This window comes from Alistipes sp. An66 (assembly GCF_002161445.1).
Taxonomy (GTDB): domain Bacteria; phylum Bacteroidota; class Bacteroidia; order Bacteroidales; family Rikenellaceae; genus Alistipes; species Alistipes cottocaccae.
Genome location: NZ_NFHT01000005.1, coordinates 115,343 through 173,013, shown reverse-complemented (window position 1 = coordinate 173,013; position 57,671 = coordinate 115,343). Strand labels below are relative to the sequence as shown.

Sequence of the window (57,671 nt, the reverse complement as noted above, 5' to 3'; positions counted from 1 at the left end):
TCGATGACACCCGTTCCCGAAAGGTTGAAGAGGATGGTCTTCGGCGTCCCCTCCTCCCTGGCCTTCTGCGCCTCGCGGATCGCCGCGGCGATGGCGTGCGTCGATTCCGGGGCGGGGATGATCCCTTCGGTCTGGGCGAAGAGCACCCCGGCGGCGAGGGTCTCGACCTGCGGCACCGACTGCGCCTCGATCAGGCCGTCTTTGAGCAGCTGGCTGACGATCGACCCGGCGCCGTGGTAGCGGAGGCCTCCGGCGTGGATGTCCGAGGGCTGGAAGTCGTGCCCGAGGGTGTACATCGGGATCAGGGGCGTGTATCCGGCGACATCCCCGAAATCGTACTGGAACTGCCCGCGGGTGAGCTTCGGGCAGCTCGACGGCTCGACGGCCACGACGCGGATCCGCTTGCCCTCGACGAAGTTCCTGCGCAGGAACGGGAATCCGATACCGGCGAAGTTGCTGCCGCCGCCGAAGCAGCCGATCACGATGTCGGGTTCGGCGTCGGCCATCTCCATCTGCGTGACGGCCTCCTGCCCGATGACGGTCTGGTGCAGCAGCACGTGGTTCAGGACGCTGCCCAGGCAGTAGCGCGTGTCTTCGGGGCGGCGGAGCGCCATCTCGACGGCCTCCGAAATCGCCAGCCCGAGGCTTCCCGAGCACGCCGGGTCGCGTTCGAGGACGGCGCGGCCCGATTCGGTGAGCATCGAGGGCGAAGCCACGCACTCGGCGCCCCAGGTGTTCATCATCAGCCGCCGGTAGGGCTTCTGGTCGTAGCTGACGCGGACCATGAAGACCCGCAGGTCGATGCCGAAGTGCTTCGCGGCGAAGGCGATCGAGGCCCCCCACTGCCCGGCGCCGGTCTCGGTGGTCAGGTGCTTGATACCCTGCTTGTAGTTGTAGTAGGCCTGCGGCACGGCGGTATTGGGCTTGTGGGATCCGGCCGGGGAGACGCTTTCGTTCTTGAAATAGATCTTCGCCGGGGTGTCGAGGGCCTTTTCGAGACCCGTAGCGCGCACCAGCGGCGTCGGACGCCAGATCTTGTAGATCTCCTGCACCTCCTCGGGGATGTCGATGAAACGCTGGGTGGACATCTCCTGGTCGATGAGTTCCTCGGCGAAGATGGCCGACATCTGCTCCTTGGTGACGGGGCGTTTGGTTGCGGGATCGAGCGGCGGGAGGGGTTTCGTGGGCATGTCGGCCACGATGTTGTACCATTGGGTGGGCATCTGGTTCTCGGCGAGGCAGAATTTTTTCGTGTTCATGGCGTTTGGAAATTTGAGTTATTTGATGTCTTGCGTATCCGGACAAGAAAAAGCCCGCTGCTTACTGTTTCGTAAACAACGGGCTTGCGGGGTGTATTCGATTCGGCCTTACCATACACGCGACGGGGCGCACTCATTGTTCACGAGCGTCAACGGGTGCCACCACCAAGTCTGTATGTTGAAATTCCGAAGCATGTTTCCGATTAGCTTTTTGCAAATATAAAACGCCGGGCCGGAAAATGCAAATTTTTTACGAATTATTTTCGGTACCTGTATATAAAGGGCGGCGGAACGAGAAATCACGGGGCGAAACGGACGTACTTTCGGGAAAAATTACTACTTTTGCATGATTGTCTGCAAATTCAAAATTCGACGATATGAATATTTCGTACAACTGGCTCAAACGCTACCTCGCGACGGACCTTCCGGCCGAGCGGATCGCCGAGGTGCTTACGGATATCGGCCTGGAGGTCGAGGGCTTCGAGAAGATCGAGACCGTGAAGGGCGGTCTTGCGGGGGTCGTGGTCGGCGAGGTGCTGACGTGTGAGGACCACCCGGATTCGGACCACCTGCACGTCACGACGGTGGACGTCGGCGAGGGCGAACCGCTGCGGATCGTCTGCGGGGCCGCGAACTGCCGGGCCGGGCTGAAAGTGCTCTGCGCGAAGATCGGCGCGGTGCTCTACCCCAACGGCGGCGACGAGGAGTTCAAGATCAAGCGCTCGAAGATCCGCGGCGTGGAGTCGCTGGGCATGCTCTGCGCCGAGGATGAACTCGGCATCGGGACGTCGCACGCGGGGATCATGGAGCTTCCGGCGGATGCCCCCGTGGGCATGAGCGCCCGCGAGTACCTGCACGTCGAGGACGACTACCTGATCGAGATCGGCCTGACGCCCAACCGCGTGGATGCGGCGTCGCATATCGGCGTGGCGCGCGACCTGGCGGCATGGCTGCGGAGCCGGGGCGAGGCTGCCGAGGTACGGTGGCCGGATGTATCGGCCTTCGCCGCGGACAACCACGACCTGGAGGTGAAGATCCGGGTCGAGAACACGGAGGCCTGCCCTCGCTATGCGGGCGTGACGGTCACGGGCTGCAAGATCGGCCCTTCGCCGGAATGGATGCAGAACTGTCTGCGCGCCGCGGGCATCAACCCGAAGAACAATCTGGTGGACATCACGAACTTCGTCCTGTTCGAGCTGGGCCAGCCGCTGCACGCCTTCGACGCCGACAAGATCGAGGGACGCGAGGTGGTGGTCCGCACCTGCGCCGAGGGAACTCCGTTCGTGACGCTGGACGGCGTGGAGCGCAAACTCACGGAGCGCGACCTGATGATCTGCTCGGCCGAGCGCCCGATGTGCATTGCTGGGGTTTTCGGCGGTTTGGATTCGGGCATCAGCGACACGACGACCAACGTCTTCATCGAGAGTGCCTGCTTCAACCCGGTTTGGGTGCGCAAGACGGCCAAACGCTTCGGGCTGAATACCGACTCGTCGTTCCGCTTCGAGCGGGGCGTGGATCCGAACTTGCAGGTCTACGCCGCGATGCGGGCCGCGCTGCTGATGAAGGAGCTGGCCGGAGGTACGATTTCGAGCGACATCACGGACCTGTGTCCGCAGCCGGCCGCGGATTTCGTCTTCGGCTTCTCGCTTTCGCGGGCCCGGATGCTGATCGGCAAGGAGATTCCCGAGGAGACGATCCGCACGATCCTCGCTGCACTGGATGTGAAGGTTCTTTCGGAGCAGGGCGACGTGCTGACGGTGGCCGTGCCGCCCTACCGGGTGGACGTGCAGCGTGAGGCGGACCTCGTGGAGGAGATCCTGCGCATCTACGGCTACAACAACGTGGAGATCCCCGCGCGGGTTCGCTCGACGCTCTCCTACGCGCCGAAACCCGACCGTCCGAAGCTGATGAACCTGGCGGCGGACTTCCTGACGGCCAACGGCTTCACGGAGATCATGTCGAACTCGCTGACGAAGGGCTCCTACTACGACGGCCTGACGTCGTACCCGGCTGATCGGTGCGTGCGGATCCTGAATCCGTTGAGCGCGGACCTGAACGTCATGCGCCAGACGCTGCTGTTCAACATGATGGAGGCCGTTGCGCTGAACATCAACCACAAGAACGGCGATCTGATGCTCTACGAGTTCGGCAACTGCTACTTCTACGACGCCGCGAAGCGCACGGAGGAGAACCGCCTGGCGGCCTACTCCGAGGAGTACCGGCTGGCGGTGGCCGTGACGGGCACGACCGAGCCCCAGTCGTGGAACACGAAACCCGAAAAGGCGTCGTTCTTCACGCTGCGCGCCGTTGCCGAAAAGCTGCTGCGCCGCTTCGGGCTGGACATCTACGCCTTGAAGAGCGAACCGTTGCAGAGCGATCTCTTCGGCGAGGGCCTCTCGGTGGAACTGAACGGCAAGCCGCTGATGCAGATCGGTACGGTTGCCCCGAAGATCCGCCGCCGCATGGATGTCAAGCAGGAGGTCTACTACCTGGAACTGAACTTCGATGCGCTGGTGAAGTCGACGAAGAAACAGAAGATCGCAGCCGGGGAGCTGTCGAAATATCCGGAGGTAAAACGCGACCTGGCGCTGCTGGTGGATCGGCAGACGACCTTTGCGCAGCTGCGTGAGACGGCCTTCGCAACGGAGCGGAAGCTCCTGAAGAGCGTTTCGCTGTTCGACGTCTACGAGGGCGACAAGCTCCCCGAGGGGAAGAAGTCCTATGCGTTGAGCTTCGTGCTGGAAGACAAGAGCCGCACGCTCGACGACAAGACGATCGAGCGCGTGATGACGAACCTCGCGCGGCAGTTCGAGCAGCGCTGCGGGGCCACGGTCCGTGCCTGACCGGAGTCCGGAGAGCGATTACGGAGGAAGGGCCGCCCCGGGGCGGCCCTTTTTTTGCGGTTTTTTGAAGGGTGCCGGACCCGTCCTCCCCGCTTCGGGACAAAAAAAGCGGGCCAACGCTTTTCCGAATCAGTTTTTATGCGTAATTTTAGGCGACACAAAAAAAGAGACCTTATGAATGCACGGAAAATGGCCTGGCTGTGCGCCGGGTTGCTGGCCATGACGGGCTGCGCGCCGCAGGGCGGTTCGCAGCCGGAGACATCCCCCGCGGGGGAGAATGCGGTGATCGAGACGATTCTGGCACGTCGGAGCATCCGCAAGTACACGGCGCAACCCGTCGAGCGGGAGAAACTCGAACTGATCGTGAAATGCGGCATCAATGCCCCGAGCGGACTGAACAAACAGCCGTGGGCGGTCCGCGTGGTGGACGACGCGGCCTACATCGACGGTCTGACGGCGCTCTACACGAGGGCCAACCCGAAGGCTGCCGAGGACCCGAATTTCAGGAACATGTTCCGCAACGCCCCGGCGGTGATCTTCATCGCCTCGCCGGCGGACGGCAGCGGACAGCTGGATTGCGGATTGTTGGGTGAGAACATGCTTCTCGCGGCGCAGTCGCTGGGGCTGGGCACCTGCTGCCTGGGCGGCCCGACGCGCTTCATGACGGATGCGCCCGAAGCCGCACCCTACCTGGAAAAACTGGGCCTGCCGGAGGATTACAAACTGCTCTATGCCATCGGTGTAGGCTATCCGGACGAGTCGCCGGAGGCCAAACCGCGCGACGAGTCGAAGGTGCGGTTCATCGACTGACGGAGTCCCCGCCGCACGAAACTGGGACCATGAAACGGAGGGTTGCACCTGATCCCGAACTCTTTGCCGACTGCCCCGCCGCTCCGTCTCCGGAGGCGGGGCGGTCTTCGGTATTGGCAGAAGAGTCTGTGCCGGCACTTCCGGCCGAAGCATTGGGCGCTCTTTTCGAACGTCTCTCCCGGTCGGCGTTCCGGAGCCGCTTCCGACTGCGGACGACGGAGCTGGACTATATCGCGGCGAAGGGCCTTGCAACGATCCGGCAGCATGCCGGGGATTTTGTCCGACAGCGGCTCGCCCCGGCCTTCCCGCCCAACGACGGGCGTCAGACCCCGATGCGGGGGCATCCGGTCTTCGTGGCGCAGCACGCCACGGGGTGCTGCTGCCGGGGATGTCTCGCCAAGTGGCACGGCATCCCGGCGGGCCGTCCGCTGACGGAGGCCGAACAGGCGTATGTCGTGGAGGTGCTGATGGCGTGGATCGGGCGGCAGATGGCCCGGTAGTTGCGGCTGCGGTCCCCGATTACCCGCTTTTCGGCCTGCCCGGCTGCAATAACTTGTAAAAGAATAAACCGAAACCGACGATGCCGCAGCGCAAGATCATACATATCGACATGGACGCCTTCTTTGCCGCGGTGGAGCAGCGCGACAACCCGGCGCTGCGGGGACGTCCGATCGCCGTGGGACACGACGGACCGCGGGGCGTGGTGGCTACGGCCAGCTACGAAGCCCGCCCCTACGGCGTGCATTCGGCGCTTTCGTCGACCGTCGCCAGACGGCTGTGCCCCGATCTGATCTTCATTCCGGCGCGTTTCGAGGTCTACAAGGCGGTTTCGCAGCAGATCCGCGCCATCTTCCGCGAATATACGGATCTGGTCGAGCCGCTGTCGCTGGACGAGGCCTTTCTGGATGTCTCGCACGTGCGTTCGGCGACGCTCGTAGCCCGGGAGATCAAGGCGCGGATCCTCGCCGAGACGCACCTCACGGCTTCGGCGGGCGTCTCGGTGAACAAGATGCTGGCGAAGATCGCCTCGGACTACCGCAAGCCCGACGGGCTCTTCACCATCGCCCCTGCCGAGATCGAGTCGTTCGTGGCGACGCTTCCCGTCGAACGCTTTTTCGGGATCGGGGCGGTGACGGCCGAGCGGATGCACCGCCTGGGGATCCGTACGGGAGCAGACCTGCGGCAATGGGAGGAGTCGGCGCTCGTGCACCAGTTCGGGAAGGCGGGCCATGCCTACTACGGCTATGCACGGGGAATCGACAACCGGGCCGTCACGCCGAACCGGGTCCGCAAGTCGCTGGGCGCCGAGACGACCTTCGCCGAGGACATCGACGACCGGCTGCGCCTGCAACAGGAGTTGGACGGCGTCCGGGAGGAGGTCTGGGCGCGGTTGCAGCGGCATGAATTCCGGGGCAAGACGGTGGTTCTGAAACTCAAATACGACAATTTCCGGCAGATCACGCGTTCGAAGACGCTGCTCTCGGCGATCGAGGACGAAATGCAGCTGGCCCGGATCGCCGAGGAGCTGCTTGCCGGGGTGAATCTCCGCGGCCGGAAGGTGCGCCTGATCGGACTCACGGTGGGCAACACGCCCGAAGCCTGCACCGATTGCATCCAGCTTCGTTTCGACTTCTGACGGCTTGCGCGACACGCCTACCCTCCCCGTTCCTTCCCTTCCCACTTTGGCTCGTCCGTTTTCCGCGCCGTTCCCACTCCGGCCCCGGCAACGATTCTTTTCGCGACATCCCGGCTACCCTGCCGACACTCCGCATCCCGGTCTCACACGCATTCTGCCCGCCCGATGCCGATGCCGCCTTTCACCACTCCGCTCCGCCTTTTCCGTACCCCACCGACCCTGCCGCCGGCCTATAACCGCGGCAGCACCTGCGGGGGCTGAATGGTGACGTAGGGCGTGCCGTTGTCGTCGCAGGTCGAGACGATCCGCACGGCCTTCACGGGACGCTCGGGACGGAGCGTCGCACTCCCCTTTTCCAGTTCGGCCGCACGCTCGAACCGCGCGCCGTCATAGGAGACTTCGGCATACCCCGTCGTGATGATCGTCTTGGGCAGCTGCCGGTTTCCGGTTTGCAGGAACATTTCGCGGCATGTAACCGGCTTTTCAAAGGTGTAGAGGATCCAGTCCTGCTGGCGACAGGCGCGGCGGGTTCGTGCGAGCCCGCGATATGTGGAGGCATTGGTGTAGGGAAACCGTTCACTTTCGCCCATCGAGGTCTCGATCACCAGCGCCGGGCGGATCGTCCGCCAGCGCGAATCATCGGCCGCATAGGGGCTCCGTGCCGTGCCGTAGCGGGTGTAAAAGCGGTATTTCCAGGGTTGGTCCGTGCGGACGGGGCCCGTGTAGCGGTGCTCCCTGTCGGACCCGTCCACAAGGTAGAAGACCTCTGTTCCCTCCTCGGACGTGACGGTGAGCACGCCGCTGCCGCCCGCCGCCTTCGGGGCCGCATAGGCTACCTTCGGCGGGAACAACCGGAAACGGATCCCCATGGCGGCCATGCGCGGGTAATGTTGCTCCTTCAACTCCCGGTAATAGGCGTCCCAGCCTTCGTCGTTGCCGCTCCACGCGATGCGGGCAAGGGCGCAGATGCGCGGGAAGGTCATATAGTCGAGGTAGTCGGGCTTTTCGGGCTCGTGCGAGACGTAGGCTTCGCTCCAAAAGGCCCCGGACAACCCGACGACATGCCGCAGCTGCTCCGCGGAGAACCCGGCGCGTGCGAAGTCGAATCCGTAGACCTTGCGGGCGTCGAAGACGGCGGCCCAGTCGTGTCCGTCCTCACGGGGCGTCTGGCGCATGTCGAAATAGAAGTATTCGCCGGGCATGACGATCGTCTGATACCCCTTTGCCGTGGCGTCGAGACACGCCTTGACGCTCTCCCAGCCGTGTACGCGGCTCTCGCGGGTGAAGCCGCCCGTGCGCACGGCCTCGTTCCAGACGGCGGGACGCTTGCCGTGGCGGGCGAGGATGGCGGCCATGCGCTCCATGAAGAGGTCTTCCAGCTGGTGGGGATCATTCATGCCGCGCTGCCGCATCAGGGCCTGACAGTCGGGGCAGCGTTTCCACTGCGACATGTCAACCTCGTCGCCGCCCACGTGGATGTACTCCGAGGGGAAGAGTTCGCAGATTTCGCCCAGAATATCCTCCAACAGCCGGTAGTTCTCCTCACGGGCCACGCACCACGCCGAGCGGTAGTCGTAGCCGTTGGTCGAGACGGTGTCGGGCGGATAGTTGCAGCGGATCTCGGGATGCAGCGAGGCGATGTTGCGGCTGTGTCCCGGGAGGTCGATTTCGGGGATGATCTCGATGTTGCGCTCGGCGGCGTAGCGGATCAGCCCGCGCATCTCCTCCTGTGTGAAGTAACCGCCGTATTTCTCTGACCACTTGCCGTATACGGCCTTCACGGGCGAGTCTCCGCCGCGGAATCCGCCCACCTCGGCCAGTTCGGGATGCGAACGGATCTCGATGCGCCACCCTTCGTCGTCCGAGAGGTGCAGGTGCAACTTATTGATATTGTGGCAGGCAAGCAGGTCTATATAACGCATCACTCCCGCCGGTCCGACCCACGTTCTCGCCACGTCGAGCATCATGCCCCGGTAGGCGAAGCGCGGCGCATCCTCGATCACGCCACAGGCCACTTCGGTCCCCGACGCCAGCCCCTGCCGGGCATAGACCGCGGGCGGCAGGAGGCGCAGCAGCGCCTGAACGCCGTTGAACGCACCTCCGTAAGTGCAGCCTCCGATGCGGATGTGTTCCGGCGTGATTTCCAGCCGGTAAGCCTCCGGACTCGCGTCGTCCGAAGCAGCGTCGAGCGTCAGCGCCACGACCCCGTCGCCGGTCACGTCGTTGCGGATCGCGCAGCCGAGGTATCCGGCCAGGTAGCGGGCCAGCGGTTCCAGTGCCGCATCGGCGGCGATCGTCGTGGCGGGTCCGAAGGTGAAGCTCCCCGGACGGGAGATGCGGTGTCCGTCGGCCGGCTGTGCCGAAGCCAGAAGGAGTCCGCCGCAGAGCGCGGCGCAAAGGAGCGTAAGGAGTCTTTTCATGCGGGAACTGCAAATTTGTCAAACACAAAGTTACGATTTTTTCGCCGAAAACACTACCTTTGCAGGAACGGTAAATACGATTTACGACATGGAAGACAAACGTCTGAAAGCTACGGCCCGGCTGCTGGAAGTGATGAACACCCTGCGCCGCGAGTGTCCGTGGGACCGGGAGCAGACCTTCGAGTCGCTCCGCAGCAACACCATCGAGGAGACCTACGAACTGGCCGACGCCATCACGGACCGCAATCTGGATGGAATCAAGGAGGAGCTGGGCGACCTGCTGCTGCACGTGGTCTTCTACTCGAAACTCGGCGAAGAGGAGGGAGCCTTCGATTTCGGCGACGTAGCCAACGCCCTGTGCGACAAGCTGATCTACCGCCATCCGCATGTCTACGGCGACATCCACGCCAATACGCCCGAAGAGGTCAAGGAGAACTGGGAGGCGTTGAAACTCCGCAAGAAGAACCGCAAGAGCGGTACGCTGGGCGGGGTTCCGCGCTCGCTGCCGGCACTGGTCAAGGCCTACCGCATGGGCGAGAAGGCCGCCGGGGCGGGCTTCGACTGGAAGCGGAAGGAGGATGTCTGGGAGAAGGTCAAGGAGGAGGTCGGCGAGGTCGAAGCCGAGATGAAATCGGGCCGCAAGGCCGATCTCGAAGCCGAATTCGGCGACCTGTTCTTCGCGCTGGTCAACGCGGCGCGGCTCTACGGCGTGGATCCCGAATCGGCGTTGGCCCGCACGAACAACAAGTTCATGCAACGCTTCAATTACATGGAGGAACACGCTGCCGCAGAAGGCCGTATGCTTCATGATATGACGCTCGACGAGATGGAGTCCCTCTGGCAGGAAGCCAAGGGAATCGAGCATTGAGAGGAGCATAACCGAATGACGATTCCAAACAGAAAAAAGATATGGCATTGATCCGCAAAGTCCGCGGTCACGAACCCGTGATCGGCGAAAACACCTTTCTGGCCGAGACGGCCGTCATTCTGGGCAACGTAACCATCGGCCGCGACTGCTCGATCTGGTACAACGCCGTGCTGCGCGGCGACGTGAACCGGATCGTCATCGGCGACCGCACGAACATCCAGGACGGCGCCGTGCTGCACACCATCTACGACCAGGCGAAGCACCCCTCGCAGACGATCATCGGCAACGACGTCTCGGTGGGCCACAACGCTACGATCCACGGCGCCGTGATCGAGGACAACTGCCTGATCGGCATGGGCGCCACGGTGCTCGACAACGCCCACGTCCCTTCGGGGTGCATCATCGCCGCCAATGCGCTGGTGCTCTCCAACGCACAGCTGGAACCCAACTCGGTCTATGCCGGCGTCCCGGCCCGCAAGGTCAAGGAGATCACCCCCGAGCAGCGCGACGAGATCGTCCGCCGCACGGCCCACGACTACATGCTCTATGCCTCGTGGTACGGGGAGGAGGAGTAGCCTCCGCTCTGCTCCGGGATGCTGACACCCGTGACTCCCCCGCTCTCCGACGAAGTCTGCGGAGACCCGCGACAACCCCTCTCCGGAGGGATCCGCGGACGACGCCGGGCGGAAACACCGAAAGATACCGACCATGAAACTGCAATCGAAATACGCCGACGTGGTGCTGAACCTGCTGGTCGCCGTGGCGATCAGTCTGGTGGTGAACTTCTCCTACGTGCTGCTGATGCTCGTGGACCTGAACAACGAAAGCACCCAACAGCAGCCCGCCCCGAAACGGGCCCTGATCCGCGAGGACGAGGGGCGGCTCGTCGTGCACCCCGACGGCTACGGATACCTCGTCTACGAAAACGGCGACAGCGCCTATGTCCCCACGCAGCGGATGAACCGCCTGCGACTCGCGGCGGGCGACCGGATCGTCGCCGAGATGACTCCGCCGCGGCGTCCCGGCGCCCATCCGATGATGCAGAAGGTCCTCATGCGAAACGGCCGCGAATTCGATTACAGCATGCTGTACAGTCGTCCGTCCCGCGGCACGGAGCTGCTGCTGCAACTCATCTATTATCTGGTGGTGTCGTTCGTGATGCTCTCGATCCTCACCACCGTACGGCGCAATTACTCCATGTCGCGCTACGTGCGTCGCTGCCTGTGGTGCTGCGCGGCCGCCGCGGGTCTCTACTGCGTGGCGCCCGTCACCGAGTGGCACACGGGCCGTATCCTGCTCAACTGCATGAGCGGCCGCATGTTCGACTACATGCTGCTGCTGAAATGCTCGTTCGCCGTCGTGGTGTCGATGCTCTACGGGTGGATCTACGTGCTGATCTCCCAGCGGCAGGCCGTCGTCGTGGAGAACGAGCGGCTCAAAAACGAGAACCTCGCCACCCGGTACAACATGCTCGTCGGGCAGATCAACCCCCACTTCTTCTTCAATTCGCTCAACTCGCTGGCGATGCTCGTGCGGGAGCGCCACGACGAGAAGGCCCTCACCTACATCGACCAGCTGTCGTACACGTTCCGCTACATCATCCAGAACGGACAATCGACGCTGATGACCCTCGACGAGGAGTTGAAGTTCGTCGAGGCGTACAGCTACCTGTTCAAGATCCGCTACGCCGACAAACTCTTCTTCGACATCGACGTCGACCCGAAATACCGGCCGTGGCGGCTTCCGGCGCTGTCGTTGCAGCCGCTGATCGGCAATGCCGTGAAGCACAACACGATCACGCGCAGCAAGCCGTTCCACATTTTGATCCGCACCGAGGGCGCCTGGCTCGAAGTCGCGAACCCGAAGATCCCGAAACTGGAACCCGAGCCCTCGACCGGGATCGGGCTGGAAAACCTGAACAACCGCTGGCAGCTGATCACGGGACGCCGGATCGAGATCCTCGACGACGGCGAGACGTTCCGCGTTCGGATGCCGCTGTTGAACCCCGAATCCTGACCATGAAGATGAAAGCACTGATTATCGAAGACGAAACCGCCGCGGCGCGGAACCTGGCGGCGATCCTGCGGCAGGCGGCCCCGGAGGTGGAGGTCGTGGCGACGCTGGAAAGCGTCGCGGAGAGCATCGAGTGGCTGCGGGCGAACCCCGAACCGGAGCTGCTCTTCATGGACATCCACCTGGCCGACGGCGACTCGTTCCGCATCTTCGACGCCGTGGAGATCACCGCTCCGGTGATCTTCACGACGGCCTACGACCGCTATGCGCTGGAAGCCTTCAAGGTCAACAGCATCGACTACCTGCTCAAACCGCTCAACGAGTCCGATGTACGGCGGGCCCTGGCCAAGTTGCGGCGCCTGACCTCGGCCGAACGCAGCAGTTACGGATCGCGGGTGCGGTCGCTGGCCGCGGAGCGCCGCGACCGCGGGGAGGTCTTTCTGGTCCACGTGCGCGACCGGATCATCCCGCTGCAACGCGACCGGATCGCCTATTGCTACACGGCGAACGAGCGCGTCACGGCCTGCGACTACGACGGTGCGGTCTACCCGCTGGACCGGACGCTCGAAACGCTGCAATCCATGCTGCCCGAGGAGGAGTTCTTCCGGGCCAACCGCCAGTTCATCGTGGCGCGTCGGGCCGTGAAGGAGATCGTCGTGTGGTTCGGGAGCCGGCTGTCGCTGCACCTGACGGTCGAGACTCCCGAGCGGATCATCATCTCGAAGGCCCGGGTACCGGAATTCAAGGCCTGGCTGCGGTCGGTTCGCCCCGCGGAATAGCCGGTTGACCGGCCGGCTCGGGCGTTTCACCCGGAGGGCGGCTCCGAATCCGGAGTTTGGTCCTAACTTTGCAGCAGAGACCCGGAGAGGCCGGACACGGGCCGGCAACCGGAATGTCCAACATTAAATCAAAAATTGCAGGGTTATGAAAAAGCAGATTTTTGCGGCCGCAATGGCCCTTTGCCTGATGGCTACGACGACCCTTTTCGCCCAGGAGAACAAACCGCAGGCGGAACCCAGGACCCCTCCCACGGCCGAGCAGCTGGCACAGCGCCAGACCGAGCGCATGACCAAACAGCTGAACCTTTCGGACGCCCAGGCCAAGCAGGTCTATGAGGTGAACCTGGATCAGATCAAACAGATGCAGGCCATGCGCGAGAAGATGCGCGAAGCCCGCGCCGCCGAGGCCGACAAGATGAAGTCGATCCTCTCGACCGAGCAGTTCATGCAGTGGTCGCAGATGCAGGGCCCGCGTCCGGGACAGCCGGGGAACGGCCCTCACATGAAGCACAAGAAGGGCCCGAAGCAGGGTGATTGCCCGAAAGATTGTCCGCGCAAGAAATAACGGGGGCTTCGGATGACGGCATGAAACTGCCGGAGCGGGTGTCAGTCCGGTCGACTGACACCCTTTTTTTGCCGATTCACCGGGTCGGCAGGAGATAATATGGTGAAAAAAACGTAAATTCGCGGGCCTTTCAGGCCCGGCGGAGAGGCCCGGAAATGAAGGAATGGAAAACGAGATAAAATCAGCCCAGAGAAAACAGAGAAGCATGAAACGTGTATTATTGACAACCCTGCTGACGCTCTTCGCGGCCGCGGCACTTGCCCAGAAGGGCAGCGTGACAGCGACGATCGTCGATGCGGAAACCGGGAACAGCGTCGTCGGCGCCGTGCTGACCGTCGCTCCGACCAAAACGCCGGACAAGAAACAAGGTTTTGCGTCGGGATACAGGGGCGCAGCGTCGATCTCCTCGCTCGCCTACGGGGAATATGCCCTGACGGTATCGTTCATCGGGTACAATAACCTCGACACGACGTTCCGGCTGTCGACCCCGCGTCTGAATCTCGGCACGCTGCGCCTCAAACCGGGCGTGCAGATCGAGACGGTGGTCAAGGAGGTGAAGGCCATGCGGACGTCGCAGAAGGGCGATACGGTGAGCTACAACGCCGGGGCGTTCAAGGTGACGAACGACGCCGACGTGGAGGGACTGCTGAAAAAGATGCCCGGCATCACCGTGACGGACGGCGTGGTCGAGACGCAGGGCGAGGAGATCAAGAAGGTCTTCGTCGACGGCAAGGAGTTCTTCGGCGAGGATGTCACCACGGCGATCAAGTCGCTGCCGGCCGAGGCCGTCGACCGGGTGGAGGTCTACAACAAACTCTCCGATGCGGCCGAATTCTCGGGCATGGACGACGGCGAGGGATACAAGGCGCTCAACATCGTCACGAAACCCGGCATGCGGCAGGGGCAGTTCGGAAAGCTCTATGCCGGATTCGGCTACGACGCCGAGACGACCACCGAGGATCGGTTCAAGTACCTGGCCGGCGGTAACGCCAACATCTTCACGGGCGACACCCGCATCTCGCTGATCGGCCTGTTCAACAACGTCAACCAGCAGAACTTCTCGTTCGAGGACATTCTGGGCGTCTCGGGCGGCGGAGGCGGTCGCCGCGGCGGCGTGGGCCAGTACATGATGCGTCCGCAGAGCGGCGTGGCCACGGTCAACGCCCTCGGCGTGAACTACTCCGACACGTGGGGCAAACGCGACCAGGTGTCGGTCCAGGGTAGCTACTTCTTCAACAATACCGACACGCGGAACCTCTCGACGGTCGACAAGTGGTACGAGGCGCCGATGGCGCTCGATACGCTGATGACGCGCGGCAACTCCGACACGAAGGGCTACAACCACCGTTTCAACGCCCGTTTGGAGTGGAAGATCTCGGAGAACCAGAACCTGATGATCCGGCCGCGGTTCAGCTACCAGTCGAACGATCGCGTGAGCACGACTTACGGCTGGCAGTTCGGTGCTCCGGAGGCGGGCGGCAGCGGTTACAGCAACACGTACAATTACAGCGACGGCCTGCAACATGGTTACAACATCGGGACGAGTGCCGTCTACCGCGCCAAGCTGGGCAAGGACGGCCGCACGATCACCGTCGACGGGTCGTTCAGCTATCAGGACAACAAGAACAATTCGAGATCGTGGTCGAACGAGCTGGGCAGCCAGACCGACCGTCCCGAGACGATAGCGGGTTTCGAAGATGATATTCCCTTCGTCTGGGATCCGTCCGCCTACCTCTCGCTTCGCTATCTGCGCAATATGGCGCCATCCTCCTCCACGAGAGTGCGCGGGAATTTCACCTATACGGAACCGGTGGCCAAATACGCACAGGTGAGCCTGCAATACCGCATGTCGTACAACACGCAGGAACGCGATACGCGGACCTATGTTACGGGCAGCGACTTCTCGATCGAGGGACTGTTGCCCGACCTGTCGCTGTCGAACTCCTACCGGAGCGGCTACCTGACGCAGAGCGTCGGTCCGGGCTTCCGCTATGCGAAGGACCGCAGCCGCTTCATCGCCAACGTCTACTACCAGCGCTCGACGCTCGACGGCGAGGTGGTCCGGGGCGAGGCCGAGGAGATCTCGCATTCGTACAACAACGTGACCTACTTCATGATGGGCGAACTGAACATCAACCGTGAGAATACGCTTCGTCTCTTCGTCTCGTCCTATACGGACAGCCCGACGGTCACCGACCTGCAAAGCGTCTACGACGTCTCGGATGCGCAGAACATCTCCCACGGTAACAAGTATCTCCGCCCCTCCTATGCCCATCGGGTGAACTTCCACTACGTGAATTCGAACGTCGAGAAGGGCCGGACCTTCATGTGGATGTTCTCGATGAATACGACGCTGGACTACACGGCAACGCATCTGGTGCAGAACCCCGGAAAGCTCGACATCGAAGGCAAGGAATACACTCCGCTCTACTACTCGACGACGACGAACCTCGACGGTTATTGGAAGTTGCGTACGCATTTGAGCTACGGACTTCCGGTCGGGTTCCTGAAATCGAACTTCAACATCATGGCGGGTGTCACCTACACCAAGACGCCGAGCATGCTGGGCGGTACGGTGGACCCGGCGACGGGGCTGATTTCGGGCGGCGAGCGGAACGATGCGGAGAATCTGGGCTACGACTTCCGGGCCGTGCTGGGCAGCAACATTTCGGAGAACGTCGACTTCACGCTCTCGTGGAACGGAACCTACAACGAGGCGACCAACTCGATGGATACGTCGAAGGCGAAGAACCGCTATTTCAACCACACGGCACAGGGCAACCTGAAACTGGTCTTCCCGCTGGGCTTCACGCTGACGGCAAGCGCCGCCTACACGCAGTACCTGGGCTTCACGAACGACTACGAGGAGAGCTACCTGCTGTGCAACGCCTGGCTGGGCAAGAAGATCTTCCGCAACCAGCGGGGCGAGATCATGATCGGAGTGAACGACCTGCTGAACCAGAACAAGGCCTTCGTCCGCACGACGGGCTCGGGCTGGACGCAGAATGCCACGAACAGCGTCATCGGACGTTACTACATGGTGCAGTTTACCTACAACCTGCGGCGTTTCGGCAAGAAGGGCTCGCACAATATCAAGGATTACGAGGGCATGGACCGCTCCTCCCGACGTCCGGGTCCGGGTGCTCCTCCCCCGCCGATGCACTTCCATTGATGCGGGGTCGCCGCATCGCCAGATACGAAACAGCCGGGTTTTCGACCCGGCTGTTTTTTATGAGTTGTTGCCTGCTTCCCGAAGGAATGGCCTCCGCGCAGAAAGACTTTACTCTTTTTGGCGGAGTTCTCCGGCATCGCGGAGTTCCCGCTGGATGACCTGATGGATGCCGATGCAGGCCAGCCCGCCGTAGACGACCGTGAGGATGACGAGCCATTTGATTTCGGAGAAGACCTCGGCGGTCGAGGCGCCCATGGTCTGGACGCGGATGAATCCGTCGACGCCGTGGCTACTGGGGAGGAGCTGCCCGAGGTTGAAGAGCCAGTCGGGAATCCCTTCGCGGGGATACGACACGCCGCTCAACATCAACACCGGAATCGAGGTCCAGAGCAACAGCAGCAGGGAGTTCTCGCGGTAGCGGAAAAGCGTCGACACGGCGATGCCCAAGGCGATGCAGGCCGACATGTAAACCGTCATGAGGAGCCCCACGGTCCACGGATCGCCGTTCATCGGGAAGTGGAAGATCCGGTAATGGAGCCCGAGAACGTAGGTGCACGTCACGGCGTAGATCAGCGCATAGACCAGCGAGCGTCCGATGACGATCGGGATGGTCGACATGCGGCGGCGTCCCGGTGGGCAGAGTTTGTGGTAGAGCCCGAATTCGCGCCACGTGCCGCCGATCATGCCGATGCCGATGAGCATCGTCTGCTGGATGATGACCATGATGATGGCGGGCATGACGAAGGTTCCGTAGCCGAGATAGGGGTTGAAGAGGTTGTGCGACTGGTAGATGACAGGCTGTGTGGTGGCCTGTGCCTGGGGGATGTTCGCGCCCTTTGCGATCAGCCGCTGGAATTCGACCATGGCGCCGGTCTGTCCGATCGAGGTGACGACCTCCTGGAAGACCTGCCGGTACATGAGGAAGTAGCTGGCGTCGCAGTAGATCGCCACGTTGGCCTGCTCCCCGCCGTAGAGACACCGTTCGTAGTCCGACGGGATGTAGACCACGCCGTAGATCTTGCGGGCATGGAAGAGTTCGCGGGCCTCCTCCATCGAGGTCGGCGTATAGGCGACATAGGTGTTGGGCCCGGCATTGAAGGCGTTGATCAGCGCCCGGCTCGTGGGCGTGCGGCACTCGTCCACGACGCCGATCGGGACGTTGCGCAGCACCTGCGAACCGTAGGCCAGCGAGTAGACCGTGGCGTAGATCAGCAGTGCGAAGACCAGAATCAGAATGACGCCCTTGTCGGTGAAGATCGTGCGGAATTCGTTCCGGATGACGGCGCCGGTCTGGTGCCAGTACGAAGTGATCTGTCTTGAAAATCGGCTCATATCACAACCTCCCCCAGAATTTTTCCTCCGTCGCGACGCGTTTCAGGCGCGGCAGGCAGAGCAGCGGTAAGACAATGAACAGCGCCATGTAGCAGAGGTCGGGCAGCGAATAGACCCACGGGGTTCCGCGCAGCATCTGGTCGACGAAGATGTCGGTGTAGAAGGTGAAGGGGAAGATGCGGCTCACCCACTGCATGGGTTCCCACATGGCCATGACAGGGAATGTAAGGCCCGAGAAGGTGAAGGCCAGCACGGAGTATCCGCCGCCGATCGAGAGCGAGAGACGCAGGTTGGCCAGCAGCGAGACGATGAGCACCGAGATCGACTGGTAGCCGAGGATGAAGAGCAGCGTCCCGACGAGGAGCACCGCGAGGCTTCCGTTCAGGGGCGTTCCGACGATCTTGAAGTTGATGATCATCATCACGAGCGAGACGAGGAACATCACGACGGTGATGGGCAGGACCTTTCCGAGGAGTGCGGCCCGGATCGAACCTCCGGCGGTTTCCACCCAGTCGCGGGCCGTCGCGTTTTTGAGTTCGGTGCCGATGGCGAAGATGGTGGTCATGACGACGAAGATCATCAGCATCATGGGCATGAAGCTCGGGGCGAGGTAATAGCCGTAGTTGATGTGGGGGTTGAAGAGTACGTGCTTGTCGAAGCGCACGGGCATCAGCTGGGCCATGGCCTGATGTTCGGTGAGCCCCTTCTTCATGAGCAGTTGGAGCTGGATGCCGGCCGAGAAGGTCGTCACGGCGGTCTGAATATCCTTCGAGAGGAGGCCGTTGACGGTGATGTTGGTTCCCGAGACGTAGTTTTCCAGATGGGTCTGGGTGTTGGAGAGGATCGACTTCTCGAAGAACGGCGGCACGAGCACCACGGCCACGACCTTTCCCTCGCGCATGAGCCGTTCGCCCTCGGCCATGTCCTGAATGCCGCAGGCAACGAGAGCCGTAGGTGTTTCGTCGATCATCCGGATGACCTTGCGCGAGAGCGTGGTGTTGTCCTGATCGAGTACGGCGATCGGGATGTTGCGGATGGCACCCTGCCCGAAGAGCAGCGCGAAGAACGAGAACGACACCACCGGCAGGACGATCATCAGCACGACATACATCGGCTGACGGGCCAGGCGGGCCGTCTCACGCCGCATGACGGCAAGGGTATGGAGCAGGAAACCGCGCATTTTCTATTGCCGGATTCGTTCCCAGTCGACGAGGACGCTCATGCCGGGGCGCAGGTTTCCGACCGGGGAGACGGGTTTAGCCTTGATGGCGAACGTTCGGATATCGAATCCGCCCTGTGTACGGGTTGCGGCCCAGGTTGCGAAGTCGGCCTGCGGGGCGATGTAGGTCACCTCGAACTCGACGTCGGCATCCAGCGCCGGGACATGCCCGACGAAATGCCGGCCCATGGCGATTCCGGGCAGCAGGGTCTCCTTGATGTTGAAGGTCACCCACAGGTCGCTCATGTCGAGGATCGCGACGACGGGGTATCCGCTGCCGACGAGTTCGCCCTGTTCGGCGATGATCGTCGAGATCTCGCCCGTGACGGGCGAGTAGACCATGGCGTCGCTGATGTAGGACTCGACCTCGCTGACGGCGCCTTCGGCCTGACGCACGCGGGCGGCAGCGGCCTCCTTCTCCTCCTTGCGGGCGCCGTCCGCGGCCATGTCGTACTGGGCCTTTGCGGCGAGGGCCGTGGCCTCCATGGCCTGGTAATTGGCCGTGGCCTCGTCGAGCTTCTGGGCCGGGACGACCCCTTCATTGTAGAGGTTCTGCACCCGCTCATAGGTCTTGCGGGCGAGTTCCAGCCCGGCCTGTGCCTTCTGCCACATGTTCAGCGCGGCTTCGATCTGCTGCACGCGGGCGCCGGCCACGGCGGCCTGATCCAGTGCCGACGCGGCGCTCTTCACGGCTTCGGCCTGTCGGAGCTTGGCGTCCAGTTCGGGGGTCGAGAGCGTGTAGAGCAGCTCGCCCTTCTCGACGCGCTGTCCCTCCTCGACCTTCATGTCGAGAATGCGCCCGGGGACCTTCGACGAAGCCTTGTAGGTCGTGCATTCGACCGTGCCCTGGATCAGCATCGGGGTGCGTTTGTCGAGGTACCAGCTGATCAGGGCCACCGAGAGGATGATGACCGCCGCGGCGGCCACGATTCCGATTACGTTGTTTCGTTTCATATCGCGTGATTGTTATTTTTTGTCGTACAGGATCGGCCGGGCGTCGTTGCGGCGGGCGTAGGCCGGGAACTCCTCGCTGATTCCGGCGGCTTCGAGCAGCTGGGCGAGCAACAGGTCGTAGTTGTAGGCGGCTTGCAGACGCTCGGTGCGCACGCCGGCGAGGTTCAGTTCGGCATCGATCAGATCCGACGACGAACTCATTCCTTCGAGGAATGCGGCGTTCTTCATGCGGAGATACTCTTCGGCGAAGGCCAGCGAGGCGTCGATCGAGGTCATCTGGTTGCGGTAGTTCATCATCTGGTTGTAGAGCTTCTCGACCAGCACGGCGACATCCTGCCCGGCCTTGTTCTGCAACTCGCCGACGCGGCGCACGGTCTGTTTGGCGGCCGAGTACTTGTATTCGCGGTTCAGACCGTCGAAGAGCTTGATGTTGACCCCTACGCCGACGGCCCAGCGGGGCACGAATCCGGCGACCTGGTAGTTGTAGAACGACCCGCCGCCCATGGCGACCACCTGCGGCAGGAAGGCCGAACGCTGGGCGCGCATCCCCTCCTCGGCGAGCTGGCGTTTGAGCGAGACCTGGGTGAGCAGCGGATTGCGGGCCTGCGCGAGATCCTGATAGTAGGCCAGCTCCTCGACCTCGCCGAGCATGAACATCGCCGTGACGGGCAGCCAGTCGTTCTCCTTGCCGAGGGTGTTCGACAGGGCGCTGGCGACGGTTTCGGCCTGCAAGCGGGCGTTGGCCAGTTCGCGTTCGGCCTCGGCCATCTTGAACTCCACGTAGAGGAGTTCGCTCTGGGCGATCATGCCGTTGCGGGCCAGGGCTCGGGCATCTTCAAGGTGGCGTTTCACGCCGTCGACGACCTGCTGGCGCACGGCGACGACCTGCCGGGCGAGCGCCAACCCGAAGTAACGCTCGACGAGCTCCGAGATCAGCGCGTTGCGGGTTTGGTTACCCTGTTCGACGGCGGTTTTCTCGTTGATCTTCGCGGCGCGGTTCGCGGCGTTGATCTTACCGCCCATCCAGATCGGGAGGGTCACCTCGCCGCCGACGAAGCCGAGGCTCCGGTCCTGCAAGGTGAGGAACCAGTCGGCATTCATCATCGGGTTGAGCAGTCCCTGAATTCCTTGCAGGAGCGCCGGATCGGTAATGATTCCGCTACCGAGGATTTTGCCCGTGAGGTCCTTGACAGGGGCTTTCAGGTTGTTGAAGTCGACGCCGATATCCTTTTCCATGTAGGTATACGCGCCCGTGAGGTTGATCTGCGGCATGCGCAGTCCGATGGCGGCGCGGCGCTCCTGTTGGGCGGCACGCTCTTCGTAGGCGGCGGCTTTCAGGGCGGGGTTCTCCGTGAGGGTCACGGCAATGGCCTCTTCGAGCGAGATCATCTGTCCCTGCTGCTGTCCCTGCTGGGCCGAAACCGGAGCTGCGGCCACGGCCGAAGCCAGGACGACGATCGAGAGCATTTTTTTCATCGTGAGGATCCGAAAAATGGTTTGTTTACAAAAATAAGCAAAATCGGACTCGGAAACAAGCGGAAACCGTTGTTTTCGCGTCGTCTCCGGGCCGGGCGGCATCCCGATTCCGTAGTTGTATGATTTCCGGCGGATTGACATGCACACTGCTTTCCGAATGCGGCAAATATATGCAATCTTCGGGCAAAAGCGGCAGAACACCGGCAATTCAGGACAATATTATGCCTTTATGGACACAAATTGCGGCTGTTTATCCTTTCAGGTGGGCGTTTGCTTCGAGGACGCGGCCTGCCAGTTCCGGATAAACGCGCACGTCGACGCCGGCTTCGCGCAGCATCCGGGCGCCCTGGCAGCGGACGAAACAGGCGGGCTCGTAGCAGGCGAAGACCACCCGTGCGAATCCTTGTCGGAGGATCAGCTGCGAGCAGCTTTCGGGTTCGCTGCTGCGCTGCGAGCAGGGCTCCATCGAGGAGTAGATCGCGGCGCCGCGCAGGTCGGCACCGGCATCGAGGGCCTTGCGGACGGCCTCCTGCTCGGCGTGGTGCGTCGGAGAGGTCTCGTGGGTATAGCCGCGGAACGCACGGCCGTCGGGCAGCACGATGACGGCCCCCACGCGGTAACACGATGCGCAGGGCGTGCAGCGGAACCCTTCGCGGACGGCCTCGTCGAGCCGGCGGAGATCCTCCGCCGCGGTATCGGGATGCAGCAGGCAGGTCGTCACCTCCATGCCGCCGAGATGCTCCACCGTGCAGGCGGCTCCCTGCGGCGGTTCGAACCGAAACTGCGCCCCGCCCTTTTCGGGCCCGAGCCGCAGGTGCGGATTGACGGCCCGCCGCACGACATCGGCCAACCCCGCATCGAGGAACATCCGCAGCGTTTCGGCGCCGCCCTCGACGAGCAGATGCCGGATTCCGCGGCGTTCCAGTTCGGTAACGATAAAGGCCGGAGTGATTGAACCGTCGCTTGAAATAACCTCTGCAATTCCTTCTACCCCATCTATTTTCGCCTCCGAAAAGATGTATCGGTCGGCGTCCCCCTCCGTGAAGAAGCGCATCGACGGATCCACCCGCCCCGAACGGGTTACGGTCACCTTCGTCAGATCGGGCCGCAGCCCCGCGGCCGCCCGCCGGGCCCGGACTTCGGGGTCGCGCAGCAACAGCGCCGGATTGTCGCGGCGCAGCGTTCCGGCCCCGACCAGAATGGCGTCGCAGCGGGCCCGCAGGCGGAGCACGGCTTCCCAATCCTCGGGCGTGGAGATCATCAGCCGCCGGTCGGACCGGTCATCGAGGAATCCGTCGGCCGTGGCGGCGAAAGAGAGGGTTATTCGCATCGTTTCAAGGTGAAGAGTGTCACTTCGGGCCAGGCCCCCAACCGCATCGGATAGGCCACGCATCCCGTACCGTCGTTGATGTAGAGTGTATGGCGGCCATCGTCGTAACGACCGCTCCAATGTTCGTAGAGCCAGGCGGCGGGCGACCAGCCGCGCCCCCACGGACGGATCTTGAACTGCATCGCGTGGACGTGTCCCGAAAGGGTCAGGTCGCCGTAGCCGGCCTCCATGACCGGCTTCCAGAGCTGCGGCACGTGGACCAGCGTGATGTTGTAGAGCGAGTCGGGAACCCCGGCGTAGATTTCGGGCAGGTTGTCGGCCGGAAGGTGCCGGTCGTGGCGGCGGTGGCGCAGCTCGGGGTCGAACGAGATGCCCGTCAGCGAGATGCTGTCGGCACCGCGGCGCAGGTAGAGGGTCGTGTCTTCCAGCACCCGCCACCCTATTGCACGCTGTTTCTCCACGACGTTGCGGGCCTCGTCGGCCGCCGGGAAGGCTATCGAATCCCGGATGTAGGTTCCCACGTCGTGGTTGCCCGTCACCGACCACACGGGGCTTTCGATGCGCCGCAGCTGCGACATGGCCCGTTCGTCGAGCTCTGCGGAGCGGATCGTCACCAGGTCACCCGTGAAGAAGACCGCATCGGGATGCAGGGCGTTGATCGTGTCCACCAGCCGGGCCAGTTCACGCTCGGGGTTGACGAGCGTCCCGACGTGGGCGTCCGAGAACTGCACGAAGCGGTAGCCGTCGAACGCCGCGGGAATGCGGTCGGAGCAGATCTCGACGCGGTTCACACGGATGCGTGTACGGCCGAGGGTCGTTCCCCAGAGCAGGAAGAGCGTCAGGGCCCCGGCAAACACGAGTCCCGTGCGGCGCAGCCCCGCGAAGTGGAAGAGGTAGTAGAGCATCCGCGGCAGGACGGTCACGATCCAGCCCCAGAAGATCCACATGTAGAAGATCATGACGTTGGGCCCGTTGTCGTGGCAGCACAGCCCGGCGATTGCCGAGACCAGCGGCAGCGCATCCGTCGCCAGCGCCCAGAGGATGAACCCACGTTGCGGTGTGGCTCCGCGGCGGCGTTGGCGGTGGAAATGGATCCAGTCGGCGACGAAGGCCAGCAACGTCAGAATGAGTGTCAGTGTAAGAAGCATGGTCGTATCGTATTCATTGCCTGGTTATCGGGCCGCGCGATCATCGGTTCCGGGCATTTTCTCCGTCTCTGCGGAGAGGTCGGCCCGGAGCGTTCCGAGGTCCTGCCCCGAGGGTCGCTGGAAGGCCCGCAGCCCGAATTCGGGAAGCACGGCGAACAGCCGGTCGAACAGATCGTCCTGCACGGCCTCGTAGGTCACCCACTCCGTGCTGCGCGTGAAGCAGTAGACCTCGACCGGCACGCCTTCGGCGGTCGGCTGCAACATCCGGACCATCTGCATCAGGTCGGGATGGATTTCCGGATTCCGCTTCAAGCTCTCCCTTATATAATCCCGGAATACATGCAGATTGACAATCGGTTGCGTCTTCGGTTCCGTATCTGCTGCGATCAGGCCTTTCCGCCGCAGCGACTCCACCTCCGCCGGGGTGCAGGTGTGCACCGAGGCGATGTCGATCAGCAGCGAGCGTTTGATGCGCCGTCCGCCGCTCTCGCGCATCCCGCGCCAGTTGCGGAACGAATCGCTGACCAGCGCATAGGGCGGGATCGTCGTGATCGTCTTGTCGAAATTCTGGATCTTGACCGTCGTCAGCGTCACCTCCGTGACGTATCCGTCGGCGCCGTACTTCTCCATCGTAATCCAGTCCCCGGGGCGCAGCATGTCGTTGGCCGAGAGCTGCACGCCCGCCACCAGTCCCAGGATGCTGTCGCGGAAGATCAGCATCACGATGGCCGCCGAGGCGCCGAGTCCGGCCAGGATCGTCGTCGGATCGCGGCCGATCAGGATGCTCACGATCAGAATCGCACCCACGCAGACGGCCAGCAGCTTGACCATCTGGTAGATTCCCTTCAAGGGACGGTTGCGCAGGGTTTCGTGCTGCGTGGCGATTTCGTGGAGCGTGTCGAGGAAGGCGTTGATCAGCAGCAGTACCGTGACGATCAGGTAGATCAGGCACACCTTCCGGAGCACGCCCAGCAGGAGCGGCAGGTCGTAGAAGACGGCCGCCAGCAGCACGTACCACACCACGGGCGGGATCAGCCGTGCCGCGGCGCGCATCACGCGGTCGCTGAACAGATGGTCGTCCCACGTGGCCTTCGTGCTCCGGCTGATCCGTTGCAGGGCCGGAACGAGCAGGTTCCGGAAGAGTTTCGCCGCCAGCCACGAGACGATCACGATCCCGCCCAGCAGGATGAGTTTCGTCGTCAGGTCGATATGCTCCTTGCTCCATCCGATTCCGGCCAGCCAGCCGGCGATCGGGCCGTTGAGTTCCTCCATGTTTCCGTCAGGGTTGTGCGGGTCGGACGGTGCCGTGTCCGCCGCCGCGCGTGTTTCGGTGCAAAGATACAAAAAGATCCGAAAAGCAGGTCGTCCCGGCCTCTCCGGCGGACCGTTCCGCAACGAAAAAGACGGCCCCCGCAAATGGGGACCGTCTTCGGAAAGATCCGCGGCGGGGATCAGAAGCTGTATTGCAGCATCATCTGGATGCGGTTGGCGTGGCCGTCGGCGTTGTTCATGTTCTCGCGCGTACCGTAGAGGTATTCGGCGGCGATGCGGCAGCGGGGGCTCAACCCGTAGAAGATGTTGCCGAAGATGTACTGGCCTTTCTTGTACTCGTCGGGGGCGTAGTAGCCGTGGTTCTTCTCGACGTTGACCTGCGAGTAGCCGCCCGAGACGAACAGGCGCGGCGAGAGGTTGAACTGTGCGGCGGCCTGCCAGCCCCACATCGGCATGGTCTGGATCTTCGCGGGGTTCTCCGGATCGGGCGTGAAGTCGAGACCCGAACCCGTGAGGTCCTGAATGTAGGGGGTGATGCCCTCGCCGTAGACGCCGTTCATGAAGAGGCGCAGCCAGCGGAAAGCCTTGATCGTGCCGCTGAACTGGGCGCCCCAGCCCAGCAGCGAGGTGTTGTTGCCCGTGCGCATGTTGTGCAGGTACATGTTGCGGATGACGCCCGAAGCGCGGATGTGGCTCTCGCGGTTGGGGCCCCAGGCGAATTGCAGGTAGGCCGGGAAGTCCGGAATGCGCTGCTTGACCGGTGCGAAGTAGTCGTTGTAGGTGCCGCTGACCTCGGGCATCTCGGCGGCGATGCCGAACGTCATCTTGTCGCGGGCGAACGACACCTCGTAGCGGATCATCGTCGCGAAGTTGAAGTTATAGGCGTTCGGGCCCTGGAAGTCGATGGTCGTCGGAGCGGCCGAGAGGTCGCAGAAGGTCGTCACGTCGCGGCCCAGCGTGAAGCCCAGCAGCGACACGTAGGCCGAACGGATGCGCGGCGTATAGCTGCCCGGCGCTCCGCCCCGGAAGTCGGCATCCATGTAGACGACCACGCGGCCCAGCATGTCGCTGTTGGTGATCGCCTTGAAGAAGAGCCGCGACGTCGAGGCGTCCATGAACATCTGCTTGTGCGTGTCGTAGGTCGCCGGGATCGGGATGTCGTAGGGCACGAAATCCAGATTGTCGGAGATGCCGCCGAGGTCGACACCGGCGCGCATCTGTACGAAACCGCCCATGGCCAGCGAGAAGCGGTTGTTCTTCGTCGTGAAGATGAACTGCGGTTTTTCGGTCTGCTGGAACCCGAAGCGGTGCGTGTCGAGGTAGTCCTGGATGGCGTTGTCCATGGCCAGGTTGTTGAGCGCCACGGCCTGCTGCACGGCCTGCGGCGAATAATAAATGGTGTCGGTCTGATGCAGCGAGATCAGATAGACCGTCGGCGAATAGTCGCTGCGCATGGCCTTGCGTTCGTAACGCTGGGCCGACGCGGTGCCCGCAAGAAGCAGGGCGACAAGAAGAAGTCGAAATGTTTTCATAATTAAAATAAAGGTTTGGTTCCGTGAAACATTCTTTCTATTTTTCAGTAACTTGACATTCACCGGGCTGTGGAGCAAGTTGTATGCCAAAGAAATTCCGCGGAAACGGAAATTTTCGCTATCTTTGGCCGGATCGGAATCCGCGATGTCGGGTTGAAAAACAAAGTTTTTTCGTTTGCTCCGGCACGCTTCTTTCCGTATCTTTGAGCGGGCCGAACGGCACGGATCCGGCCCCGAAAACATTTGCGGATATGGAATTTCTTGCACAATACAATCTGACGGGAATCGTCATCGGCCTCGCCACGTTCCTCATCATCGGGCTGTTCCACCCGCTGGTCATCCGGGGGGAATACTATTTCGGAGTGCGGATCTGGTGGGTGTTCCTCGTGATGGGTCTCGCGGCGATCGCCGGGTCGATCGCCGTGCGGCATGTGCTCTGGTCGACGCTGCTGGCCGTCTGGGGCGCCTCGTCGCTGTGGAGCATTGGCGAGCTGTTCGAACAGCGCAAGCGTGTCGCCCGGGGCTGGTTCCCGAAGAACCCTGCGCGCAAATATCCCGATACTCCGAAATCCCCGAAGTGATGACCCGGATCCTGAAATCCCGCTGTTCCCGCGTGCTGTTGGCTCTCCTGCTGGCCGCCACGTGCTGCACGCCCGCCGGGCGCCGCACCCTCCCCGACTCTCCCGCTCCGGACGGCTGGTCGGGTCCGGGCCGCGTGCCGCCGCCCCAACGCATCCGGATGTGGTTCGGCGGCGACGTCATGCAGCACCTCCCGCAGGTCGAGGCGGCCCGCAGCGGCGAGGGGTTCGACTATGGCCCCGTTTTTGCGGCACTGGCTCCGCGGATGCAGTCCGCCGATCTCGCGGTCGTGAACCTCGAAACCACGCTCACGCGCAGCAAACGCTATACGGGTTATCCGCTGTTCCGTTCGCCGGTGGCGCTCGCCGACGCCCTGCGCGATGCCGGGGTCGACGTCGCGGTGCTGGCCAACAACCACTGCTGCGACGGCGGTGCCGAGGGAATCCGCACGAGCATCGAGGAGTTGGACCGCTGCGGAATCCGCCATACGGGCGTCTTCGCCGACAGCGCCGACTACCGCCGCAACCACCCGCTCCTCCTCACCCGGAACGGCGTGCGGCTGGCCCTGCTGAACTACACTTACGGCACCAACGGCATGCCCGTCCCGCAGGGGATGATCGTCAACCGGATCGACACCGTGCGGATGGCCGCCGATGCGGCTGCGGCGCGGACGGCGGGAGCCGACTTCATCGTCGCCTGCCTGCACTGGGGCAACGAGTACGAACGGCAGACCAATGCCGCGCAGCGCAGTCTGGCAGTCTTTCTGCGGCGTCACGGCGTCGATGTGGTGGTCGGGAGCCATCCCCACGTGGTGCAGCCCTGGGAGGCGGATTCCGCGCACGTGGTGCTCTACTCGCTGGGCAACCTGGTCTCGAACCAGCGGCGACGCTACACCGACGGCGGGCTGGTTGCCGAAGTCGAGGCCTCGCGGCACCCCGAAGGGCGGATGAGCTACGCTTTGGAGGTGACGCCCGTGTGGGTGGCGCTGCCGCGCTACCGCATCCTGCCGCCCGAAGCTGCCGATACGATGGCCCTGCCGGCGGCCTACGGCGTCTTCCGCACCGATGTCGAGGCGATGCGCGGAAGCGGGTATAAGCAATCCGAATAGCGGGATAAAAACTACCGATCGGAAATTTTTGGCGATTTGTGCGGGAAAAGTTTATCTTTGCAGCAGAAACGGAAAACAACACACACTTAAACATTATAAGAGTATGGAAAAGAGCATCAAAGGTACGCGTACCGAACAGAATCTGTTGAAGGCGTTCGCCGGCGAAAGCCAGGCACGGAGCCGTTACGTATTCTTTTCGAGCAAGGCCAGGAAGGAGGGTTACGAGCAGATCGCCGGCGTCTTCGCCGAGACTGCCGAGCAGGAGAAGGAGCATGCCGAGCGTTTCTTCAAGTTCCTCGAGGGCGGCGACGTGGAGATCACGGCCAGCTACCCCACCGGTCCGATCGGCACGACGGCCGAGAACCTGCTGGCTGCGGCCAAAGGTGAGAACGAGGAGTGGGATGTGCTCTACCGCGAATTCGCACAGGTAGCCGACGAGGAGGGCTTTGCCGAGATCGCCGCAGCGTTCCGCATGATCTCGATCGTCGAGGCCGAGCACGAGCGCCGCTATCTGAAACTGTTGAGCCGTCTGACGGACGGGAACTTCTTCAAGCGCGACGGCAAGATCTGGTGGCAGTGCCGCAACTGCGGTTTCATCATCGAGGCCGAGGAGGCTCCGAAGCTCTGCCCGGCGTGCAAGCACCCGCAGGCCTACTTCGAGCCCAAGAAGGAGAACTATTGATCCGCGTTGCCGGCCCGTGGGCCGCAGCGTGCAAGAAGAACCCCGCTTCCGGAAAGGAGCGGGGTTTTCGTGAGATATGGAGGAGGAAAAGGTCTGTCCGGATTTGCATGCCCCCATTCCTCACGCCTCTTCGCCCGGGAACGTCCGGGGTTGTTCCGGCCCCATTTTTGTATGCCTTCCCGCCTCTTTCCGCCCCCTTTCGTAAATATTCGCATCCCGGGAAGGGAAAAATCCGGAAATTCTCCGTATCTTTGGCGGAAAACCGAAAAAATCTCGCTGATAAGGATATGGCAGACGAAAAAATCATCTTCTCGATGGTCGGCGTAAGCAAGACCTTTCCCAACCAGAAACGGGTACTGAACAACATTTACCTCTCGTTCTTCTACGGTGCCAAGATCGGTATCATCGGTCTGAACGGCGCGGGTAAGTCCACGCTCATGAAGATCATCGCCGGAATCGACAGGAACTACGAGGGCGAAGTGGTCTTCTCGCCCGGATACACGGTCGGATACCTCGAACAGGAACCCAAACTGGATGACTCGAAGACCGTGAAGGAGGTCGTCGAGGAGGGCTGCGCCGCAACGGTCGCCCTCCTGAAAGAGTACGAGGAGATCAACATGAAGCTGTGCGAGCCGATGGACGACGACACGATGGCCAAGCTGATCGAGCGTCAGGGCGAGTTGTACGAGCAGATCGACCACGTCAACGGCTGGGAGCTGGACAGCGTGCTGGAACGCGCCATGGATGCCCTGCGCTGTCCCGATCCGGATCAGTCGGTGAAGGTCCTCTCGGGCGGTGAGCGCCGCCGCGTGGCGCTGTGCCGCCTGCTGCTGCAACAGCCCGACGTGCTGCTGCTCGACGAGCCCACGAACCACCTCGACGCCGAGTCGATCGACTGGCTCGAACAGCACCTCCAACAATACAAGGGTACGGTGATCGCCGTGACCCACGACCGCTACTTCCTGGACAACGTCGCCGGATGGATCCTCGAACTGGACCGCGGCGAGGGCATTCCGTGGAAGGGCAACTACTCGGGCTGGCTCGAACAGAAGACCACGCGCATGGCCATGGAGGAGAAGCAGGAGTCGAAACGCCGCAAGACCCTCGAACGCGAGTTGGAGTGGGTGCGCATGTCGCCCTCGGGGCGTCACGCCAAGTCGAAGGCGCGTCTGTCGGCCTACGACAAACTGATGAACGAGGATACGAAGCAGAAGGAGGAGAAGCTCGAAATCTTCATCCCGAACGGTCCGCGTCTGGGCGACGTGGTGATCGAGGCGCACGACGTCTCGAAGGCCTTCGGCGACCGCGTGCTCTACGAGCATCTGGAATTCTCGCTGCCGCCCGCGGGCATCGTGGGCGTGATCGGCCCGAACGGTACGGGCAAGACCACCCTCTTCCGCATGATCATGGGGCTTGACGAGCCGACGAGCGGTTCGTTCCGCGTGGGGCCGACCGTCAAACTGGCCTACGTCGACCAGCAGCACAAGTCGATCGACCCCGAAAAGACGGTCTTTGAGGTGATTTCGGGCGGTACGGACCTCATCACGCTGGGCAACCGGCAGGTCAACGCCCGGGCCTACGTCGCGCGGTTCAACTTCTCGGGCGCCGATCAGGAGAAGAAGTGCGGCATGCTGTCGGGCGGCGAGCGCAACCGCCTGCATCTGGCCCTTGCGCTCAAAGAGGAGGGCAACGTCCTGCTGCTGGACGAGCCGACGAACGACATCGACGTCAACACGCTGCGGGCTTTGGAAGAGGGTCTGGAAAACTTCGCCGGATGCGCCGTGGTGATCTCGCACGACCGCTGGTTCCTGGACCGCATCGCCACGCACATCCTCTCGTTCGAAGGCGACTCGAAGGTGGTCTTCTACCAGGGCTCCTATTCGGAGTACGAGGCGTGGAAGAAGGCACAGGGCGGCGATACGGAACCCCACCGCGTGCGTTACAAGAAATTAATGGCTTGACAGAATGCGTATTGCAGCCTTTTTCCTGCTCTTCCTGGGGCTTTTTTCATGCGGGACGCCGGCAAACCGCCCGGTCGATGCATTTATCTGGGACCAACTCCGCGCCCACGAAGATCCGGATCGTGTGGAACCGGTCGGAACGTGCGATGCCGACGAATTCCTCGCCGCGATGGAACGCTTCCCCTGGCATGAGCAGGCGCGTGAGGCTCGGAGAATCAAGAAAAACTCCCCCACGCTGTCGGTGACGGATTTGAAGACCGACCGTTCGCTTTTCATTTCGGCCGCAGTCGACGACAACGACCGGTTGGGCTATTTCGTCGGATATGTATATCCCGCAGAAGCGGGAATGCGGGCACCGCGCCGCGTGAGCATATATGAGGTCGAACGAATGGATGCGATCCGCGAAATGGTCGTCGTTTTCTTCCGTCGCGACGAGGTTGCCTTGAAGCGCCTGCTCGGGGAGCACCCCAAATACATGGAAGCACGGGATCACGCAGGTTGGGAAAAATACCTGAAAACGAAACAAAAATTTATATAGTATGGCACAGAAACCCTCCATACCCAAAGGTACGCGCGACTTCTCCCCGATGGAGATGATGCGCCGGCAATATATCTTCGACACGGTGAAGCGGGTCTTCCGCACCTATGGCTTCGCGCCGCTGGAAACCCCCGCGATGGAGAACCTCTCGACGCTGCTGGGCAAGTACGGCGACGAGGGCGACAAACTCCTCTTCAAGATTCTCAATTCGGGCGAGTACGCCGCGGGGCTCTCGGACGACGAGGTGCGGCAGGCGTCGAAAATCTGCGAAAAGGGCCTGCGCTACGACCTGACGGTCCCCTTCGCGCGCTACGTCGTGCAGCACCAGGGCGAGCTGACCTTCCCCTTCAAGCGCTATCAGATCCAGCCCGTATGGCGTGCCGACCGCCCGCAGAAGGGCCGTTACCGCGAATTCTACCAGTGCGACGTCGACGTCATCGGCACGCGCTCGCTGCTGTGCGAGGTCGAGCTGGTGGAGATCGTCGAGCGGGTCTTCAAGGCGCTGGGCATCCGCGTGGCGTTGAAGATGAACAACCGCAAGATCCTCTTCGGCATCGCCGAGGCCATCGGCCACGCCGACAAGATGATGGACATCACGGTGGCCATCGACAAGCTGGAAAAGATCGGACTGGACAACGTGAAGGCCGAACTCCGGGAGCGCGGGTTGTCGCAGGAGGCGGTCGACCGGCTTCAACCGATCCTTGAATTAAGCGGAGACAACCATCAAAAACTCAATCAGCTGCGAGAGGTGCTGGCATCTTCGGAAACCGGTCTGAAAGGCATCGACGAGATGGAGATCCTCTTCGGCCACGTCGAACGGCTGGGCATCGACCTTCGGGTGGAGCTCGATCTCTCGCTGGCACGCGGTTTGAACTACTACACCGGGGCGATCTTCGAGGTCAAGGCCCTCGACTTCGCCATCGGCTCGATCTGCGGCGGCGGCCGCTACGACGACCTCACGGGCATCTTCGGCATGCCCAACCTCTCGGGCGTCGGCATCTCGTTCGGCGCCGACCGCATCTACGACGTGATGACCGGGCTCAACCTCTTCCCCGAAGAGGTCAACTGCACGACCCGCGTGCTGTTCACCAACCTCGGAGCCGAGGAGGAGGCCGCCGTCCTGCCGCTGCTGCGCGAAGTGCGCGCACGCGGCATCGCCGCCGAGATCTACCCCGAAGCGGGCAAGATGAAGAAGCAGATGGAGTACGCCAACCGGCGCGGAATCCCCTGTGTGGTGATCGTCGGGTCGCAGGAGCTCGAAGCCGGAGCTGCCACCGTCAAGGAGATGCGCACGGGCGAGCAACGGCAGGTGCCGTTCGCGGAACTCGCGCAAGCGCTGGCCTGACGGCCTGATTCGGGGCTCCGCTTGCGGGGCCCCTTTTCCTTACGACGTTACGACAACCAACAAAGAATGCCATGCGGAAATATCTCATAGCCATCGCTGCGCTCCTGGCCGCTGCGACCCCGGCAAAAGCCCAGGAACTGGAAAACCTGCAACAGTTCCGCAAACTGATGCAGGTCTACCGCTATCTGAACGGTCTCTATGTCGACGAGGTGGAGATGGAACCCGTCGTCGAGGGCGCCATCCGGGGGATGCTCGAAGAGCTGGACCCCCACTCGGCCTACCTCGATGCCGAAGAGATGAAGGGCGTCGAGGAGAGCTTCGACGGTGAATTCAGCGGCATCGGTGTGGAGTTCAACGTGCTGCGCGACACGGTGATCGTCGTCAACACCATCGCCGGAGGCCCCGCCGAACGGGTCGGCGTCAGGGCCAACGACCGCATCGTGCGCATCGACACGCTTCCGGCCGTCGGGATGACCCGCACGGAGGTGCCGAAGCACCTGCGCGGAAAAACCGGCTCGAAGGTCGAAATCGACGTCGTGCGCCACGGGACCCCGGGGCTGCTTCACTTCGTGATCGTGCGCGACCGCATTCCGCTGAACACCGTGGATGCCGCCTACCTGACCCCGGAGGGGATCGGCTACATCAAGGTCAACCGCTTCGGCCGCACCACGATGGAGGAGTTTACGAAAGCGTATCGCGAATTGGGACGTCCCGAAAGGTTGATTCTCGACCTGCGCGGGAACGGCGGCGGATTGTTGGAGCAGGCCATCGGCATGGCCGGGTTCTTCCTGCCGCGCGGTGCGGAGATCGTCTCCACCGAGGGCCGCGCCGTCCCGGCCTCGGTGTTCCGTGCCCCGAGCAACGGCGAAGACCTCAAAGGCCGGCTGGTCGTGCTGATCGACGAGTCGTCGGCCTCGGCGTCGGAGATCGTTGCCGGAGCCATTCAGGACTGGGACCGGGGCGTCGTCATCGGACGTCCCAGCTTCGGGAAGGGACTCGTGCAGCGGCAGATCGGCCTGCCCGACGGCTCCGCCGTGCGGATCACCGTGGCCCGTTACCATACCCCCTCCGGGCGGGTCATCCAGCGTCCGTACGAGAAGGGAAACCGCCGCGAATACTACCTCGACCATCTGCGCCGATACGACGATGCCGTGCGCGACTCGCTCGACGCCGGAGCTCCGGCATTCCGGACACTCCGCAGCGGACGCACGGTCTATGGCGGCGGAGGCATTCGCCCCGACATCGTGATCGAACCCGATACGGCCGGTTATTCGGACTATTACGCCGGTCTGATTCGGCGAGGCGTCGTGACCGAATTTGTCAACGACTGGCTCGACCGTTCGCGCGACAGTCTCGCGCGTCTCTACCCCGCCTTCGAGGCCTTCGACAGCGGATTCGAACCCTCCGACGAGCTGCTCGGTGCCCTCACGCAGCTCGGTACGCAGCGCGGCGTGGTCTTCGACAAGGCGGGATTCGCCGCTTCGCAGCCCATCCTGCGCACCCAGCTCAAAGCCCTTGCCGCACAGCGGCTGTTCGGAACCGGGGCCTATTTCCGCGTCGTGAATCCCCGCCTCGCAACCTCCTACAAACGGGCTGTGGAGCTTCTTTCGGATTGGGAGCGACAGGGAAAACCGCTGTTGGCTCCGAAAAAATAGCCCGGATGTTTGGTGTTTCGTAAACTTTTCCGTATATTCGTATATACAATTCCGACGGACCCCCATGCCCTTCGGAAGTTAACCCAAAAAAAAAGTTACATGTTAGTTCCATCCCCATCACGACGCGACAGTGAGGATTATGGAGATCAGATCCTTTCCAAAGTCGTAAAGGCCGGTCGTCGCACCTATTTCTTCGATGTCAGGGCGACACGCGGCGATGACTGGTTCCTGACCATTACCGAGAGTCGAAAAATTACGGCTGCCGACGGTTCGTCCACCTACGACCGCCATAAGATTTTCCTGTACAAGGAGGATTTTACAAAGTTTGCCGACGGTCTCGCAGAGGTCGTGGAGTTCATCCGCCGCAGCAAGGGAATTTCCGAACCCGCAAAATGAGTATCGTGATTCCGAGAAACGGAAAAGACTCTCCGGCAGTTGTGCCGGAGAGTCTTTTTATTGACCGGCAGGGAGTGCGGAAAAAGTTATCCGCATGCCCGATTTTTCCGTATATTTTCGTATCTTTGTCCCCCGGCGACCCGACCCGATCCCGGCAGGCCGCCGAACAAACGTTGACAAACACATGAACGCTTCCCGCTACATCCTCCTTGCCCTGAAAGGCTGCGCCATGGGAATGGCCGACGTGGTCCCCGGCGTCTCGGGCGGTACGATCGCCTTCATCTCGGGTATCTACGAGGAACTCCTCGACTCGATCCGCAGCGTCGACGCCACGGCGCTCAAACTCCTCCTCAAAGGACGCTTCGCCGACTTCTGGCGCCACATCAACGGCCGATTCCTCCTGTCCGTCCTGGCCGGAATCGCCATCGCCATCTTCTCGCTGGCCCGGCTGATGACCTACCTGCTCACGAACCATCCGATCGCCATCTGGTCGTTCTTCTTCGGGCTGATCATCGCTTCGGCGGTCCTCGTCGCCCGGCAGGTCGGACACTGGAACTGGAAAACCCTGCTCTCCTTTGCGGTCGGAGCCGCAGTCGCCTGGTGGATCACCATCGCAACCCCGGCCGAAACCCCCAACGACTGGTGGTTCGTCATGCTGTCGGGCGCCATCGCCATCTGCGCCATGATCCTCCCGGGCATCTCCGGAGCCTTCATCCTGCTGCTCCTGGGCAAGTATCAGTACATCATGCAGGCCGTCGTGGATCTGAACATCCCCGTCATGGCGATCTTTGTCGTGGGGGTGGCGATCGGCATCATCTCCTTCTCGCACCTGCTGTCGTGGCTCCTCAAACACCGCCACGACCTGACGGTCGCCCTGCTGATGGGTTTCATGGTCGGTTCGCTCAATAAGGTCTGGCCCTGGAAGGAGGTCGTCGAAACCTACGTCGACAGCCACGGAAAGGTCCAGCCGCTGGTCGAGAGCAACATCCTGCCGGGAACCTTCGAGACACTCTACGACAAACCGGCCCTGCTGGCCGAAGCCGTAATCCTCTGCGTGGTGGGATTCCTGACCATCTACGGCATCGAAACCCTGGCCCATTTTATCGCATCCCGGAAAAAAGAGAATTGAACGATGAGAAGGTTCGGATTGATCGGCCGTCCGCTGGGCCATTCGGCCTCGGCGTCCTACTTCACGGAGAAGTTTTCGAAAGAGGGGATAAGCGATTGTGTTTATGCACTTTATGAACTTCCGGGGATCGGGGCGCTGACCGGATTGCTGGAGCAGCATCCGGACCTTTGCGGGCTGAACGTTACGATCCCCTATAAACGCGAGGTGATGGCCTATCTGGACTCCGTGTCGCCCGAAGCGCAGGCCATCGGCGCCGTGAACTGCATCCGCCGCACGCCGGACGGACGTCTGGAAGGCTTCAATACGGACATCATCGGCCTGCGCGAGGCGTTGAGCGAGCTGCTGGGGCTTGCCGAACCGGAGCAGGCGCTGATCCTCGGGACCGGAGGGGCTTCGCAGGCCGTGCAGTATGCGCTGGCCGAGCGCGGCATTCCCTTTGCGCTGGTCTCGCGCGACCCCGCCAAAGGCAACTACACCTATGCCAACCTGCCGTGCGAGGTGGTGGAACAGAGCCGGCTGATCGTCAACGCCTCGCCCGTGGGGACCTACCCCAACGTCACGCAGGCGCCGACGATTCCCTATGCCTACGTCACGCCGGAGCACTACCTGCTGGATCTGGTCTACAATCCGGAGGTGACGCAGTTCCTCGATTACGGGCGTCAGCGCGGTGCCCGCATCCTGAACGGGCATGTGATGTTCGTCGAACAGGCCGAGGCTTCGTGGCGTATCTGGAATGGCGAAGAATTGCTTTAAATAAAATACCTCAAAACAATGAAAAACAAAATCTTGTCAACAACCGTACTGCTCGGTTTTTTTCTTGGGGGGGGGTATCTGCGCAACAGCCGGTAGAACCTCCGCGTTATGACGGAGCCGTCGTCAAGGTCTACGTGACCCGACTGGCGGCCACGGTCGAGGATGTGGCTGTCGAGGAACGTATCCCCGCGGATTCGCTCTCGGAAGAGGTGGCGGTCGCCCTGCGGATCGACACCCTCGGCAATTTTGTGGGGTGGCGCTTCCTGGACAATACCTGCGAAGGGGCCTATCGGCAGGATCTGGAACCCGCCACGCCGCTGACGCGGCAGGTGGTGGAGAAGGCCCTCGACCGGATGACCGGGCGGTGGAGCCCCGCACACCGCGCCGACGGCCGTGCTGTAAACTATGTGCAGCGGCTTCGGTTCCGGGTGCCGCGGCAACGCATCGAACAGCAGGTGAATCCCGATCCGCTGCTCTTCATGGGAGAAATCCCGGGCGAGAATTTTTTCTACTGGGTGACTGACCGCACGGGGTATCGTTCCGACCGCTTCCCGACGACCGGCGGCCGGGTTTATATCCGATTTTATGTCGAGGCCGACGGCCGGGTAACGATCGACGAGGTGCTCCGTTCGCCCGATGACCGGCTGACGAAACGGGTCATCCGGGCCATCCGGCGCAGCGAGGGCAAGTGGACGCCCCGCAAGGTCGACGGCGTGCCGCAACGCACGGCCTACACGTTCCGGGGCAATTTCATCAACGAGTCCCATTGATCCCGGCGGTCGGGGCGGCCGATCGGAGAATCGCCTGCCCGGCAGGATGCTCCGGACGCATTGCCGGCATGGAAAAAGGCTTCACCAGCACGGGTGAAGCCTTTTCGCCTCTTCGTATCGGTCCGTCGCTCCGACAGACGGATTCTCAAAGGGCGGACACCAATCCGACGGCCCGGTTGCGGGTTTGTTTCCCTCCCCCGCACCCGGGGCCTTCGGTCTCCATGTCCGGATTGCAGCCCTTCCCTCCTTCACACTATCTGTGTTGCAGCAGCGTGCGGGCCTTTTCCAGTTCGTCCGCCCGGACGACCACCTGGGCGGGCATCGTGCCGATCGGATAGATGGCCGACATGTATTCGTTGCGGATCGTCGACCAGATTCCGGCGCTGTCGAGCATCGACTTGGCGATCTCGGCCTCCGTTACGGTGTTGTACTCCGCCAATACAACCAATGTGTCGTCTTGCATAACTCGTTCGGTTTTGGTTCGGTATTTAAAGTTAAGCATTTTGTTGATAAAATACAAGAATCCGGCCGTATTTTCTGCATAAATATCGCTATCTTTACATCGCTAAATTTCCCGCGAAATGTCCCAATTCGTACACCTTCACGTACATACGCAATACTCGATTCTCGACGGTCAGGCCAGCATCCCCAAACTCGTCGACAAGGCCATTGCCGACGGACAGCCCGGCATTGCCGTGACCGATCACGGCAATATGTTCGGAATCAAGGAGTTTTACAACTACGTCAAGAAGATCAAGGGAAAATTCAAGGAGAAGGCCGCCGCGTGCGAGGCCCGCATCGCCGCCCTGCGCGACGGATCCGAGACTGCCGCCGACCCCGAAGCCGAAATCGCCCGCTGCGAAAAGGAGCTGGAAGAACTCCGCAGGAAAATGGCCTTCAAGCCCATCATCGGCTGCGAGGTCTATGTCGCGCGCCGGTCGCTCTACGACAAGGAGGGAAAGCCCGACCAGAGCGGTTACCACCTGATCCTGCTGGCCAAGAACCTCAAAGGATACCACAACCTGATCAAGATCGTCTCGAAGGCCTGGACCGAGGGTTTCTACATGCGCCCGCGTACGGACCGCACCGAGATCGAGAAGTATCACGAGGGGCTGATCTGCTGCTCGGCCTGTCTGGCCGGCGAGGTGCCCCGCGCCATCACGGCCAACGACCTCGAAAAGGCCGAGGAGTCCATCCGCTGGCACAAGGCGCTCTTCGGTGAGGACTACTACCTCGAATTGCAGCTGCACAAGGCCACCGTCGAGCGCGCCAACCACGAGGCCTACCCCATGCAGCTGCACGTCAACAAGCACCTGCGGGAACTGGCCGCAAAATACAACGTGCGGATGGTCTGCACGAACGACGTGCACTTCGTCGACGAGGACAATGCCGAAGCCCACGACCGTCTGATCTGCCTCTCGACGGGCAAGGACCTCGACGACCCGAAGCGCATGCTCTACTCCAAGCAGGAGTGGCTCAAAACCACCGCCGAAATGGCGTCGATCTTCGGTGAGTCGGACCCCGAGGCGATGGCCACGACCGTCGACATCTGCAACCAGGTCGAAACCTACTCGATCGACCATGCCCCGATCATGCCCAACTTCGAGATCCCCCGGGAGTTCGGTACCGAAGAGGAGTATCGGAAACGGTTTACGGAGCAGGACCTCTACGACGAATTCACGCGCGACGAAAACGGCAACGTCGTCATGTCCGAGGAGGAGGGGCGCAAGAAGATCGAGAAACTCGGCGGTTACGACAAGCTATACCGCATCAAGTTCGAGGCCGACTACCTCGCCAAGCTCACCATGGAGGGCGCCCACCGCCGCTACGGCGAGCAGCTGACCGAGGAGCAGGAGGAGCGGCTGCGCTTCGAGCTGCACATCATGAAGACGATGGGCTTCCCGGGCTACTTCCTCATCGTGCAGGACTTCATCCGCGCGGCCCGCGAGGAGCTGGACGTCTCGGTGGGCCCGGGGCGTGGTTCGGCGGCCGGATCGGCCGTGGCCTACTGCCTCGGCATCACGCAGATCGACCCCATCGCCTACGACCTGCTGTTCGAGCGTTTCCTCAATCCCGACCGCATCTCGCTGCCGGATATCGACGTCGACTTCGACGACGACGGCCGCGGCCGCGTCCTGAACTGGGTCACCCAGAAGTACGGCAAGGAGAAGGTCGCCCATATCATCACCTACGGCACGATGGCCACCAAACTGTCGATCAAGGATGTGGCCCGCGTGCAGAAACTCGTCCTCTCGGAGTCGGACCGCCTCTGCAAACTCGTCCCCGACAAGACCCCCGACGGCAAGGCCGTGAAGAGCCTCGGCCAGGCCATCGAACTGGTCCCCGAACTGAAAGCCGCCGAGCAGTCGGACAACCCCGTGCTGCGCGACACGATCCGCTATGCCAAGATGCTCGAAGGAAACGTCCGCAATACGGGCGTGCACGCCTGCGGCACGATCATCTGCCGCGACGACATCACCGACTGGGTCCCCGTCTCGACGGCCGACGACAAGGAGACCGGCGAGAAGATGCTCGTCACGCAGTACGAAGGTTCGGTGATCGAGGATACGGGGCTGATCAAGATGGACTTCCTCGGGTTGAAGACCCTCTCGATCATCAAGGATGCCGTGGAGAACATCCGCCAGACGAAGGGCGTGAAGATCGACATCGACGACTTCTCGATCATCAACGACCCCGCGACCTACAAGCTGTACAGCGAGGGCCGCACCGTCGGGACGTTCCAGTTCGAGTCCGCCGGCATGCAGAAGTACCTCCGCGAGCTGCAACCCTCGACCTTCGAGGACCTCATCGCGATGAACGCCCTCTACCGCCCCGGCCCGATGGACTACATCCCGGACTTCATCGCCCGCAAGCACGGCCGAAGCCCCATCGTGTACGACATTCCGATCATGGAGAAGTATCTCAAAGATACTTACGGAATCACGGTCTACCAGGAGCAGGTCATGCTGCTGTCGCGCCTGCTGGCCAACTTCACCCGCGGCGAGTCCGACACGCTGCGCAAGGCCATGGGCAAGAAGCTCAAAGACAAGCTGGACCACCTGAAACCCAAGTTCATCGAGGGCGGCAGGAAGAACGGACACAAACCCGAGGTGCTGGAAAAGATCTGGGCCGACTGGGAGAAGTTCGCCTCCTACGCCTTCAACAAGTCGCACGCCACGTGCTACTCGTGGGTCGCCTACCAGACCGCCTACCTCAAAGCCAACTACCCCTCGGAGTACATGGCCGCGGTGTTGAGCCGAAACCTCACGAACATCGAGCAGCTGACACTCTACATGAACGAGTGCAAGCGCATGGGAATCAGTGTGCTGGGTCCCGACATCAACGAGTCGATGCAGGCCTTCTCGGCCAACCTCTCGGGTGACGTGCGCTTCGGTCTGGCCGCCGTGAAGGGCGTCGGGGCCGCCGCCGTCGAGAGCATCATCGCCGAACGCAAGGCCAACGGCCCGTTCAAGGATATCTACGACTTCGTCGAGCGCGTGAACTACTCGCTCGTCAACCGCAAATGTCTCGAAAATCTCGCCTACGCCGGAGCTTTCGACTCGATCTCCGACTTCGCACGCTGCAAGTATTTCGGCGTGGACTCCCGCGACGCGAGCGGCGCCACCTTCCTCGAACAGCTCATGCGCTACGGGCAGCGTTACCAGAACGAGCAGAACAATGCCCAGCAGAGCCTCTTCGGCGGGGGCGGGCACGTCGACATCCAGCGTCCGGTGATCCCGGCCTGCGCCGATTGGAGCCAGCTCGAAAAACTCACCAAAGAGCGCGAAATGGTCGGACTCTACCTCTCGGCACACCCGCTCGACGACTACAAGATCATCATCGACCACATGTGCAAGACCCAGCTCTCGGAGCTCGAAAACCTCGAAGCATTGAAGGGTCAGGAGATTGCCGTGGCCGGCATGGTCGTCGGCGTGCAGAACCTCATGACCAAGACCGGGAAGCCCTGGGGGCGTTTCAAACTCGAAGATTACAACGGAGCTCACGAATTTGCCCTCTTTGGCAAGGATTATGAGAACTTCCGCAAGTACCTCTTCGCCGACTACTTCCTTTTCGTCCGCGGAAAGGTGCAGCCCAAACCCTACAACGACAAGGAGCTCGAATTCAAAATCGTCTCGATGGTCCAGTTGCAGGAGCTGCGCGACACGATGATCCGCGAGATGAACATCCTGCTGCCCATCGAGGAGCTGACCGAAACGCTGATCCGCGAGCTCTCGGAACGCGTCCGCCGGTCGAAGGGAAACACGCTGCTGCGCGTGAACCTCGTCGACCGCAAGGCGCAGGTCTCGTTGAGCCTCTTCTCGAAGAGCCACAAGATATCGCTCTCGCCCGAACTGGTCGACTATCTGGATGACAACGAAATACACTATTCCATTGCATAACGACGATTTACAATAACAACTCAAAAACACAGAAAAATGGCACTGGCAATCAACAACGAAAATTTTGAAACGCTGATCGCAGGCGATCAGCCCGTAGTGATCGACTTCTGGGCCGAGTGGTGCGGACCCTGCCGCATGATCGCCCCCATCATCGACGAACTGGCCGCCGAGTACGAAGGCCGCGTGGTCATCGGCAAGTGCGACGTCGAGACGAACGACGACATCACGATGAAGTTCGGCGTGCGGAACATCCCGACGATCGTCTTCCTCAAAGGCGGACAGCAGGTCGACAAGCAGGTCGGCGCCTGCTCGAAGGATGCGCTGAAAGCAAAGATCGAAAAACTCCTGTAAGCAATGCTCCGGAGCGTGGACTACTGCGGCCTGCGGGCCGTGGAGTTTTCCAAAGGGGACTATGCGGCGCTGCTGATTCCCGCGATGGGCGCCAACCTCATCCGGCTGGCCGACACGCAGCGCGGCGTCGAGGTGCTGCACACCCCCGCGGCGGAGGAGATCGAGACGTTCCTCCGGCGGCCGCAGATCTTCGGGCTGCCGATCCTCTTCCCGCCCAACCGCATCGCCGACGGACGTTACACGTTCGAGGGGCGGACCTACCGGTACCCGATTACGATCGAAAAGGAGCGCAACTACCACCACGGCATCCTCAAAAGCCAGCCCTTCCAGGTCTCGAAGGCCGTGGAGACGGACGACGAGGTGCTGGTCGAGTGCCGCTACTACGCCAATGCGGGCAGCGACGCCATTTTCCGCGACTTCCCGCACGAGTTCAAGTGCAAGATCGTCTACCGGCTGACGGCCGAGGGTTTGGAGCAGGAGGTGGTCTTCACGAACCGCAGCCGGCAGCGCATGCCGATCGGCGTGGGATTCCACACCCCGCTGCGGATTCCGTTTGCGGGCGGCGTGGCGGACGATTACGTGCTGCGTGCGGCGGTTGGAGAACAGGTTGAATTGAATGGTCGCAATCTTCCGACCGGCAGGAAGTTGCCGCTGACGGAGCAGTTTGCGAAACTGCGCGGCGAAGGACTCCGCGTCACGGGATGCGATCCCATCGAAGCAGGTTTCACGCTGCGCGAGATCGAGGTCGACGGCAAGCCCTATCGCGGGGCTGTGGTCGAGAATCGCCGCACCGGCGTGCGGGTCTTCTACGAGGTGGACGGACAGACCCTCTACTGGACGATCTGGAACAACGGCGGGCAGGTGCCCTACTGCTGTCCCGAACCGCAGTCGTGGGTGACCAACGCCCCGAATGCCGCCGATCCCGAGGCCGAAGGATTCCGGTCGGTGGCGCCCGGCGAGTCGTGGAGCGCGAAATATCGGCTCTACGTCCGTTCATAACCGGGAGGTGTATGGATGGTGCGCAACAGGCTGATTGAAAGTCGGATGTTGCGATTCATATAAAGCGAAGCGGGAGATCCGGACCGGACCTCCCGCTTCGCTTTAAAACGTCTCCTCGAAAACGGTCGCGGAGAGCGCTTTGCGGAGCGTGTCGTGCCGGTCAGGCGACGAGGGCTCCCCGGAGCCGTAGCCGATGAGCAGGATGTTTACCGGCTCGACGTGGTCCGGCAGGCGGAACTCCGCACGCACCGCCTCCGGTTTGAACATGCAGATCCACAGCGTATCTAACCCCAGCGACGCCGCGCAGAGCATCATGTGGTCCGTCACGATCGAGGCGTCGATGTCGCCGATCTTCTTGCCGTCGTATTTCCGGGTCCACACCTCGTCGGTGTCGGCGCAGACGATGATCGCCAGCGGAGCGCCGAAATCCCGCGTGCAGCGCGCCAGGCGCTCCATTCCCTCCTTCGACTGCACGACCACGAGCCGTTGCGGCTGGCGGTTCGCCCCCGTCGGGGCCACACGCCCCGCTTCGAGGATCCGTTCCAACTTTTCGGGTTCGACCTTCCGGTCGCTGTATTGACGGCACGCGTAGCGCCGTTTGGCCAGTGCGAGAAAATCCATACTCTTTATCATTAATCAGCTTTCCGCGAAGATACGCAAAATTCGGCAGGACGGCAAATCCGAGGTCCGCTTTCCCCGGATCGAGATCCCGAAGGCCCGGAAGAAGCCGATCCGCATCCGTCCCGGCGCCGCTTCCGACCCGAAGAAGGCAGGCGCTGTCAGTTGCGACTGACAATCTGGCAGAAAAACAGGGCTGGCACACCGTTTGTTGATCTCCGGGGCAGAAAAATAGCAAAACAAAATACACTTGAACTATGAAAAACGGTAAAATCGGGGTTACGACAGAGAACATCTTCCCTGTCATCAAGAAATTCCTCTATTCGGACCATGAGATTTTTCTCCGCGAGCTGATCTCCAACGCCGTGGATGCCACCCAGAAACTGAAAACCCTCTCGGCGAAGGGCGTGATGAAGGGCGAGTTGGGCGACCTGACGATCCATGTCGCCGTAGACCCTGCGGCCCGCACGCTCACCGTCACCGACCGCGGAATCGGTATGACCGCCGAGGAGCTCGACAAGTATATCAACCAGATCGCCTTCTCCGGAGCCGAGGAGTTCATGGAGAAATACAAGGACCAGGCCATCATCGGGCACTTCGGACTGGGATTCTACTCGGCCTTCATGGTTGCCGACCGGGTCGAGATCTTCACCCGTTCGTGGCAGGAGGGCGCAAAGACCGTGCATTGGAGTTGCAGCGGAACCCCCGAGTTCGAAATGGAGGAGACCGACGAGGCCCATGACCGCGGCTCGACCGTCGTGCTCCACCTCGCCGAGGATACCAAGGAGTATGCCGAGGAGTCGAAGGTCTCGGAGCTGCTGAAAAAGTACTGCCGCTTCCTCCCCGTGCCCATCGCCTTCGGAAAGGTCAAGGAGTGGAAGGACGGCAAGTACGTCGATACCGATAAGGACAACGTCATCAACGACGTCGACCCGTTGTGGACCCGCAAGCCGTCGGAGATCACCGAGGAGCAGTACAAGGAGTTCTACCGCGAACTATACCCGTTGAGCGACGAACCCCTCTTCTCGATCCATCTGAACATCGACTACCCGTTCCACCTGACCGGCATCCTCTACTTCCCGAAGATCCACAACAACTTCGAAATCCAGCGCAACAAGATCCAGCTCTACTGCAACCAGGTCTACGTCACGGATCAGGTCGAGGGCATCGTCCCCGAGTACCTGACGCTGCTCCACGGCGTGATCGACTCGCCGGACATCCCGCTGAACGTCTCGCGCAGCTATCTCCAAAGCGATGCCAACGTCAAGAAGATCTCGAACTACATCACCCGCAAGGTCGCGGACCGTTTGCAGGAGCTCTTCAACACGATGCGCCCCGACTACGAGTCGAAGTGGGACAACCTGAAAATCTTCATCCAGTACGGCATCCTCACCGACGAGAAGTTTGCCGAAAAGGCCTCGGACTTCATGCTCTGGAAGAACGTCGAAGGCAAGTACTTCACCCCGAAGGAGTACACCGGGAAGGTCCGGGAGAACCAGACCGACAAGAACAAGACCGTCGTCTTCCTCTATGTGGATGATCCCGTCGAGAAGTACACCTCGCTCGAAGCCGCCAAGGCCAAGGGCTACGACGTGCTCGTCATGGACGGACAGCTCGACAGCCACTACATCAACTGGTATGAGTCGAAGAACAAGGACGTGCGCTTCGTGCGCGTCGACAGCGACGTGATCGACAAGTTGATCCAGAAGGAGGACAGCATCAAGATGTCGCTCACCGAGGCCCAGCAGGAGCTGCTCATGCCGGTCTTCGAGAGCCAGATGCCCAAGGATGAGAAGATCCACTACAACATCTCGTTCGAAGCCATGTCGCCCGACGAGGCCCCGGTGGTCATCACGCAGAACGAGTTCATGCGCCGCATGAAGGAGATGGCCCAGATGGGCGGCGGAGGCATGAGCCAGTTCTACGGCCAGATGCCCGACAACTTCACCATCGCGGTGAACGGCAACCACCCCATCGTCATCGACATTCTTGCCGACGTCGAGAAGGCCTACGGCGACAAGTTGAAGACCATGACCAAGAAGATCGACGCCGCGGTGGCCGAGGAGAAGCGCTTCGAGGAGGTTACGAAGGAGAAGAAGGAGGCCGACCTCACGCCCGAGGAGAAATCCATGCGCGAGGAGTTGTCGAAGAAGGTCGTCACGCTGCGCGACGAGCGCAACGAGCGCCTGCGCCAGATCGGCGGCGAGAACAGGCTCGTCAAGCAGATCATCGACCTGGCGCTCCTGACCAACGGCATGTTGAAGGGCAAGAACCTCACGGATTTCATCCAGCGCTCGATCTCGCTCATCGAGAAGTAGCCGTGCGGCGACCCGGCAGCCCGCACGGGTGCACGGGCCCTTCGCAGGCGCATAAACGAAGAGACGCCCCGATAACCGGGGCGTCTCTTTTTCATCTCCGGGCAGGCCGTAGCCGTTCTCCGCGGTCCGGTTCCGGACCCTTACTCGGCCGGGATGTCTCTTTGCCGTCTGGACCGGGCCGTTGTCTCTCTTTCCGCGCTCCGGGACCGGGCGTCACTCGGCCGGCTCCTCCGTCCAGCGGCTCCGCAGCAGGTCCAGGAACCACTCCGGGCAGCGGCACGGACGCCGCGTATCGCTGTGGATGAACCCTAACTGCGTCATCCCCGTATTGATCAGTTCCCCCTTCTCGTTGTAGATCTCGTAGAAGAAGTTGATCCGCGTCGAGGGGATCTCCTTCAAGATGATCCGCACCGTCAGCAACTCGTCGAAATAGGCCGGCTTTCGGTACTTCGACTGCACCTCAAGGATCGGCATCATGATCCCCCGCCGTTCGACCTCCGCGAACGACATGCCCAGCTCGCGCAGCAGCTCGCTCCGCGCCGCTTCGTAGTAGCAGATATAATTCGAGTGGTGGCAGATCGCCATCTGGTCGGTATGCTTGTACCAGACCCGGATCTTACAGTCGTGGCTTACCATAATTATTCGGTTTTTATTGATTTTTCAAGACTCTGTTTGACACGCTCCGCATCCCTTGCTCCCCTCCGACCCCTCTCCGGCCTGTCCGGAAGGCTCCGGGACGAATCGAGAATCCGACAAGGGATGCCCTGCGAGGTGTTCGGCCGTGGCCCGGTCGCCCGCTTCCAGCAGGCGGCGGATCACCGTCGAGCTGACCCGTACGCCATCGACCGTGCACGGCCCCACGCGCACGACCCGCAGCCGCGACGCCACTTCCGGGGCATCGCACGCCACGCCGTCGTGTCCGAAGCGGTGGTTGTAGCCCGCGACCAGTGTCTCGGCGCCCACGCGGCCGATCAGGCAGCGTTCGACGAACTCCCGGCCCGAAAGGGCGCTGAACGCCCGGTCGAACGGGATCACGATCACGTTGTCCACGCCCAGCTCCGCCAGCAGGGCGACCTTCTCCTCAAAGGTCGTCAGCAGCCGCAACCCTTCGGCCCGGCCCAGCGTGATGCGCGGGTGCGGTTCGAAGGTCAGCACGACACTCTCCCCGCCGACGGCCCGCGCCTCGGCGACGAGCCGGCCGATCAGCGCCCGGTGTCCCCGGTGCACGCCGTCGAACGACCCGACCGTAACCGCCGGACGAATAAAATGCGGAAGATCCTCGAATCCCTGGAATACCTTCATGGCACGCGCAACATATCGTCTCCAATTCATCACCGCCTGGCTCTTATCTCCTCCGCGCGGCGTACCCGCTTGGCTGCATCGCTTCGGCACGGCGGCCGCAGAACTCGTTCGTCCCTTGCATCTGCACTCCCTCCCGCAATGTCACGAATTGGCGTTGTTGTCGTTCTCCTTGACGAAATAGGCCACCTTTTCCAGCAGCGTCGTGATGTCGTAGTTCTCCACGACGATTCCCTGCGGGAAGTTCAACGGTGTGGAGGTGAAGTTCAGCACCCCCTTGATTCCGGCGTTGATGATCGGAAGCACGAGCGTCGGAGCCACCTTCGTCGGCGACGAGACGATCACGATCGAAATATCCTTGTCCTCGACCACCGCCTCGAACGTATCCATGTGGTAGCACGGAATCCCGTCGATCGTCTTGCCCACCTTCTCCGGGTCGACGTCGAAGGCCGCCGTGATTTTCAGTTTCAGCCCCTTGCCGTTGAAATATTTCGTGATGGCCTGACCCAGGTGGCCCATGCCCAGCACCGCAATGTTCATCGGCGAGGGACTGTCGAGAATGTTGCTGATGTACTCGATGAGCACCTGCACGTCGTAGCCCTTCTTCGTGTCGCTCGAAAACCCGATCAGCATCAGGTCGCGGCGCACCTGCACGGCCGTGATGCCGTGGATGCCCGCCAGCACGTGCGAGAAGACGTGCGTGATGCCCTGACGGTGGCACGAAAGCAGCGTCCGCCGGTATTCGCTCAACCGTTCGATCGTCTTTTCGGGAATCGTATTCGTCAGTGATGCCATGATTATTCGATCGTTATCGTGAAATCCTTGTGGTAGTTCACCCGCGTCCAGTTGTGGTTCACGTGGTTCGCGCGCCCCTCGGGTCGGCTGAACAGATAGGTGGTCTGCAACGGCGTGAAACGGCGGTCTTCGAGGTCGTACTCGATATCGCCGTACATCGCCGGAGCAAAGATCATCGCCGTGTCGTAACCCCGGTAGGAGAAGAGCGTCGGCAAAATCCCGAACGACCGCAGGTAGGCGCTGTCAAAAGCCTTCACCCGCTCCGAATCCCGTTTGGCGTGGTAGGTCGAGATGAAGACCACGCGGTCCTTGAAGAAGATCGCCCGGTCGAGGTTGTTGTAACGGTTCCAGCGGGCGTTGCCCAGCACCGTGAAGCGCGGCGCCGTGCGTCCGCGCGACGTGATGCTCGTGTCGGCCGAGGCCAGCGCCGCCAGAATGCGGTCCACGTCCACCTCGTTGTCCGACAGGATCACGAAGACATTCTCCGCATCGTTTTCCAGCAACGGCGTCAGGTCGCTCGGGCTGTTCGCACCCCGCGACGACGGATGCTCATATTTATACGTGTAGCGCGTATAGCTGCGGTCGCCCAGCAACGCGAGGATCTCCCGTTCGAACTCCTTGTCCGTGGTCGCCGTACAGATCAGCGTCACGCGCTTGCCGTCGCCCACCAGATCCTCCACCTTCTCATACTTCCGGGCCGGGTCCGGGGCCAGCTGGAACAGCACGTCGCTGTTCGTCCGTTCGATATTCGCCAGCGGAGAGACCACCGGGATCCCCCGCTCCTCGGCAAAGCGTACCACCTCGCCGAGCCCCTCCTCGTAGACCGGACCCACAACCAGATCCGACTGCCGGAACGCCTCGTCCGCAACGATCTCCCGGATCCGGGCCGTATCGCGGGCCGTGTTGTAGAGATTCACGTTCACCGAGATCCCCGACGTGCGTTTCACGCTGTCCAGGCCCAGCAGAAAGCCCTGATAGAAATCCAGATAGTTGTCGTTCGGCTGTCCGTTGACGGCCAGCGGCAGCAGAACCGCGATGTCGAGCGTCTCGCTGCGCCGCAGGGACCGGAACTCAACCTGCTTCGTCTCCCGGGATTCCGGATGCACGCCCGGCAGGCTGTCGGCCGCAGCCACCTCCGGCTGTGTCTCCCGTCCTCCTGGCACCACGATCATCGCTCCGGCTTTCAGATCCGCGGGTTGCAGACCCTTGTTGAGCCGGCTCAACTCCTCCTCCGTAATGCCGAAGCGGCGCGAGAGCGAATAGAACGTCTCGCCCGGGCGTACGATATGGTACGACGTCCCGGCATCGGCCACACTGTTCAGCGACTGCCTGTACTCCTCCCACTGCTGCTGCGTCCCCGCCTCGTCCTCCGAGCCGATCTGCTTCTTCCGGATCAGGATCCGCTCCCCGAGGCGCATGTGCAGCGGGTCGAGGTTCGGGTTGTCATCCAGCAGCGTCTTCACCGGGATCTCGTACTGACGCGAAATGGCATAGAGCGTCTCGCCCTTCGCCACGTAGTGGAAATCGAACGTCTTGCGCAGCTTCCGGTCCGATTTGAGCTCCGGAGCCTCGGCCACGAACGGAATCCGGATGTTCTCGTCGGCTTTCAGCCCACGGGCGATCGACGGATTGTTCTCCACAATGACCTGCTCACCCACACCGTAGGTCTTCGAAAGACCGTAAAGCGTCTCGCCCGTGCGGACCGTGTGGATGTAGTATTTGGCACCGTTGATGTAGACGATCGTCCCGGACTTCCCGCCCGCAAGAGCCGAAAGTCCCCACACAAGCGTCAGGAGAGTGGCACAGAGTCGTTTCATCGCTGTCTATTTCTGCATTTTGTCCCGCATCCGGATTTCGGTGATCACCCGCTTCGTGTAGAGCGGGAAGTCGCCGTTCATCATCCATGCGTAGTAGCTCGGCTCGATGCGGAAGATCTCCGCCACGGAGCGCCCCTTGTACTTGCCGAAGCCGAAGACCTCCTCCCCCTTTTCGTTGTAGAGGATTCGTCCGGCGTAGTCGGCCGTTTCGCCGCGGCTCGAAAATTCGGCCAGCTTGTCAACGTCGTTTTCCAGGTCGCCGTAGCGGTCCAGCTGCGCTTGCAGCACCTCGTAGGTCGCACGCGTGTCGGCCGCCGCCGAGTGTGCGTCGTCGAGATCCTTGTCGCAGTAGAACTTGTAGGCCGCCACCAGCGTGCGCTGCTCCTTCTTGTGGAAGATGTTCTGCACGTCCACGAACTTCCGGCGTTTGAGGTCCACATCCACGCCCGCACGCAGAAACTCCTCGACCAGCACCGGAAGGTCGAAGCGGTTCGAATTGAACCCTCCGAAATCGCACCCCCGGATGAACTGTTCGAGCGACTTGGCCACCTGCGCGAACGTCGGGCAATCCTTCACGTCGTCGTCCGTGATGCCGTGCACGGCCGTCGCCTCCGCCGGGATGGGCATACCCGGATTGAGCCGCCGCGTCTTCGTGATCTCCTCGCCGTCGGGCATCACCTTGATCATCGAGATCTCCACGATCCGGTCCCGTGCCGTATCGACTCCCGTGGTTTCCAGGTCGAAGAAGACGATCGGGCGTTTGAGGTTCAGCTTCATGTCGCGAACCCTTATGCGTTGATCATCATCGGCATGAGCAGCATCAGCGTCGAGCTCGTCTGCTTGTCATCGCAAACCGGCTTGAAGACCCCGGCGCGCGTCGAGTCGGCCAGTTCGATCACCACCGTCGGTGTGTCCATGTTCGAGAGAATCTCCACCAGGAACGTCGACTTGAAGCCGATCGAGATGGGCTGCCCGTCATAGCTGCACGAGATCGTCTCGTTGGCCGACACCGAGAAGTCGATGTCCTGTGCCGTGAGGTTGATCCGGTTGTCGGCGATGTCCATGCGGATGAGGTTCGTCGTGGGGTTCGAGCAGACCGCCACGCGCTTGATGCCGTTCACCAGCTCGATGCGGTCCACGAGCACCTTGTTGGGATTGTTCGCCGGGATGACGGCGTTGTAGTTCGGGTAGTTGCCCTCGATCAGGCGGCACACCAGCGTATGGCTTTTGAGCTTGAAGAGCGCGTTTTTCGAGTCGAAAGCCATCTCGATCGCGTCGTCCTCTTTCAGCAGCACCGATTTGAGCAGGTTCGCCGGCTTCTTCGGCAGGATGAACGACGCCGCAACCTCGTTCTCGCTCTCCGATTCGTACTTCACCAGTTTGTGGGCGTCCGTGCCGACGAATGTCAGCGCTCCGGGCGCCAGGTTGATGTAGATGCCGTTCATCACGGGGCGCAGCTCGTCGTCCGCCGTGGCGAAGATCGTCTTGTTGATGCCGTTCACCAGCGTGTCGACATCCATCCGGAGTTCCTTGCGCTCGGCGCTCAACTGCGGCACGGCCGGGTAGCTCACGGCACTCGCCCCGGGAATCGAGAGCGAGCCGCTCTTCCAGTTGATCCGGATCTCCCAGTTCTTGTCGTTGACGTCGATCGTCAGCGGAAGCTCCGGGAACTCCTTCAACGAGTCGAGCATCAGTTTGGCCGGAGCGGCGATCGTACCCTCGCTCTCGACGCTCTCGACGTCGATCTGGCCGACGAGCGTCGTTTCGAGGTCCGACGTCGTAACTTTCAGGGTATTGCCGTTGAGCTCCATGAGGAAGTAATCCAGAATGGGCAGCGTGTTTTTATTACTGATCACCTTGCCGGTCGTCGCCAGAAGCGACAGCAGCGCCGAACTTGATACGGAAAATTTCATAGTTGCTTGTGTAATTTATATATAATGTTCTTGTTCATGTTTCTCTCCGGAAGGAGGGTTTCCCGGCTTCCGAAGCGGGATTCAAAGGTCAGTCCAGCGTCGCCAGCTTGTCGAGCGCCGTGGCGATCATCCGCTTCACGTGGGGTTTATAGTCGGTGTTGGCCTCGTGGGCGATGCGCTGGGCGATGATCGTGCAGATCGTCGCGGCACGGTGGCCCATCAGCGCCGCCAGCCCGGCCAGCGCCGAGCCCTCCATCTCGAAGTTCGTGATGCGGCGGCCTTCGAAATCGAACGACTCGATCTTCTCGTTCAGGTGCACGTCGTGGGGTTCGAGGCGTACCCAGCGGCCCTGCGGAGCGTAGAAGCCCGGAGCGGCGATGGTGATCCCCTCGCGCGTCACGTCGCGGAAGTGTTCGAAAAGACGTGCGTCGGCATTCACGAAGTAGGGGCGCGGCATCTTCTCGTACCATCCCGTATGGCGGACAAAGGCCTCTTCCAGCGCCAGGTCGCAGACCCTGTCGCGGCCCTTGTAGTAGCTCAACAGGCCGTCGAAGCCGCACGACGTGCGCGAGAAGACGAACTCCCCGACGCGGATGTCGGGCTGGATGGCCCCCGAGGTCCCCAACCGCACGAGCGTCAGCTGCCGTTTTTCGGCCTTCTCCTGCCGCGTGGCGAAGTCCACGTTGACCAGTGCGTCGAGCTCCGTGACGCAGATATCGATGTTGCCGATGCCGATGCCCGTCGAGAGCACGGTCATGCGTTTGCCGCGGTAGCTGCCCGTCACGGTCCGGAACTCGCGGTTCGAGACCTCGCACTCCCGCGTGTCGAAATGCTCCGCCACGAGGGCCACACGACCGGGGTCGCCGACCAGAATCACCGTGTCGGCCAGCTGGTCGGGACGCAGGTGAAGGTGAAAAATCGAACCGTCGTCGTTGATAATCAATTCGGAAGCCGGAATCGTCCTCATAAATTGTTGCTTTTAAATTTCCATAATTGGCATAAAAGTAATATATTTACCTCGAATATCAAAACTTCGCCGCGAATTTTTATTCTTGTAAAATACCCATAAAACCTAACGTAACATGACGCTTATCAAATCCATTTCGGGCATCCGCGGAACCATCGGAGGCCCCTCGGGCGAGAACCTCACCCCGCTCGATATCGTGAAATTCACCACGGCCTACACCCGCCTGATCGCAAGCCGCAACCCGGGCAAAAAACTCACCATCGTCATCGGCCGCGACGCCCGCCTCTCGGGCGAACTGGTCATGGACCTGGTCGAGGGTACGCTGCTCGCCTGCGGCGCCGACGTCATCAACGTGGGGCTCTGCACCACGCCCGGAACCGAAATGGCCGTCATCACCCGCAAGGCCGACGGCGGAATCATCCTCACCGCCTCGCACAACCCCCGCCAGTGGAACGCGCTCAAACTCCTGAATGCCCGCGGCGAATTCCTCTCCGATGCCGAAGGGAAACAGGTGTTGGCCCTGGCCGAGGACGAATCCTTCGAATACCCCGCAATCGACGGAATCGGGCATGTCATCGCCCGCGAGGATTTCAACGACGAGCACATCCGTCAGGTGCTGGCCCTGCCCCTCGTGGACGCCGAGGCCGTGCGCAAGCGCCATTTCAAGGTCGTCATCGACGCCGTGAACTCCGTGGGCGGCATCGTCATGCCGAAGCTCCTGCGCGAACTGGGCTGCGAGGTCGTCGAACTCAACTGCGACCCCACGGGCGAATTCGCCCACAACCCCGAACCCCTGCCGCAGAACCTTACGGAGATCTCGGAGGTCATCGTCCGCGAAAAGGCCGATCTGGGCGTCGTGGTCGATCCCGATGTCGACCGGCTGGCCTTCGTCTCGGAGGACGGCTCGATGTTCGTCGAGGAGTACACGCTCGTAGCCGTGGCCGACTACATCCTCTCGCAGAACCCCGGCGGCGTGACCGTCTCGAATCTCTCCTCGTCGCGCGCCCTGCGCGACGTCACGGAGCGTCACGGCGGCAAATATTACGCCTCGGCCGTGGGTGAGGTCAACGTCACCACCAAGATGAAGGAGGTCGGCGCCGTGATCGGCGGCGAAGGAAACGGCGGGGTCATCTACCCCGGACTCCACTACGGCCGCGACGCCCTGGTCGGCACGGCACTCTTCCTGACGTGGCTCGCCAGGAAGGGCATGACCATGACCCAGCTGCGCGCAACCTATCCGGCATACTACGCCTCGAAGAACAAGATCGAGCTGACGCCGGCCATCGACGTGGATAAAGTACTGCGTGAGGTAAAGGCCCGCTATGCCAATGAGAACGTGAACGATATAGACGGCGTGAAGATCGACTTCCCGGAGAACTGGGTACACCTCCGCAAGTCGAATACCGAGCCGATCATCCGCGTCTACACCGAGGCCAAGTCGATGGAGGAGGCCGACGCGCTGGCAGAGCGTTTCATCGCCGAGATCAAGGCCATCTGCAACCTTTGACCGCCATGAGAAGATACCTGTTGATCCTTTCCGCCGCAGGGCTGCTGGCCGCCTGCGGCGGAAACGGCCGCAGGCAGGCTCCCGGGACCGGAGAGGGTGCCGGTGCGGTGAAATCCCAAACGGTCGGAGCGGCTGAAATCGCCGGGACCGCCCCCGACATGCACACGGCCGAGACGTCGCTCGACTACCTCGGCACGTACGAAGGTACGCTGCCCGCGGCCGACTGTCCGGGCATCGAGACCACCCTTGTGCTTGCAGCCGACGGCTCCTATACCCTGCACATGGTCTATCTTGAACGTGAGGCGGCATTCGACGAAAAGGGCACGTTCCGGGTCGAGGGCAACCTGCTGACGCTCGTGCCCTCCGACGGCGAACAGCCCGCGTATTACAAGGTCGAGGAGAACCGCCTGCGCCACCTCAATGCCGACCGACAGCCGGTCACCGGCGAACTGGCCGAATATTACGTCTTGCAGAAAAAATAGTTGGAATGGATAAGGTAAAGATTTATATAAACGACAATAAAGAGCGTTTTATCAATGAGTTGTTCGATCTGCTGCGCATCCCGTCGATCAGCGCCCAGTCGGAGCATAAACCCGACATGCAGCGCTGCGCCGAGTTCCTCGCCGCTGCACTGGTCAAGGCCGGCGCCGACCGTGCCGAGGTGATGCCCACGGCCGGGAATCCGGTGGTCTATGCCGAGAAGATCGTCGATCCGAAGGCCAAAACCGTGCTGGTCTACGGCCACTACGACGTGATGCCGGTCGATCCGCGCGGAGAGTGGCACACCGATCCGTTCGAGCCCGTCATCCGCGACGGCCGCATCTGGTGCCGCGGCGCCGACGACGACAAGGGACAGCTGTGGATGCACGCCAAAGCCTTCGAGGCGATGTGCGCCACCGATTCGCTGCCCTGCAACGTGAAGTTCATGCTCGAAGGCGAGGAGGAGATCGGCTCGGCCAGCCTCTACGACTTCTGCCGCGAACACAAGAAACTGTTGAAGGCCGACATCATCCTCGTCTCGGACACCTCGATGCTCTCGATGCAGACCCCCTCGATCACCTGCGGGCTGCGCGGACTGGCCTACATGGAGGTCGAGGTCACGGGACCCGACAAGGACCTCCATTCGGGGCTGTTCGGCGGCGCCGTGGCCAATCCGGCCAACGTCCTGACGCGGCTGGTCGCCGGTCTGATCGACGGGAACGGCCGCGTGACGATCCCCGGTTTCTACGACGATGTGCGCGAGTTGACGCCCGCCGAACGCAGGGCCTTCAACCGGGCGCCGTTCAGTCTCGCCGAATATAAAAGGTCGTTGAAGATCGGCGATGTCGAGGGCGAGGCCGGCTACACCACGCTCGAACGCACCGGCGTGCGTCCGTCGCTCGACGTCAACGGAATCTGGGGCGGATACATCGGCGAGGGAACCAAGACCGTCATCCCGTCGAAGGCCTCGGCCAAGATCTCCATGCGTCTCGTCCCGAATCAGGACTACCGCAAGATCTCGAAGCTCTTCGAACGCCATTTCCGGCAGATCGCGCCCAGGAGCGTCAAGGTCGTCGTGAAGTCGCTGCACGGCGGCATGCCCTACGTCGCACCGACCGACATGCCCGCCTACAAGGCCGCCGAAAAGGCCATCGCGGAGACCTTCGGCAAGAAACCCCTGCCGTTCTACTCCGGAGGGTCGATTCCCATTATCAGCGGTTTCGAGGCGATTCTCGGCATCAAGTCCCTGCTGATCGGTTTCGGGCTCGCCGAAGATGCCATCCACTCCCCCAACGAGAGCTTCGGACTCGAACAGTTCGAACGCGGCGTGGAGACCATTCCGTTATTCTACAAGTATTTCGCCGAAAGCCGCTGACGCCATGTACGGGGAGTTGCTGGATTTTGCCGTGACGCTGGCCCGCGAGGCCGGGGCCGTTCAGCTTGATGCGTTCCGAAGCGGCGACCTCGGGGTGCAGACCAAGTCCAACGTCTATGACGTGGTGACCCGTATCGACAAGGAGTGCGAAGCGTTGATCGGTCGCCGCATCGCGGAGCGTTTCCCGGACCACGCCTTGTTAGGCGAGGAGGACGGGGAACGCGGCAAGGCCGGAAGCGACTGGCGCTGGGTGGTCGACCCGCTGGACGGGACGACCAATTACAGCCAGGGGCTGCCCGTCTTCGCCGTCTCGATCGCCCTGCAACACCGGGGCGAAACGGTCGTCGGCGTGGTTTATGCACCCTGTCCGGACGAATTGTACACGGCTGTCAAGGGCGGCGGGGCGTGGCTCGCGGAGCGCGGGAAGGAGCCCAGGAGGATCCGGGTCGCCCGGAAGGAGAGTCTGGCTTCGGCGGTCCTTGCCACGGGATTCCCCTACGACAAGGATCTCAATCCGGACAACAACCTCGACAATGTCGGCCGGCTGCTGCCCCGCATCCGCGGTTTGCGCCGCATGGGATCGGCAGCCTACGACCTCTGTGCCGTGGCGGCCGGGTGGATCGACGGTTACTGGGAACTTGCCCTGCACGAGTGGGACGTCTGCGCCGGAGCGTTGATCGTCGCGGAGGCCGGAGGCGTCGTCAAGCCGTTACGCACGGACCGCGGCATATCGCTCCTCGCCGGACCCTCCGAGCTGGTCGCCGAGATGCGACGGTACGTCCGGTGACGGCATGGGCGGCAGCGAATGAAGAAGAGAGACGGTCCGTATGGATCGTCTCTCTTCTTTTCCCGACCTCCGGAAACGGAGGTCACATCTCCTCGCAGGCGTACCGGATCGCCCGGTTCAGCTGGTCGAGGAAGGGTTTCGTATGGCGGAACTCCTCCACCAGGCGCTCCGGAAGGCCGTCGGACAGGACAAACTCCTCCGAAACCCTCTTTTCCAGGCAATAGTCCTTCTGTTTGAGCAGGTCGGCATGTTCGCTCTCCGCCGGGAAGCCCGTCGGGACCCGTTTCAGACGGTTCGTCGTGTCGAGCCGGAAGCCGCGGGCCCGGCGGATCGACTCCGTCAGCTCATCTCCGTGGTCCAGCACCTCCTCGCGGATCGAACGCAGCACCGCCGGCTCGATGCAGACCGCCCCGGCAGCCAGCAGGTGGTTGCCCAGAAGGCCGTCGCCCACGGGTTCGACGTGGAAGTAGTAGCCCGCATAGCCCGACTTCTTGCCATGCG

At 62.0% G+C, this 57,671-nt stretch carries 49 protein-coding genes (2 of these 49 running past the window's edge); 29 read left to right on the top strand and 20 right to left on the bottom strand.

From position 1 onward, the window contains the following. Positions 1-1,259, bottom strand: partial view of a TrpB-like pyridoxal phosphate-dependent enzyme gene (locus B5G16_RS05640; RefSeq protein WP_087262075.1) — the 5' portion only. Its footprint begins 103 nt before the window's first position; 1,259 of the gene's 1,362 nt are visible here — the first part of the coding sequence; the start codon lies at positions 1,257-1,259; its stop codon lies beyond the left edge, outside the window. Positions 1,260-1,636: 377 nt separating this feature from the next. On the opposite strand from B5G16_RS05640, the gene pheT reads away from it, so the two are divergent. The 4 genes from pheT to dinB all read left to right on the top strand — a co-directional run bounded on the left by pheT (position 1,637) and on the right by dinB (position 6,548). Continuing rightward, positions 1,637-4,102, top strand: coding sequence for a phenylalanine--tRNA ligase subunit beta (gene pheT / locus B5G16_RS05635; protein WP_087262073.1), 2,466 nt, complete (start codon positions 1,637-1,639; stop codon positions 4,100-4,102). Positions 4,103-4,276: 174 nt separating this feature from the next. Then, a complete protein-coding gene (locus B5G16_RS05630) occupies positions 4,277-4,912 on the top strand; it encodes a nitroreductase family protein (RefSeq protein ID WP_087262071.1) in 636 nt (211 codons plus the stop codon). Positions 4,913-4,941: 29 nt separating this feature from the next. Next, entirely contained in the window at positions 4,942-5,412 is a 471-nt protein-coding gene (locus B5G16_RS05625) for a DUF4186 domain-containing protein (protein ID WP_087262069.1), read from the top strand. An 80-nt stretch (positions 5,413-5,492) separates the two neighbouring features. Continuing rightward, positions 5,493-6,548, top strand: a complete 1,056-nt coding sequence (gene dinB / locus B5G16_RS05620; RefSeq protein WP_087262068.1) for a DNA polymerase IV — start codon at positions 5,493-5,495, stop codon at positions 6,546-6,548. Between the two features lie 230 nt (positions 6,549-6,778). Here the strand turns inward: dinB and B5G16_RS05615 are convergent, their stop codons facing one another. Next, a complete protein-coding gene (locus B5G16_RS05615) occupies positions 6,779-8,968 on the bottom strand; it encodes a beta-N-acetylhexosaminidase (RefSeq protein ID WP_087262066.1) in 2,190 nt (729 codons plus the stop codon). 88 nt (positions 8,969-9,056) lie between these two features. On the opposite strand from B5G16_RS05615, the gene mazG reads away from it, so the two are divergent. The 6 genes from mazG to B5G16_RS05585 all read left to right on the top strand — a co-directional run bounded on the left by mazG (position 9,057) and on the right by B5G16_RS05585 (position 16,365). Continuing rightward, positions 9,057-9,836 carry a nucleoside triphosphate pyrophosphohydrolase gene (gene mazG, locus B5G16_RS05610; RefSeq protein WP_087262064.1) on the top strand — a complete coding sequence of 260 codons (780 nt, stop codon included), beginning with the start codon at positions 9,057-9,059 and terminating at the stop codon, positions 9,834-9,836. Positions 9,837-9,877: 41 nt separating this feature from the next. Next, positions 9,878-10,411, top strand: coding sequence for a gamma carbonic anhydrase family protein (locus B5G16_RS05605; RefSeq protein WP_087262062.1), 534 nt, complete (start codon positions 9,878-9,880; stop codon positions 10,409-10,411). Between the two features lie 133 nt (positions 10,412-10,544). Then, positions 10,545-11,852, top strand: a complete 1,308-nt coding sequence (locus B5G16_RS05600) for a histidine kinase (protein ID WP_087262060.1) — start codon at positions 10,545-10,547, stop codon at positions 11,850-11,852. 8 nt (positions 11,853-11,860) lie between these two features. Next, complete coding sequence (locus B5G16_RS05595) at positions 11,861-12,628, top strand: LytR/AlgR family response regulator transcription factor (protein WP_087262113.1); 768 nt, start codon at positions 11,861-11,863, stop codon at positions 12,626-12,628. A gap of 145 nt (positions 12,629-12,773) precedes the next feature. Continuing rightward, positions 12,774-13,193: a DUF4890 domain-containing protein gene (locus B5G16_RS05590; RefSeq protein ID WP_087262058.1), complete on the top strand. Its 420-nt coding sequence runs from the start codon at positions 12,774-12,776 to the stop codon at positions 13,191-13,193. A 205-nt stretch (positions 13,194-13,398) separates the two neighbouring features. Continuing rightward, the gene (locus tag B5G16_RS05585; protein ID WP_087262056.1) at positions 13,399-16,365 is read left to right on the top strand and encodes an outer membrane beta-barrel protein; all 2,967 of its coding nucleotides are present in this window, start codon (positions 13,399-13,401) and stop codon (positions 16,363-16,365) included. A 108-nt stretch (positions 16,366-16,473) separates the two neighbouring features. Here B5G16_RS05585 and B5G16_RS05580 read toward each other — a convergent pair whose 3' ends face one another. The 8 genes from B5G16_RS05580 to B5G16_RS05545 all read right to left on the bottom strand — a co-directional run bounded on the left by B5G16_RS05580 (position 16,474) and on the right by B5G16_RS05545 (position 26,628). Further along, positions 16,474-17,697, bottom strand: a complete 1,224-nt coding sequence (locus B5G16_RS05580) for an ABC transporter permease (protein WP_087262054.1) — start codon at positions 17,695-17,697, stop codon at positions 16,474-16,476. Position 17,698: 1 nt separating this feature from the next. Next, positions 17,699-18,877, bottom strand: coding sequence for an ABC transporter permease (locus tag B5G16_RS05575; protein WP_087262052.1), 1,179 nt, complete (start codon positions 18,875-18,877; stop codon positions 17,699-17,701). Positions 18,878-18,880: 3 nt separating this feature from the next. Next, entirely contained in the window at positions 18,881-19,870 is a 990-nt protein-coding gene (locus B5G16_RS05570; RefSeq protein ID WP_087262050.1) for an HlyD family secretion protein, read from the bottom strand. Between the two features lie 12 nt (positions 19,871-19,882). Then, a complete protein-coding gene (locus B5G16_RS05565; protein WP_087262110.1) occupies positions 19,883-21,346 on the bottom strand; it encodes a TolC family protein in 1,464 nt (487 codons plus the stop codon). A gap of 250 nt (positions 21,347-21,596) precedes the next feature. Beyond that, positions 21,597-22,676 (bottom strand): dihydrofolate reductase family protein, encoded by a 1,080-nt coding sequence (locus tag B5G16_RS05560; protein ID WP_087262047.1) that lies wholly within the window; start codon positions 22,674-22,676, stop codon positions 21,597-21,599. Next, positions 22,667-23,824, bottom strand: coding sequence for a metallophosphoesterase (locus B5G16_RS05555; RefSeq protein ID WP_087262045.1), 1,158 nt, complete (start codon positions 23,822-23,824; stop codon positions 22,667-22,669). Before B5G16_RS05555 ends, B5G16_RS05560 begins: the two co-directional genes overlap by 10 nt. A gap of 24 nt (positions 23,825-23,848) precedes the next feature. Next, positions 23,849-25,096 (bottom strand): mechanosensitive ion channel family protein, encoded by a 1,248-nt coding sequence (locus tag B5G16_RS05550; RefSeq protein WP_087262043.1) that lies wholly within the window; start codon positions 25,094-25,096, stop codon positions 23,849-23,851. Positions 25,097-25,275: 179 nt separating this feature from the next. Next, on the bottom strand, positions 25,276-26,628 hold the full coding sequence (locus B5G16_RS05545) for a DcaP family trimeric outer membrane transporter (protein WP_087262041.1): 1,353 nt from the start codon (positions 26,626-26,628) through the stop codon (positions 25,276-25,278). A gap of 251 nt (positions 26,629-26,879) precedes the next feature. On the opposite strand from B5G16_RS05545, the gene B5G16_RS05540 reads away from it, so the two are divergent. The 11 genes from B5G16_RS05540 to B5G16_RS05490 all read left to right on the top strand — a co-directional run bounded on the left by B5G16_RS05540 (position 26,880) and on the right by B5G16_RS05490 (position 37,544). Beyond that, complete coding sequence (locus B5G16_RS05540) at positions 26,880-27,209, top strand: DUF4491 family protein (protein ID WP_087262038.1); 330 nt, start codon at positions 26,880-26,882, stop codon at positions 27,207-27,209. Then, positions 27,209-28,315: a CapA family protein gene (locus B5G16_RS05535; RefSeq protein WP_204228025.1), complete on the top strand. Its 1,107-nt coding sequence runs from the start codon at positions 27,209-27,211 to the stop codon at positions 28,313-28,315. Before B5G16_RS05540 ends, B5G16_RS05535 begins: the two co-directional genes overlap by 1 nt. 103 nt (positions 28,316-28,418) lie before the next feature. Further along, positions 28,419-28,997 (top strand): rubrerythrin, encoded by a 579-nt coding sequence (gene rbr, locus B5G16_RS05530; protein WP_087262036.1) that lies wholly within the window; start codon positions 28,419-28,421, stop codon positions 28,995-28,997. 287 nt (positions 28,998-29,284) lie between these two features. Continuing rightward, on the top strand, positions 29,285-30,958 hold the full coding sequence (gene ettA / locus B5G16_RS05525; RefSeq protein WP_087262034.1) for an energy-dependent translational throttle protein EttA: 1,674 nt from the start codon (positions 29,285-29,287) through the stop codon (positions 30,956-30,958). A 4-nt stretch (positions 30,959-30,962) separates the two neighbouring features. Further along, positions 30,963-31,496 (top strand): hypothetical protein, encoded by a 534-nt coding sequence (locus tag B5G16_RS05520; protein ID WP_087262032.1) that lies wholly within the window; start codon positions 30,963-30,965, stop codon positions 31,494-31,496. A gap of 1 nt (position 31,497) precedes the next feature. Next, positions 31,498-32,841 carry a histidine--tRNA ligase gene (gene hisS, locus B5G16_RS05515; RefSeq protein ID WP_087262030.1) on the top strand — a complete coding sequence of 448 codons (1,344 nt, stop codon included), beginning with the start codon at positions 31,498-31,500 and terminating at the stop codon, positions 32,839-32,841. Positions 32,842-32,912: 71 nt separating this feature from the next. Then, positions 32,913-34,496, top strand: coding sequence for a S41 family peptidase (locus tag B5G16_RS05510; RefSeq protein ID WP_087262028.1), 1,584 nt, complete (start codon positions 32,913-32,915; stop codon positions 34,494-34,496). Between the two features lie 99 nt (positions 34,497-34,595). Then, positions 34,596-34,892, top strand: coding sequence for a DUF3276 family protein (locus B5G16_RS05505; protein ID WP_087262105.1), 297 nt, complete (start codon positions 34,596-34,598; stop codon positions 34,890-34,892). 184 nt (positions 34,893-35,076) lie between these two features. Next, entirely contained in the window at positions 35,077-36,021 is a 945-nt protein-coding gene (locus tag B5G16_RS05500) for a DUF368 domain-containing protein (protein ID WP_087262026.1), read from the top strand. A gap of 3 nt (positions 36,022-36,024) precedes the next feature. After that, entirely contained in the window at positions 36,025-36,774 is a 750-nt protein-coding gene (locus B5G16_RS05495; protein ID WP_087262023.1) for a shikimate dehydrogenase family protein, read from the top strand. Between the two features lie 134 nt (positions 36,775-36,908). Next, positions 36,909-37,544, top strand: a complete 636-nt coding sequence (locus B5G16_RS05490; RefSeq protein WP_239405982.1) for an energy transducer TonB — start codon at positions 36,909-36,911, stop codon at positions 37,542-37,544. Positions 37,545-37,797: 253 nt separating this feature from the next. Here the strand turns inward: B5G16_RS05490 and B5G16_RS05485 are convergent, their stop codons facing one another. Beyond that, positions 37,798-38,007 carry a putative signal transducing protein gene (locus tag B5G16_RS05485; protein WP_087262021.1) on the bottom strand — a complete coding sequence of 70 codons (210 nt, stop codon included), beginning with the start codon at positions 38,005-38,007 and terminating at the stop codon, positions 37,798-37,800. Between the two features lie 118 nt (positions 38,008-38,125). On the opposite strand from B5G16_RS05485, the gene dnaE reads away from it, so the two are divergent. Genes dnaE through B5G16_RS05470 form a run of 3 tightly spaced genes read left to right on the top strand, consistent with a single transcriptional unit; the run spans position 38,126 to position 43,294 of the window. Further along, positions 38,126-41,944, top strand: a complete 3,819-nt coding sequence (gene dnaE / locus B5G16_RS05480; RefSeq protein ID WP_087262019.1) for a DNA polymerase III subunit alpha — start codon at positions 38,126-38,128, stop codon at positions 41,942-41,944. 36 nt (positions 41,945-41,980) lie between these two features. Then, positions 41,981-42,295 (top strand): thioredoxin, encoded by a 315-nt coding sequence (gene trxA, locus B5G16_RS05475; RefSeq protein ID WP_087262017.1) that lies wholly within the window; start codon positions 41,981-41,983, stop codon positions 42,293-42,295. A gap of 3 nt (positions 42,296-42,298) precedes the next feature. Then, positions 42,299-43,294 carry an aldose 1-epimerase gene (locus tag B5G16_RS05470; protein ID WP_087262015.1) on the top strand — a complete coding sequence of 332 codons (996 nt, stop codon included), beginning with the start codon at positions 42,299-42,301 and terminating at the stop codon, positions 43,292-43,294. 102 nt (positions 43,295-43,396) lie between these two features. On the opposite strand, the gene B5G16_RS05465 is transcribed toward B5G16_RS05470, so the two are convergent. Further along, positions 43,397-43,915 carry a nitroreductase family protein gene (locus tag B5G16_RS05465; protein WP_087262013.1) on the bottom strand — a complete coding sequence of 173 codons (519 nt, stop codon included), beginning with the start codon at positions 43,913-43,915 and terminating at the stop codon, positions 43,397-43,399. Positions 43,916-44,169: 254 nt separating this feature from the next. On the opposite strand from B5G16_RS05465, the gene htpG reads away from it, so the two are divergent. Continuing rightward, positions 44,170-46,230 (top strand): molecular chaperone HtpG, encoded by a 2,061-nt coding sequence (htpG, locus tag B5G16_RS05460; protein ID WP_087262011.1) that lies wholly within the window; start codon positions 44,170-44,172, stop codon positions 46,228-46,230. Positions 46,231-46,443: 213 nt separating this feature from the next. On the opposite strand, the gene B5G16_RS05455 is transcribed toward htpG, so the two are convergent. The 7 genes from B5G16_RS05455 to B5G16_RS05425 form a co-directional block, all read right to left on the bottom strand. After that, positions 46,444-46,866 carry an acyl-CoA thioesterase gene (locus tag B5G16_RS05455; RefSeq protein ID WP_087262009.1) on the bottom strand — a complete coding sequence of 141 codons (423 nt, stop codon included), beginning with the start codon at positions 46,864-46,866 and terminating at the stop codon, positions 46,444-46,446. A 24-nt stretch (positions 46,867-46,890) separates the two neighbouring features. Further along, complete coding sequence (locus tag B5G16_RS05450; RefSeq protein WP_239405981.1) at positions 46,891-47,562, bottom strand: FAD synthase; 672 nt, start codon at positions 47,560-47,562, stop codon at positions 46,891-46,893. A gap of 111 nt (positions 47,563-47,673) precedes the next feature. Then, the gene (locus tag B5G16_RS05445) at positions 47,674-48,324 is read right to left on the bottom strand and encodes a redox-sensing transcriptional repressor Rex (protein WP_087262005.1); all 651 of its coding nucleotides are present in this window, start codon (positions 48,322-48,324) and stop codon (positions 47,674-47,676) included. 2 nt (positions 48,325-48,326) lie between these two features. Further along, positions 48,327-50,141, bottom strand: a complete 1,815-nt coding sequence (locus B5G16_RS05440) for a LysM peptidoglycan-binding domain-containing protein (protein ID WP_087262003.1) — start codon at positions 50,139-50,141, stop codon at positions 48,327-48,329. A gap of 6 nt (positions 50,142-50,147) precedes the next feature. Beyond that, the gene (locus B5G16_RS05435; RefSeq protein WP_087262001.1) at positions 50,148-50,918 is read right to left on the bottom strand and encodes a 3'-5' exonuclease; all 771 of its coding nucleotides are present in this window, start codon (positions 50,916-50,918) and stop codon (positions 50,148-50,150) included. Between the two features lie 11 nt (positions 50,919-50,929). Then, entirely contained in the window at positions 50,930-52,054 is a 1,125-nt protein-coding gene (gene dnaN / locus B5G16_RS05430) for a DNA polymerase III subunit beta (protein WP_087261999.1), read from the bottom strand. An 88-nt stretch (positions 52,055-52,142) separates the two neighbouring features. Then, positions 52,143-53,021 carry a nucleoside phosphorylase gene (locus B5G16_RS05425; RefSeq protein ID WP_087261997.1) on the bottom strand — a complete coding sequence of 293 codons (879 nt, stop codon included), beginning with the start codon at positions 53,019-53,021 and terminating at the stop codon, positions 52,143-52,145. Between the two features lie 115 nt (positions 53,022-53,136). Between B5G16_RS05425 and glmM the strand changes: the two genes are divergently transcribed. Genes glmM through B5G16_RS05405 form a run of 4 tightly spaced genes read left to right on the top strand, consistent with a single transcriptional unit; the run spans position 53,137 to position 57,170 of the window. Continuing rightward, positions 53,137-54,528 carry a phosphoglucosamine mutase gene (gene glmM, locus B5G16_RS05420; RefSeq protein ID WP_087261995.1) on the top strand — a complete coding sequence of 464 codons (1,392 nt, stop codon included), beginning with the start codon at positions 53,137-53,139 and terminating at the stop codon, positions 54,526-54,528. A 5-nt stretch (positions 54,529-54,533) separates the two neighbouring features. Then, positions 54,534-55,010 carry a copper resistance protein NlpE gene (locus B5G16_RS05415; RefSeq protein WP_087261993.1) on the top strand — a complete coding sequence of 159 codons (477 nt, stop codon included), beginning with the start codon at positions 54,534-54,536 and terminating at the stop codon, positions 55,008-55,010. A gap of 5 nt (positions 55,011-55,015) precedes the next feature. After that, positions 55,016-56,383, top strand: a complete 1,368-nt coding sequence (locus tag B5G16_RS05410) for a dipeptidase (RefSeq protein WP_087261991.1) — start codon at positions 55,016-55,018, stop codon at positions 56,381-56,383. A 4-nt stretch (positions 56,384-56,387) separates the two neighbouring features. Next, positions 56,388-57,170, top strand: a complete 783-nt coding sequence (locus B5G16_RS05405) for an inositol monophosphatase family protein (protein ID WP_087261989.1) — start codon at positions 56,388-56,390, stop codon at positions 57,168-57,170. 82 nt (positions 57,171-57,252) lie between these two features. On the opposite strand, the gene B5G16_RS05400 is transcribed toward B5G16_RS05405, so the two are convergent. Then, on the bottom strand, positions 57,253-57,671 hold the 3' portion of the coding sequence (locus B5G16_RS05400; RefSeq protein ID WP_087262101.1) for a DUF2461 domain-containing protein. It continues 259 nt past the right edge of the window; the window shows 419 of its 678 coding nt (coding positions 260-678); the start codon falls outside the window, past its right edge — the gene reads right to left on this strand; its stop codon occupies positions 57,253-57,255.

Excerpts from the sequence above, each read along its gene's own strand:
- B5G16_RS05585 (WP_087262056.1), top strand. The coding sequence starts at position 13,399 with ATGAAACGTGTATTATTGACAACCCTGCTGACGCTCTTCGCGGCCGCG.
- B5G16_RS05545 (WP_087262041.1), bottom strand. The coding sequence starts at position 26,628 with ATGAAAACATTTCGACTTCTTCTTGTCGCCCTGCTTCTTGCGGGCACC.
- B5G16_RS05500 (WP_087262026.1), top strand. The coding sequence starts at position 35,077 with ATGAACGCTTCCCGCTACATCCTCCTTGCCCTGAAAGGCTGCGCCATG.
- B5G16_RS05520 (WP_087262032.1), top strand. The coding sequence starts at position 30,963 with ATGCGTATTGCAGCCTTTTTCCTGCTCTTCCTGGGGCTTTTTTCATGC.
- B5G16_RS05505 (WP_087262105.1), top strand. The coding sequence starts at position 34,596 with ATGTTAGTTCCATCCCCATCACGACGCGACAGTGAGGATTATGGAGAT.
- B5G16_RS05495 (WP_087262023.1), top strand. The coding sequence starts at position 36,025 with ATGAGAAGGTTCGGATTGATCGGCCGTCCGCTGGGCCATTCGGCCTCG.
- trxA (WP_087262017.1), top strand. The coding sequence starts at position 41,981 with ATGGCACTGGCAATCAACAACGAAAATTTTGAAACGCTGATCGCAGGC.
- htpG (WP_087262011.1), top strand. The coding sequence starts at position 44,170 with ATGAAAAACGGTAAAATCGGGGTTACGACAGAGAACATCTTCCCTGTC.
- B5G16_RS05425 (WP_087261997.1), bottom strand. The coding sequence starts at position 53,021 with ATGAGGACGATTCCGGCTTCCGAATTGATTATCAACGACGACGGTTCG.
- B5G16_RS05625 (WP_087262069.1), top strand. The coding sequence starts at position 4,942 with ATGAAACGGAGGGTTGCACCTGATCCCGAACTCTTTGCCGACTGCCCC.
- B5G16_RS05450 (WP_239405981.1), bottom strand. The coding sequence starts at position 47,562 with ATGAATTGGAGACGATATGTTGCGCGTGCCATGAAGGTATTCCAGGGA.
- B5G16_RS05455 (WP_087262009.1), bottom strand. The coding sequence starts at position 46,866 with ATGGTAAGCCACGACTGTAAGATCCGGGTCTGGTACAAGCATACCGAC.
- dnaE (WP_087262019.1), top strand. The coding sequence starts at position 38,126 with ATGTCCCAATTCGTACACCTTCACGTACATACGCAATACTCGATTCTC.
- B5G16_RS05615 (WP_087262066.1), bottom strand. The coding sequence starts at position 8,968 with ATGAAAAGACTCCTTACGCTCCTTTGCGCCGCGCTCTGCGGCGGACTC.
- B5G16_RS05630 (WP_087262071.1), top strand. The coding sequence starts at position 4,277 with ATGAATGCACGGAAAATGGCCTGGCTGTGCGCCGGGTTGCTGGCCATG.
- B5G16_RS05445 (WP_087262005.1), bottom strand. The coding sequence starts at position 48,324 with ATGGCATCACTGACGAATACGATTCCCGAAAAGACGATCGAACGGTTG.
- rbr (WP_087262036.1), top strand. The coding sequence starts at position 28,419 with ATGGAAAAGAGCATCAAAGGTACGCGTACCGAACAGAATCTGTTGAAG.
- B5G16_RS05535 (WP_204228025.1), top strand. The coding sequence starts at position 27,209 with ATGACCCGGATCCTGAAATCCCGCTGTTCCCGCGTGCTGTTGGCTCTC.
- B5G16_RS05605 (WP_087262062.1), top strand. The coding sequence starts at position 9,878 with ATGGCATTGATCCGCAAAGTCCGCGGTCACGAACCCGTGATCGGCGAA.
- B5G16_RS05565 (WP_087262110.1), bottom strand. The coding sequence starts at position 21,346 with ATGAAAAAAATGCTCTCGATCGTCGTCCTGGCTTCGGCCGTGGCCGCA.
- B5G16_RS05435 (WP_087262001.1), bottom strand. The coding sequence starts at position 50,918 with ATGAAGCTGAACCTCAAACGCCCGATCGTCTTCTTCGACCTGGAAACC.
- B5G16_RS05440 (WP_087262003.1), bottom strand. The coding sequence starts at position 50,141 with ATGAAACGACTCTGTGCCACTCTCCTGACGCTTGTGTGGGGACTTTCG.
- dnaN (WP_087261999.1), bottom strand. The coding sequence starts at position 52,054 with ATGAAATTTTCCGTATCAAGTTCGGCGCTGCTGTCGCTTCTGGCGACG.
- dinB (WP_087262068.1), top strand. The coding sequence starts at position 5,493 with ATGCCGCAGCGCAAGATCATACATATCGACATGGACGCCTTCTTTGCC.
- B5G16_RS05580 (WP_087262054.1), bottom strand. The coding sequence starts at position 17,697 with ATGAGCCGATTTTCAAGACAGATCACTTCGTACTGGCACCAGACCGGC.
- B5G16_RS05595 (WP_087262113.1), top strand. The coding sequence starts at position 11,861 with ATGAAAGCACTGATTATCGAAGACGAAACCGCCGCGGCGCGGAACCTG.
- mazG (WP_087262064.1), top strand. The coding sequence starts at position 9,057 with ATGGAAGACAAACGTCTGAAAGCTACGGCCCGGCTGCTGGAAGTGATG.
- hisS (WP_087262030.1), top strand. The coding sequence starts at position 31,498 with ATGGCACAGAAACCCTCCATACCCAAAGGTACGCGCGACTTCTCCCCG.
- pheT (WP_087262073.1), top strand. The coding sequence starts at position 1,637 with ATGAATATTTCGTACAACTGGCTCAAACGCTACCTCGCGACGGACCTT.
- B5G16_RS05510 (WP_087262028.1), top strand. The coding sequence starts at position 32,913 with ATGCGGAAATATCTCATAGCCATCGCTGCGCTCCTGGCCGCTGCGACC.
- B5G16_RS05485 (WP_087262021.1), bottom strand. The coding sequence starts at position 38,007 with ATGCAAGACGACACATTGGTTGTATTGGCGGAGTACAACACCGTAACG.
- B5G16_RS05590 (WP_087262058.1), top strand. The coding sequence starts at position 12,774 with ATGAAAAAGCAGATTTTTGCGGCCGCAATGGCCCTTTGCCTGATGGCT.
- B5G16_RS05555 (WP_087262045.1), bottom strand. The coding sequence starts at position 23,824 with ATGCTTCTTACACTGACACTCATTCTGACGTTGCTGGCCTTCGTCGCC.
- B5G16_RS05550 (WP_087262043.1), bottom strand. The coding sequence starts at position 25,096 with ATGGAGGAACTCAACGGCCCGATCGCCGGCTGGCTGGCCGGAATCGGA.
- B5G16_RS05540 (WP_087262038.1), top strand. The coding sequence starts at position 26,880 with ATGGAATTTCTTGCACAATACAATCTGACGGGAATCGTCATCGGCCTC.
- B5G16_RS05600 (WP_087262060.1), top strand. The coding sequence starts at position 10,545 with ATGAAACTGCAATCGAAATACGCCGACGTGGTGCTGAACCTGCTGGTC.
- B5G16_RS05405 (WP_087261989.1), top strand. The coding sequence starts at position 56,388 with ATGTACGGGGAGTTGCTGGATTTTGCCGTGACGCTGGCCCGCGAGGCC.
- B5G16_RS05560 (WP_087262047.1), bottom strand. The coding sequence starts at position 22,676 with ATGCGAATAACCCTCTCTTTCGCCGCCACGGCCGACGGATTCCTCGAT.
- B5G16_RS05415 (WP_087261993.1), top strand. The coding sequence starts at position 54,534 with ATGAGAAGATACCTGTTGATCCTTTCCGCCGCAGGGCTGCTGGCCGCC.
- B5G16_RS05465 (WP_087262013.1), bottom strand. The coding sequence starts at position 43,915 with ATGGATTTTCTCGCACTGGCCAAACGGCGCTACGCGTGCCGTCAATAC.
- B5G16_RS05575 (WP_087262052.1), bottom strand. The coding sequence starts at position 18,877 with ATGCGCGGTTTCCTGCTCCATACCCTTGCCGTCATGCGGCGTGAGACG.
- B5G16_RS05470 (WP_087262015.1), top strand. The coding sequence starts at position 42,299 with ATGCTCCGGAGCGTGGACTACTGCGGCCTGCGGGCCGTGGAGTTTTCC.
- ettA (WP_087262034.1), top strand. The coding sequence starts at position 29,285 with ATGGCAGACGAAAAAATCATCTTCTCGATGGTCGGCGTAAGCAAGACC.
- B5G16_RS05410 (WP_087261991.1), top strand. The coding sequence starts at position 55,016 with ATGGATAAGGTAAAGATTTATATAAACGACAATAAAGAGCGTTTTATC.
- glmM (WP_087261995.1), top strand. The coding sequence starts at position 53,137 with ATGACGCTTATCAAATCCATTTCGGGCATCCGCGGAACCATCGGAGGC.
- B5G16_RS05570 (WP_087262050.1), bottom strand. The coding sequence starts at position 19,870 with ATGAAACGAAACAACGTAATCGGAATCGTGGCCGCCGCGGCGGTCATC.